The organism is Escherichia sp. MOD1-EC6021, from assembly GCF_002965245.1.
In the GTDB taxonomy this organism is placed as follows: domain Bacteria; phylum Pseudomonadota; class Gammaproteobacteria; order Enterobacterales; family Enterobacteriaceae; genus Escherichia; species Escherichia coli_F.
Window position 1 is genome coordinate 1 of record NZ_PTRU01000024.1, and the last position, 56,577, is coordinate 56,577.

64 protein-coding genes and 2 pseudogenes (1 of these 66 only partly in view) are annotated in these 56,577 nt (G+C 51.0%); 48 read left to right on the forward strand and 18 right to left on the reverse strand.

Annotated features, from left to right (window positions below; translation table 11 throughout):
- The first annotated feature begins 396 nt into the window (after positions 1–396).
- On the forward strand, positions 397–723 hold the full coding sequence (locus BEB54_RS21380) for a TonB family protein (RefSeq protein WP_000828068.1): 327 nt from the start codon (positions 397–399) through the stop codon (positions 721–723).
- A 131-nt stretch (positions 724–854) separates the two neighbouring features.
- On the opposite strand, the gene BEB54_RS21385 is transcribed toward BEB54_RS21380, so the two are convergent.
- Entirely contained in the window at positions 855–1,055 is a 201-nt protein-coding gene (locus BEB54_RS21385; protein WP_024258772.1) for a YlcI/YnfO family protein, read from the reverse strand.
- A 401-nt stretch (positions 1,056–1,456) separates the two neighbouring features.
- On the opposite strand from BEB54_RS21385, the gene BEB54_RS21390 reads away from it, so the two are divergent.
- From BEB54_RS21390 to BEB54_RS21500, 23 genes are all read left to right on the forward strand, one after another.
- Positions 1,457–1,966, forward strand: a complete 510-nt coding sequence (locus tag BEB54_RS21390) for a terminase small subunit (RefSeq protein WP_000235436.1) — start codon at positions 1,457–1,459, stop codon at positions 1,964–1,966.
- Positions 1,938–3,866: a phage terminase large subunit family protein gene (locus BEB54_RS21395; RefSeq protein WP_032285152.1), complete on the forward strand. Its 1,929-nt coding sequence runs from the start codon at positions 1,938–1,940 to the stop codon at positions 3,864–3,866. The genes BEB54_RS21390 and BEB54_RS21395 overlap by 29 nt, the downstream gene beginning before the upstream one ends.
- Positions 3,850–4,056, forward strand: coding sequence for a phage head-tail joining protein (locus BEB54_RS21400; protein WP_000259002.1), 207 nt, complete (start codon positions 3,850–3,852; stop codon positions 4,054–4,056). The genes BEB54_RS21395 and BEB54_RS21400 overlap by 17 nt, the downstream gene beginning before the upstream one ends.
- Entirely contained in the window at positions 4,053–5,645 is a 1,593-nt protein-coding gene (locus BEB54_RS21405; RefSeq protein WP_032285154.1) for a phage portal protein, read from the forward strand. The genes BEB54_RS21400 and BEB54_RS21405 overlap by 4 nt, the downstream gene beginning before the upstream one ends.
- Entirely contained in the window at positions 5,635–7,140 is a 1,506-nt protein-coding gene (locus BEB54_RS21410) for a S49 family peptidase (RefSeq protein ID WP_097516823.1), read from the forward strand. Before BEB54_RS21405 ends, BEB54_RS21410 begins: the two co-directional genes overlap by 11 nt.
- Positions 7,141–7,176: 36 nt before the next feature.
- Positions 7,177–7,524, forward strand: a complete 348-nt coding sequence (locus tag BEB54_RS21415) for a head decoration protein (RefSeq protein WP_000256823.1) — start codon at positions 7,177–7,179, stop codon at positions 7,522–7,524.
- A gap of 57 nt (positions 7,525–7,581) precedes the next feature.
- Positions 7,582–8,610 (forward strand): major capsid protein, encoded by a 1,029-nt coding sequence (locus BEB54_RS21420; RefSeq protein WP_000522596.1) that lies wholly within the window; start codon positions 7,582–7,584, stop codon positions 8,608–8,610.
- Positions 8,611–8,661: 51 nt separating this feature from the next.
- Positions 8,662–9,030, forward strand: a complete 369-nt coding sequence (gene gpFI, locus BEB54_RS21425; protein ID WP_000201509.1) for a DNA-packaging protein FI — start codon at positions 8,662–8,664, stop codon at positions 9,028–9,030.
- On the forward strand, positions 9,023–9,376 hold the full coding sequence (locus tag BEB54_RS21430; RefSeq protein ID WP_001204198.1) for a head-tail joining protein: 354 nt from the start codon (positions 9,023–9,025) through the stop codon (positions 9,374–9,376). The genes gpFI and BEB54_RS21430 overlap by 8 nt, the downstream gene beginning before the upstream one ends.
- Positions 9,377–9,390: 14 nt before the next feature.
- Positions 9,391–9,966, forward strand: a complete 576-nt coding sequence (locus BEB54_RS21435; RefSeq protein ID WP_062878229.1) for a phage tail protein — start codon at positions 9,391–9,393, stop codon at positions 9,964–9,966.
- Positions 9,963–10,358: a phage minor tail U family protein gene (locus BEB54_RS21440; protein ID WP_000683079.1), complete on the forward strand. Its 396-nt coding sequence runs from the start codon at positions 9,963–9,965 to the stop codon at positions 10,356–10,358. Before BEB54_RS21435 ends, BEB54_RS21440 begins: the two co-directional genes overlap by 4 nt.
- Before the next feature lie 7 nt (positions 10,359–10,365).
- Positions 10,366–11,118 carry a phage tail protein gene (locus BEB54_RS21445; protein WP_000235046.1) on the forward strand — a complete coding sequence of 251 codons (753 nt, stop codon included), beginning with the start codon at positions 10,366–10,368 and terminating at the stop codon, positions 11,116–11,118.
- A 13-nt stretch (positions 11,119–11,131) separates the two neighbouring features.
- Positions 11,132–11,563, forward strand: coding sequence for a phage tail assembly chaperone G (gpG, locus tag BEB54_RS21450; RefSeq protein ID WP_105282271.1), 432 nt, complete (start codon positions 11,132–11,134; stop codon positions 11,561–11,563).
- 26 nt (positions 11,564–11,589) lie between these two features.
- The gene (locus tag BEB54_RS21455; protein ID WP_000533402.1) at positions 11,590–12,003 is read left to right on the forward strand and encodes a phage tail assembly protein T; all 414 of its coding nucleotides are present in this window, start codon (positions 11,590–11,592) and stop codon (positions 12,001–12,003) included.
- A complete protein-coding gene (locus BEB54_RS21460) occupies positions 11,984–14,557 on the forward strand; it encodes a phage tail tape measure protein (protein ID WP_097516822.1) in 2,574 nt (857 codons plus the stop codon). Before BEB54_RS21455 ends, BEB54_RS21460 begins: the two co-directional genes overlap by 20 nt.
- The gene (locus BEB54_RS21465; protein ID WP_000847298.1) at positions 14,554–14,883 is read left to right on the forward strand and encodes a phage tail protein; all 330 of its coding nucleotides are present in this window, start codon (positions 14,554–14,556) and stop codon (positions 14,881–14,883) included. Before BEB54_RS21460 ends, BEB54_RS21465 begins: the two co-directional genes overlap by 4 nt.
- Complete coding sequence (locus tag BEB54_RS21470) at positions 14,883–15,581, forward strand: phage minor tail protein L (RefSeq protein WP_063104030.1); 699 nt, start codon at positions 14,883–14,885, stop codon at positions 15,579–15,581. Before BEB54_RS21465 ends, BEB54_RS21470 begins: the two co-directional genes overlap by 1 nt.
- 10 nt (positions 15,582–15,591) lie before the next feature.
- Complete coding sequence (locus BEB54_RS21475) at positions 15,592–16,335, forward strand: C40 family peptidase (protein WP_001405642.1); 744 nt, start codon at positions 15,592–15,594, stop codon at positions 16,333–16,335.
- The gene (locus BEB54_RS21480; RefSeq protein ID WP_236943377.1) at positions 16,332–16,913 is read left to right on the forward strand and encodes a tail assembly protein; all 582 of its coding nucleotides are present in this window, start codon (positions 16,332–16,334) and stop codon (positions 16,911–16,913) included. Before BEB54_RS21475 ends, BEB54_RS21480 begins: the two co-directional genes overlap by 4 nt.
- A gap of 240 nt (positions 16,914–17,153) precedes the next feature.
- Positions 17,154–20,840 (forward strand): phage attachment tail tip protein J, encoded by a 3,687-nt coding sequence (gene gpJ, locus BEB54_RS21485; RefSeq protein WP_063104075.1) that lies wholly within the window; start codon positions 17,154–17,156, stop codon positions 20,838–20,840.
- A 198-nt stretch (positions 20,841–21,038) separates the two neighbouring features.
- Positions 21,039–21,179 carry a Hok/Gef family protein gene (locus tag BEB54_RS21490; protein WP_062878246.1) on the forward strand — a complete coding sequence of 47 codons (141 nt, stop codon included), beginning with the start codon at positions 21,039–21,041 and terminating at the stop codon, positions 21,177–21,179.
- Positions 21,180–21,322: 143 nt separating this feature from the next.
- Positions 21,323–22,591: a prophage tail fiber N-terminal domain-containing protein gene (locus BEB54_RS21495; protein WP_050939614.1), complete on the forward strand. Its 1,269-nt coding sequence runs from the start codon at positions 21,323–21,325 to the stop codon at positions 22,589–22,591.
- Positions 22,592–22,659: 68 nt separating this feature from the next.
- Entirely contained in the window at positions 22,660–23,331 is a 672-nt protein-coding gene (locus BEB54_RS21500; protein ID WP_063104076.1) for a DUF4376 domain-containing protein, read from the forward strand.
- A gap of 163 nt (positions 23,332–23,494) precedes the next feature.
- Here BEB54_RS21500 and BEB54_RS21505 read toward each other — a convergent pair whose 3' ends face one another.
- From BEB54_RS21505 to potA, 3 genes are all read right to left on the reverse strand, one after another.
- Positions 23,495–23,824, reverse strand: coding sequence for a YkgJ family cysteine cluster protein (locus BEB54_RS21505; protein WP_022581964.1), 330 nt, complete (start codon positions 23,822–23,824; stop codon positions 23,495–23,497).
- Positions 23,825–23,988: 164 nt separating this feature from the next.
- Positions 23,989–24,852, reverse strand: coding sequence for a spermidine/putrescine ABC transporter permease PotB (potB, locus tag BEB54_RS21510; RefSeq protein WP_000799399.1), 864 nt, complete (start codon positions 24,850–24,852; stop codon positions 23,989–23,991).
- Entirely contained in the window at positions 24,836–25,972 is a 1,137-nt protein-coding gene (gene potA, locus BEB54_RS21515) for a spermidine/putrescine ABC transporter ATP-binding protein PotA (protein WP_000531596.1), read from the reverse strand. The genes potB and potA overlap by 17 nt, the downstream gene beginning before the upstream one ends.
- A 249-nt stretch (positions 25,973–26,221) precedes the next feature.
- Here potA and pepT point away from each other — a divergent pair, with 249 nt between their 5' ends.
- Positions 26,222–27,448, forward strand: a complete 1,227-nt coding sequence (pepT, locus tag BEB54_RS21525) for a peptidase T (RefSeq protein WP_000359451.1) — start codon at positions 26,222–26,224, stop codon at positions 27,446–27,448.
- Positions 27,449–27,495: 47 nt separating this feature from the next.
- Here the strand turns inward: pepT and roxA are convergent, their stop codons facing one another.
- Complete coding sequence (gene roxA, locus BEB54_RS21530; protein WP_001353283.1) at positions 27,496–28,617, reverse strand: [50S ribosomal protein L16]-arginine 3-hydroxylase; 1,122 nt, start codon at positions 28,615–28,617, stop codon at positions 27,496–27,498.
- 248 nt (positions 28,618–28,865) lie between these two features.
- Here roxA and BEB54_RS21535 point away from each other — a divergent pair, with 248 nt between their 5' ends.
- The 3 genes and pseudogenes from BEB54_RS21535 to BEB54_RS29420 form a co-directional block, all read left to right on the forward strand.
- A complete protein-coding gene (locus BEB54_RS21535) occupies positions 28,866–30,095 on the forward strand; it encodes a tyrosine-type recombinase/integrase (RefSeq protein ID WP_000085258.1) in 1,230 nt (409 codons plus the stop codon).
- Between the two features lie 365 nt (positions 30,096–30,460).
- A complete protein-coding gene (locus tag BEB54_RS21540; RefSeq protein ID WP_000953272.1) occupies positions 30,461–30,649 on the forward strand; it encodes a helix-turn-helix transcriptional regulator in 189 nt (62 codons plus the stop codon).
- A 57-nt stretch (positions 30,650–30,706) separates the two neighbouring features.
- Positions 30,707–31,154, forward strand: a pseudogene (locus tag BEB54_RS29420) (hypothetical protein); the annotation flags it as partial.
- Here BEB54_RS29420 and BEB54_RS29425 read toward each other — a convergent pair.
- Positions 31,150–31,329: a YlcI/YnfO family protein gene (locus BEB54_RS29425; protein ID WP_000201461.1), complete on the reverse strand. Its 180-nt coding sequence runs from the start codon at positions 31,327–31,329 to the stop codon at positions 31,150–31,152. The pseudogene BEB54_RS29420 and the gene BEB54_RS29425 sit on opposite strands and share 5 nt — an antisense overlap.
- A gap of 199 nt (positions 31,330–31,528) precedes the next feature.
- Between BEB54_RS29425 and BEB54_RS29430 the strand changes: the two genes are divergently transcribed.
- The 16 genes from BEB54_RS29430 (at position 31,529) to BEB54_RS21625 (ending at position 39,182) form a co-directional block, all read left to right on the forward strand.
- Positions 31,529–31,735, forward strand: a complete 207-nt coding sequence (locus BEB54_RS29430; protein WP_001403026.1) for a host cell division inhibitor Icd-like protein — start codon at positions 31,529–31,531, stop codon at positions 31,733–31,735.
- Positions 31,725–32,189, forward strand: coding sequence for a hypothetical protein (locus tag BEB54_RS21550; RefSeq protein ID WP_000336167.1), 465 nt, complete (start codon positions 31,725–31,727; stop codon positions 32,187–32,189). The genes BEB54_RS29430 and BEB54_RS21550 overlap by 11 nt, the downstream gene beginning before the upstream one ends.
- Complete coding sequence (locus BEB54_RS21555) at positions 32,182–32,415, forward strand: hypothetical protein (protein ID WP_105282274.1); 234 nt, start codon at positions 32,182–32,184, stop codon at positions 32,413–32,415. Before BEB54_RS21550 ends, BEB54_RS21555 begins: the two co-directional genes overlap by 8 nt.
- 5 nt (positions 32,416–32,420) lie before the next feature.
- Positions 32,421–32,720 carry a DUF4222 domain-containing protein gene (locus BEB54_RS21560; RefSeq protein WP_105282275.1) on the forward strand — a complete coding sequence of 100 codons (300 nt, stop codon included), beginning with the start codon at positions 32,421–32,423 and terminating at the stop codon, positions 32,718–32,720.
- A complete protein-coding gene (locus BEB54_RS21565; RefSeq protein WP_105282276.1) occupies positions 32,717–34,117 on the forward strand; it encodes a helicase RepA family protein in 1,401 nt (466 codons plus the stop codon). Before BEB54_RS21560 ends, BEB54_RS21565 begins: the two co-directional genes overlap by 4 nt.
- A 200-nt stretch (positions 34,118–34,317) precedes the next feature.
- Entirely contained in the window at positions 34,318–34,569 is a 252-nt protein-coding gene (locus BEB54_RS21570) for a hypothetical protein (protein WP_000192401.1), read from the forward strand.
- Positions 34,566–34,976: a single-stranded DNA-binding protein gene (locus BEB54_RS21575; RefSeq protein ID WP_000126687.1), complete on the forward strand. Its 411-nt coding sequence runs from the start codon at positions 34,566–34,568 to the stop codon at positions 34,974–34,976. The genes BEB54_RS21570 and BEB54_RS21575 overlap by 4 nt, the downstream gene beginning before the upstream one ends.
- 10 nt (positions 34,977–34,986) lie before the next feature.
- Positions 34,987–35,259, forward strand: a complete 273-nt coding sequence (locus tag BEB54_RS21580) for a PerC family transcriptional regulator (protein ID WP_105282277.1) — start codon at positions 34,987–34,989, stop codon at positions 35,257–35,259.
- Positions 35,216–35,344 carry a hypothetical protein gene (locus BEB54_RS29835; protein ID WP_001301569.1) on the forward strand — a complete coding sequence of 43 codons (129 nt, stop codon included), beginning with the start codon at positions 35,216–35,218 and terminating at the stop codon, positions 35,342–35,344. Before BEB54_RS21580 ends, BEB54_RS29835 begins: the two co-directional genes overlap by 44 nt.
- A 41-nt stretch (positions 35,345–35,385) precedes the next feature.
- Complete coding sequence (locus BEB54_RS21590; protein WP_001132079.1) at positions 35,386–35,610, forward strand: hypothetical protein; 225 nt, start codon at positions 35,386–35,388, stop codon at positions 35,608–35,610.
- A gap of 251 nt (positions 35,611–35,861) precedes the next feature.
- Positions 35,862–36,068 carry a hypothetical protein gene (locus BEB54_RS21595; protein WP_000796963.1) on the forward strand — a complete coding sequence of 69 codons (207 nt, stop codon included), beginning with the start codon at positions 35,862–35,864 and terminating at the stop codon, positions 36,066–36,068.
- A complete protein-coding gene (locus BEB54_RS21600; protein WP_024230886.1) occupies positions 36,068–37,123 on the forward strand; it encodes a major capsid protein in 1,056 nt (351 codons plus the stop codon). Before BEB54_RS21595 ends, BEB54_RS21600 begins: the two co-directional genes overlap by 1 nt.
- A gap of 11 nt (positions 37,124–37,134) precedes the next feature.
- Entirely contained in the window at positions 37,135–37,470 is a 336-nt protein-coding gene (locus BEB54_RS21605; protein WP_000380879.1) for a head decoration protein, read from the forward strand.
- Positions 37,471–37,482: 12 nt separating this feature from the next.
- Positions 37,483–37,896, forward strand: coding sequence for a hypothetical protein (locus tag BEB54_RS21610; protein WP_001403033.1), 414 nt, complete (start codon positions 37,483–37,485; stop codon positions 37,894–37,896).
- A 206-nt stretch (positions 37,897–38,102) separates the two neighbouring features.
- Complete coding sequence (locus BEB54_RS21620; RefSeq protein ID WP_024226396.1) at positions 38,103–38,645, forward strand: terminase small subunit; 543 nt, start codon at positions 38,103–38,105, stop codon at positions 38,643–38,645.
- 255 nt (positions 38,646–38,900) lie between these two features.
- Positions 38,901–39,182 carry a hypothetical protein gene (locus BEB54_RS21625; RefSeq protein ID WP_000133424.1) on the forward strand — a complete coding sequence of 94 codons (282 nt, stop codon included), beginning with the start codon at positions 38,901–38,903 and terminating at the stop codon, positions 39,180–39,182.
- A 601-nt stretch (positions 39,183–39,783) separates the two neighbouring features.
- Here the strand turns inward: BEB54_RS21625 and phoQ are convergent.
- The 7 genes from phoQ to rluE all read right to left on the reverse strand — a co-directional run bounded on the left by phoQ (position 39,784) and on the right by rluE (position 46,419).
- The gene (phoQ, locus tag BEB54_RS21630) at positions 39,784–41,244 is read right to left on the reverse strand and encodes a two-component system sensor histidine kinase PhoQ (protein WP_000735412.1); all 1,461 of its coding nucleotides are present in this window, start codon (positions 41,242–41,244) and stop codon (positions 39,784–39,786) included.
- Entirely contained in the window at positions 41,244–41,915 is a 672-nt protein-coding gene (gene phoP / locus BEB54_RS21635; RefSeq protein WP_001265481.1) for a two-component system response regulator PhoP, read from the reverse strand. The genes phoQ and phoP overlap by 1 nt, the downstream gene beginning before the upstream one ends.
- Positions 41,916–42,083: 168 nt before the next feature.
- Positions 42,084–43,454: an adenylosuccinate lyase gene (purB, locus tag BEB54_RS21640; protein ID WP_000423751.1), complete on the reverse strand. Its 1,371-nt coding sequence runs from the start codon at positions 43,452–43,454 to the stop codon at positions 42,084–42,086.
- A gap of 3 nt (positions 43,455–43,457) precedes the next feature.
- Positions 43,458–44,099 carry a high frequency lysogenization protein HflD gene (gene hflD / locus BEB54_RS21645; protein WP_001297479.1) on the reverse strand — a complete coding sequence of 214 codons (642 nt, stop codon included), beginning with the start codon at positions 44,097–44,099 and terminating at the stop codon, positions 43,458–43,460.
- 35 nt (positions 44,100–44,134) lie between these two features.
- Entirely contained in the window at positions 44,135–45,241 is a 1,107-nt protein-coding gene (gene mnmA / locus BEB54_RS21650; protein ID WP_001353282.1) for a tRNA 2-thiouridine(34) synthase MnmA, read from the reverse strand.
- A gap of 53 nt (positions 45,242–45,294) precedes the next feature.
- Positions 45,295–45,756 (reverse strand): phosphatase NudJ, encoded by a 462-nt coding sequence (gene nudJ / locus BEB54_RS21655; protein ID WP_032183952.1) that lies wholly within the window; start codon positions 45,754–45,756, stop codon positions 45,295–45,297.
- Between the two features lie 9 nt (positions 45,757–45,765).
- Positions 45,766–46,419, reverse strand: a complete 654-nt coding sequence (gene rluE / locus BEB54_RS21660) for a 23S rRNA pseudouridine(2457) synthase RluE (RefSeq protein ID WP_032183953.1) — start codon at positions 46,417–46,419, stop codon at positions 45,766–45,768.
- Between the two features lie 171 nt (positions 46,420–46,590).
- On the opposite strand from rluE, the gene icd reads away from it, so the two are divergent.
- From icd to trkG, 4 genes and pseudogenes are all read left to right on the forward strand, one after another.
- The gene (gene icd / locus BEB54_RS21665; RefSeq protein ID WP_000444487.1) at positions 46,591–47,841 is read left to right on the forward strand and encodes an NADP-dependent isocitrate dehydrogenase; all 1,251 of its coding nucleotides are present in this window, start codon (positions 46,591–46,593) and stop codon (positions 47,839–47,841) included.
- A gap of 385 nt (positions 47,842–48,226) precedes the next feature.
- Positions 48,227–49,594 (forward strand): hypothetical protein, encoded by a 1,368-nt coding sequence (locus BEB54_RS21670; RefSeq protein ID WP_032183954.1) that lies wholly within the window; start codon positions 48,227–48,229, stop codon positions 49,592–49,594.
- Positions 49,595–49,906: 312 nt separating this feature from the next.
- Positions 49,907–50,296 (forward strand): annotated as a pseudogene (locus BEB54_RS29435) (IS5/IS1182 family transposase); the annotation flags it as partial.
- 250 nt (positions 50,297–50,546) lie between these two features.
- On the forward strand, positions 50,547–52,004 hold the full coding sequence (trkG, locus tag BEB54_RS21680; protein WP_001360580.1) for a Trk system potassium transporter TrkG: 1,458 nt from the start codon (positions 50,547–50,549) through the stop codon (positions 52,002–52,004).
- Between the two features lie 734 nt (positions 52,005–52,738).
- Here the strand turns inward: trkG and iraM are convergent.
- The 5 genes from iraM to bluF form a co-directional block, all read right to left on the reverse strand.
- Positions 52,739–53,062 carry an anti-adapter protein IraM gene (iraM, locus tag BEB54_RS21685; protein ID WP_000649797.1) on the reverse strand — a complete coding sequence of 108 codons (324 nt, stop codon included), beginning with the start codon at positions 53,060–53,062 and terminating at the stop codon, positions 52,739–52,741.
- 248 nt (positions 53,063–53,310) lie between these two features.
- Positions 53,311–53,571, reverse strand: a complete 261-nt coding sequence (locus BEB54_RS21690; protein ID WP_072004008.1) for a biofilm development regulator YmgB/AriR family protein — start codon at positions 53,569–53,571, stop codon at positions 53,311–53,313.
- A 394-nt stretch (positions 53,572–53,965) separates the two neighbouring features.
- Complete coding sequence (locus BEB54_RS21695) at positions 53,966–54,370, reverse strand: DUF1398 domain-containing protein (RefSeq protein WP_032183956.1); 405 nt, start codon at positions 54,368–54,370, stop codon at positions 53,966–53,968.
- A 221-nt stretch (positions 54,371–54,591) separates the two neighbouring features.
- Positions 54,592–55,323, reverse strand: coding sequence for a DNA-binding transcriptional repressor BluR (bluR, locus tag BEB54_RS21700; protein WP_000332295.1), 732 nt, complete (start codon positions 55,321–55,323; stop codon positions 54,592–54,594).
- Between the two features lie 204 nt (positions 55,324–55,527).
- A protein-coding gene (gene bluF / locus BEB54_RS21705; protein WP_105277835.1) for a blue light-responsive regulator BluF crosses the window boundary here: on the reverse strand, positions 55,528–56,577 show its 3' portion. The gene runs 162 nt beyond the window's last position; the window shows 1,050 of its 1,212 coding nt (coding positions 163–1,212); its start codon lies beyond the right edge, outside the window; it ends in the stop codon at positions 55,528–55,530.

Below are 56,577 nucleotides of genomic sequence, written 5' to 3' on the forward strand. Positions count from 1 at the left end.
ATTCAGCGATCTGTTCAAATGTTATTACCCGATCTCGATGGAAGTTATTGAGTGATCTCCTTTCATGAAAATACGCATTGTCGCCGTATCCCCGCATTAACAGAGACCGCAGCCCGACCGGGAGACTCCTCTGCGCGAGTGTGCGGGGATAATCAAAAACGATACACACCGGGGTTTACCGCGTTAACGGAGCGCGGCGTTGTCCCCTCATGGTCGCTGGTCCGGTGCGATGGTGGAAGAAACCGGACGATGTGTTACCTCGCAAGCTCTGTTATGTCATGTGTCTGATTTGTGATTTAAGTCGGATAATTGTCGTTGCCATTAAGCAGAGGATTGATGACCTACAGGGTGGCATTGTTAGAATAAGACTTATTCTTATCTGTGCCGGGAATGAAAATGAAAAGAAACCTTCCGTTAATTATTTTGTTGTCTTCTCTGGTTATGGGCTGTACGCAACATAAAACAGATATGCCCCGACAGTTGGTTAAGGCATTACCACAATATCCGGCCTATGCAGCGGCAAATTATATAAAGGGACGGGTTGATGTGAAGTTTGATATTGGTGCTGATGGTACTGTCACCCGAATTGAGTTTATCCGTTCAGAGCCGCACCATTTGTTTGATGAGCAGGTTGTAAAGGCGATGGCAAAATGGCGATTTGAGAAGGACAGGCCGTGTAAAGGCGTGAAGAAAACGTTTATCTTTAGTCCTTCTGCACCCTGATTATTTCATCAGAAATTAATTATCACTCTGTTGTTATTCTGTACATCCCGGCAGGGTAAGTCTTGTTCCGTCGGATATGAAGATGAAATATTGTTGGAGGACAGTGGGTACCTGCTCCTGTAACCGAACGTTCATTTCTCGTTATTTTTCATGCTGGCCGGGCGCAGATGCGTTGCATCTGTTGCCAGCCTTCTCCTGCAGGCTTCAATAACCCACGCTGAAAAGTTTCCTGAACCTTTCAGATCAAGAGCGATGTTAATTTGTTCAATCATCTGGTTTGGAAATCGGATGTTGCGGGTTGTTGTTCTGCGGGTTCTGTTCTTTGATGACATAATGTTTCCCCATATTCAGTGTTGCTGATTTGTATTATCTGAAGTTGCTTTTACGTTAATTTGATGCAGATCAATCAATACGATACCTGCGTCATAATTGATTATTTCTCGTGGTTTGATGGCGTACACACATGTTGTGATAAACCTTATATAGATGATAATCATTATCATTTCGTGGGTCCTTTCCGGCGATCCGGGCCGTTACGGGGCGGCGACCTCGCGCGTTTTCGCTATTTATGAAAATTTTCCGGGATCCATGTCCGGTTTCTCTTCAAGTTAACTATATGAAAAATATAAAAACAGGTCTTCTGTGAACCGGACATGAACAAAAAACAGACATGTAAACCGGACATGGCCGGTTTTGTTGTGATTGTGAGGTGAGAGTTTTTGCGAGGTGAGGAGTGGCTACGCAGACTGAAGTTGCCAGGCATTTAAGTCTGACCGATCGCCAGCTTCGCAGATTGCAGAAATTGCCGGGTGCCCCGATATCGAATAAGCGAGGGCAACTGGATCTGGATGCCTGGCGCGATTTTTACATATCGTATCTGAGAAGAAGTAAAAACGATGTGCCTGATGGCGATAGCGAAGACGACTATGAGGAGAAATTGCTTATTGCCAGATGGGAACTGACAGCAGAACAAGCTGTTACACAGCAGTTAAAAAATGAGGTGTCAAAAGGAAAACTTATTGACACCGGGTTCTGTATTTTTGCCCTCAGCAAGCTGGCAATGGCGTTATCCAGTACGCTTGATTCCATCCCTTTATCCATGCAACGACAGTTTCCTGATTTAACACCGCGCCATCTTGACCATCTGAAAACCCTTATTGCGAAGGGGGCAAATCAGTGTGCGCGGGCAGGGGATAAATTACCGGATTTACTCGATGAATATATCAGAGCAACAACTGAATAATATGATGAGTGCTGTCACAACAGCATTACAGCCCCTGATAAGGGCATTGCCGGTGACGCCAGTTGAATGGGCTGATCAAAATTATTATCTGCCTAAAGAATCCTCATACGGTGACGGAGAATGGAAAACGCTGCCGTTCCAGGTCGCCATTATGAACTGTATGGGTAACGACCAGGTTCGCACGGTTAACCTGATTAAATCTGCCCGTGTTGGCTATACAAAGATGTTGCTGGGGGTGGTCGGGTATTTTATTGAGCATAAATCACGAAACAGTCTGCTTTTTCAGCCCACGGATTCTGCCGCTGAAGATTTTATGAAGTCTCACGTGGAGGCGACGATTCGGGATGTGCCATGCCTGAAAGACCTTTCCCCATGGCTGGGTCGTAAACATCGTGATAATACCCTCACGCTGAAACGTTTTTCATCGGGCGTGGGTTTCTGGTGCCTGGGCGGGGCTGCCGCTAAAAACTACCGTGAAAAATCCGTGGACGTGGTCTGCTATGACGAACTTTCCTCGTTCGAACCGGATGTCGAAAAAGAGGGTTCGCCAACCCTGCTTGGGGATAAACGTATTGAGGGCTCTGTATGGCCCAAATCCATTCGCGGCTCGACGCCTAAAATCAAAGGCACCTGCCAGATCGAAAAAGCGGCCAACGAGTCGGCGCATTTCATGCGTTTTTATGTGCCCTGCCCACACTGTGGGGAGGCGCAGTATCTGAAATTTGGCGATGAATCCACGCCTTTTGGCCTTAAATGGGAGAAGGACAGCCCCGAAAGCGTTTTCTACCTCTGTGAACATCATGGCTGCGTGATCCATCAGTCTGAGCTTGACCAGAGCAACGGGCGGTGGATCTGTGAAAACACGGGGATGGGGACCCGTGACGGTCTGACGTTTTTCAGCGCCGCGGATAATGAAATTCCGCCGCCGCGATCCATCACGTTCCATATCTGGACGGCGTACAGTCCGTTCACCACCTGGGTACAGATAGTCTATGACTGGCTGGATGCACTGAAAGATCCCAACGGCCTGAAAACCTTTGTGAACACCACGCTGGGCGAGACCTGGGAAGAGGCCGTGGGCGAAAAACTCGATCACCAGGTACTGATGGATAAGGTCGTGCATTACACGGCGGCGGTGCCAGCCCGGGTGGTTTATCTGACGGCGGGCATTGACTCGCAGCGAAACCGTTTTGAGATGTATGTCTGGGGATGGGCTCCGGGAGAGGAAGCCTTTCTGGTGGATAAAATCATCATTATGGGACGTCCTGATGAGGAAGAGACGCTGTTACGTGTGGATGCGGCGATCAACAAAAAATACCGCCATGCGGATGGCACCGAAATGACCATTTCCCGTGTCTGCTGGGACACCGGGGGGATCGATGGCGAAATCGTTTATCAGAGGTCAAAAAAACACGGTGTTTTCCGGGTACTGCCGGTAAAAGGCGCATCTGTCTATGGCAAGCCGGTGATCACCATGCCAAAAAACCGCAATCAGCGGGGCGTTTATCTGTGTGAAGTGGGGACGGACACCGCAAAAGAAATTCTCTATGCCCGTATGAAAGCCGAGCCCACGCCTGCGGATGAAGCCACGTCGTATGCCATCCGTTTTCCTGATGATCCGGAGATTTTTTCGCAGACAGAGGCGCAGCAACTGGTCGCGGAAGAGCTTGTGGAGAAGTGGGAAAAAGGAAAGATGCGTCTGCTGTGGGATAACAAAAAGCGGCGTAACGAAGCGCTGGACTGCCTGGTGTATGCCTACGCGGCATTACGTGTGTCCGTGCAACGCTGGCAGCTTGATCTGGCTGTACTGGCAAAATCCCGGGAAGAAGAGACGACCCGGCCAACCCTTAAAGAACTGGCAGCGAAGCTGTCCGGAGGAGTGAATGGTTACAGTCGCTGAACTGCAGGCGCTGCGTCAGGCGCGCCTTGATTTATTAACCGGTAAACGGGTGGTGTCTGTCCAGAAAGATGGTCGCAGAATTGAATATACGGCGGCCTCTCTGGATGAGCTTAACCGGGCGATCAATGATGCTGAGTCGGTACTGGGGACAACCCGCCGTCGCCGTCGTCCACTGGGAGTGAGGTTATGAAACGAACGCCTGTCCTGATTGATGTGAACGGCGTTCCGCTTCGGGAGAGCCTCAGCTACAACGGGGGCGGCGCAGGATTTGGCGGGCAAATGGCGGAGTGGTTGCCACCCTCGCAGAGTGCCGATGCGGCCCTGCTGCCTGCGTTGCGTCTGGGGAATGCCCGGGCAGATGATCTGGTGCGCAATAACGGAATAGCGGCTAATGCGGTGGCCCTGCATAAGGATCATATTGTCGGGCATATGTTTCTGATCAGCTACCGTCCGAACTGGCGCTGGCTGGGGATGCGGGAGACTGCGGCAAAAAGTTTTGTCGATGAGGTGGAGGCGGCCTGGTCAGAATACGCAGAAGGGATGTTTGGTGAGATCGACGTGGAAGGGAAACGCACGTTTACGGAATTTATCCGTGAAGGTGTGGGCGTTCATGCGTTTAACGGCGAAATCTTTGTGCAGCCGGTCTGGGATACGGAGAGCACGCAACTGTTTCGTACGCGTTTTAAAGCCGTGAGTCCGAAACGGGTGGACACGCCAGGACACGGTATCGGGAACCGTTTTCTGCGGGCCGGGGTGGAGGTCGATCGATATGGGCGTGCCGTTGCGTACCATATCTGTGAGGATGATTTTCCTCGCTCCGGGAGTGGACGATGGGAACGGATCCCGCGTGAACTTCCCACCGGGCGTCCGGCCATGCTGCATATTTTCGAGCCGGTGGAGGACGGGCAGACCCGTGGGGCCAATCAGTTTTACAGCGTCATGGAACGGCTGAAGATGCTCGATTCCCTGCAGGCAACACAGCTTCAGTCGGCCATTGTCAAGGCCATGTATGCAGCGACAATTGAAAGTGAACTGGATACCGAAAAGGCCTTTGAATATATCGCCGGTGCGCCGCAGGGGCAGAAGGATAATCCGCTTATTAATATTCTGGAGAAGTTCTCCAGCTGGTATGACACGAATCACGTGACGCTGGGCGGTGTCAAAATTCCGCACCTTTTCCCTGGTGATGATCTGAAACTGCAGACAGCGCAGGATTCAGACAATGGATTTTCGGCGCTTGAACAGGCGCTGCTGCGGTATATCGCCGCCGGTCTTGGCGTTTCCTACGAACAGTTGTCCCGTGATTACTCGAAGGTCAGTTACTCAAGTGCCCGCGCCTCCGCCAATGAGTCGTGGCGCTATTTTATGGGGCGGCGAAAATTTATTGCGGCCCGACTGGCCACGCAGATATTTTCCTGCTGGCTGGAAGAGGCACTTCTTCGGGGGATTATTCGTCCGCCACGGGCACGTTTTGATTTTTATCAGGCGCGATCAGCCTGGTCACGGGCAGAGTGGATTGGTGCCGGAAGAATGGCCATTGACGGGCTCAAGGAAGTCCAGGAATCAGTGATGCGCATTGAGGCCGGACTGAGCACGTATGAGAAAGAGCTGGCGCTGATGGGCGAGGATTATCAGGACATTTTCCGCCAGCAGGTCAGGGAATCTGCAGAGCGGGAAAAAGCCGGACTCTCACGCCCGGTGTGGATAGCGCAGGCGTATCAGCATCAGATAGCGGAGAGTCGCAGGCCGGAAGAGGAGACAACACCACGTGAGACGTAATCTTTCACACATTATTGCCGCAGCATTCAATGAACCGCTGCTTCTGGAGCCCGCCTATGCGCGGGTTTTCTTTTGCGCGCTCGGGCGCGAGATGAGGGCAGCAAGTCTTTCGGTACCACAACAGCAGGTACAGCTTGATGCTCCCGGAATGCTGGCTGAAACGGATGAGTACATGGCCGGAGGTAAACGACCGGCCCGTGTTTACCGGGTGGTGAACGGTATTGCTGTACTGCCGGTGACCGGCACGCTGGTGCACCGGCTGGGTGGTATGCGGCCATTTTCCGGAATGACAGGCTATGACGGTATTGTCGCCTGTCTTCAGCAGGCAATGGCGGATAGCCAGGTGCAGGGCGTACTGCTGGACATTGACAGTCCGGGCGGGCAGGCCGCCGGCGCGTTTGACTGCGCTGACATGATTTACCGCCTCCGTCAGCAGAAGCCGGTCTGGGCACTGTGCAATGACACGGCCTGTTCTGCAGCCATGCTGCTGGCGTCGGCCTGCTCCCGACGGCTGGTTACCCAGACATCCCGTATCGGCTCCATTGGCGTGATGATGAGCCATGTCAGCTATGCCGGTCATCTGGCGCAGGCCGGTGTGGATATCACGCTGATTTATGCCGGGGCGCACAAGGTGGATGGCAATCAGTTTGAAGCGTTGCCGGCAGAGGTTCGCCAGGATATGCAGCAGCGGATTGATGCGGCGCACCGGATGTTTGCCGAAAAAGTGGCGATGTATACCGGGTTGTCTGTGGATGCGGTCACGGGAACAGAGGCCGCCGTTTTTGAAGGTCAGTCCGGCATTGAGGCCGGGCTGGCGGATGAATTAATCAATGCGTCGGATGCCATCAGTGTGATGGCCACGGCGCTGAACAGTAATGTCAGAGGAGGCACTATGCCGCAATTAACTGCAACGGAAGCCGCCGTGCAGGAGAACCAGCGAGTGATGGGGATCCTGACATGCCAGGAAGCGAAAGGACGTGAACAGCTTGCCACGATGCTGGCAGGGCAACAGGGCATGAGCGTTGAACAGGCCCGGGCGATTCTGGCCGCGGCGGCACCGCAGCAGCCGGTGGCATCCGCGCAGAGTGAAGCCGATCGCATTATGGCGTGTGAAGAAGCGAACGGTCGTGAACAACTGGCGGCAACGCTGGCGGCGATGCCGGAGATGACGGTGGAAAAAGCCCGCCCGATCCTGGCGGCTGCACCACTGGCGGATGCCGGGCCCTCACTTCGTGATCAGATCATGGCCCTGGATGAGGCAAAAGGGGCAGAAGCGCAGGCTGAAAAACTGGCGGCCTGCCCGGGAATGACCGTGGAGAACGCCCGGGCTGTGCTGGCTGCGGGATCAGGTAAGGCCGAACCGGTCTCTGCATCCACAACCGCCCTGTTTGAACATTTCATGGCGAATCATTCACCGGCAGCGGTGCGGGGTGGCGTGTCACAGACGTCAGCAGACGGTGATGCGGACGTGAAAATGCTCATGGCCATGCCATGAAGTCAGTGCTGACCATCAATATGAGGTTTTAACAAAATGGTGACGAAAACCATCACTGAACAGCGTGCGGAAGTACGTATTTTTGCTGGTAATGATCCGGCTCATACCGCCACAGGCAGCAGCGGGATTTCTTCTGCAACACCGGCTCTGACGCCCCTGATGCTGGATGAAGCCACCGGGAAACTGGTGGTCTGGGATGGACAGAAAGCCGGTAGTGCGGTTGGCATACTGGTACTGCCGCTTGAAGGCACAGAGACGGTGCTGACCTATTACAAGTCGGGGACCTTTGCGACGGAGGCAATCCGCTGGCCTGACAGTGTGGATGAACACAAAAAGGCAAATGCCTTTGCCGGCACAGCCCTGAGTCACGCGGCTCTGCCGTAACACGTTATCAGGCCACCATGGTGGCCTGACTGATTTCTGAATGAAAGGAACTGATTTATGGGATTGTTTACGACCCGCCAGTTACTCGGTTATACCGAACAAAAAGTTAAATTCCGTGCGCTATTTCTGGAGCTGTTTTTCCGCCGTACGGTGAATTTCCACACCGAAGAGGTGATGCTGGACAAAATTACCGGAAAAACGCCGGTGGCGGCCTATGTCTCCCCGATCGTTGAAGGAAAAGTGCTGCGCCATCGTGGTGGTGAAACCCGCGTGTTGCGTCCGGGCTACGTCAAGCCGAAACACGAATTTAATTACCAGCAGGCGGTTGAGCGCCTTCCCGGTGAAGATCCGGCTCAGCTGAACGACCCGGCCTACCGTCGTCTGCGTATCATCACTGATAACCTCAAACAGGAAGAGCACGCTATTGTGCAGGTGGAAGAAATGCAGGCGGTGAATGCCGTGCTGTATGGCAAATATACGATGGAAGGAGACCAGTTCGAGAAAATTGAAGTCGATTTTGGCCGATCGACGAAGAATAACATCATACAAGGTAGCGGTAAGGAGTGGTCAAAACAGGATCGTGACACGTTCGACCCGACATATGATATCGACCTTTTCTGTGATCAGGCCAGTGGTCTTGTGAATATTGCCATTATGGACGGTACCGTCTGGCGTCTGCTGAATGGCTTTAAGCTTTTCCGCGAAAAAATGGATACCCGTCGCGGTTCAAATTCACAACTCGAAACGGCAGTGAAAGATCTGGGCGCAGTGGTATCCTTCAAGGGGTATTACGGCGATCTGGCCATTGTGGTAGCGAAAACGTCTTATGTGGCAGAGGACGGTACCGAAAAACGTTATCTGCCGGAGGGCACGCTGGTGCTGGGGAATACGGCAGCAGAGGGGATTCGTTGCTATGGAGCCATTAAGGATGCACAGGCGTTGTCTGAAGGAGTGGTGGCTTCTTCCCGTTACCCGAAACACTGGCTGACCGTGGGCGATCCGTCCTGTGAATTCACCATGACGCAGTCCGCGCCGCTGATGGTGCTGCCGGATCCGGATGAGTTTGTGGTGGTACAGGTGAAATAATCCGTGAGCGGGGGCGAAATGCCCCCGTGTTTTTTTCACAGGGAGCTGGATATGGCAACAAAAGAAGAAAATCAGAAACGTCTTCGTGAACTGGCTGGTCTGCTGGGGCGCGAGGCGGATATGTCGGGGAGTGCTGCGGATATCGCACAGCGTGTGGCAGAGTGGGAAGAGGAGGTTTGCGCCTCGGAAAATGAAATCGCAGATGTTGATGATACCGTTCATGAGCAGGCATGCAGGCACACCGGTGAGGATGACGTTGGTATTCTGGAACGTATCAGGCTTCTGAAGTGTTTTTACCTGTGCGGTGTTGACGATAAAACAGGTGAGCCTGTTGAGCATGTTGATGCTGGCAGAGTAATTCTGATGCCCCCCTCAGTGGCAAAAGACATGGTTAGGAGCGGAATGGCCGTTTATGCGTGATTTTGAGAATTCCTTTGATGCTGCCCTTGCCGGGGTGGACAGAACGATTGTTGAAGTGATGGGGCTCTGTGCGCAGTTCACCTCGGGGGCACAGTGTGGCAGCGAAGTTCAGGGGGTTTTTGACGATCCGGAGTCGCTGGGGTTTGCCGGTAGCGGGGTCCGTATTGAAGGAAGCAGCCCGTCATTATTTGTGCGGACGGATACGGTTCGTGCCGTGCGGCGTGGTGACACGCTGACCATTAATGGTGAGACATTCTGGGTGGATCGTGTTTCTCCGGATGACGGGGGTAGCTGTTATCTCTGGCTCAACCGTGGGCAACCACCCGCAGTTAACCGGCGACGATAAACGCAGGGTGAATTATGGCGATAAAAGGGCTTGATCAGGCGATTGACAATCTGAGCCGGGTTCGTAAAAACGCCATTCCGGCTGCTTCTGCAATGACCATTAACCGCGTGGCCACAACGGCGATTAATCAGTCTTCGTCACAGGTTGCCCGGGAAACCAGGGTGAGACGGAAACTGGTAAAGGAACGGTCCAGACTGAAACGGGCGACGGTCAGAAATCCGAATGCCAGAATTATCGTTAACCGCGGTGATCTCCCTGTGATTAAGCTGGGGATCAGAATGCTGGGGCGTCGTCCGAACAGCATACTCAAAGCCGGTCAGCATCGTTATCAGCGGGCATTTATCCAGCGATTAAATAATGGGCGCTTGCATGTTATGCAACGTCTTCCCCAGGCCAGATATGAGGAGGGCAATGACGACAAGGGAAGGAAAAAGCGTAATCGCCTTCCCATTCAGGTGGTGAAAATCCCGATGGCGGCCCCACTGAAACAGGCATTTGATGAGAATGTTGACCGTATCCGGCGTGAACGCCTGCCTAAAGAACTGGCATACGCGCTGAAACAACAACTGAGGATTGCGATAAAACGATGAAACACACTGACATTCGTGCCGCAGTGCTGGATGCACTCGAGCAGCATGAACACGGGGCGACGCTGTTTGATGGTCGCCCCGTTGTTTTTGACGAAGAGGATTTTCCTGCGATCGCGGTTTATCTGACGGATGCAGAGTATACCGGTGAAGAGCTGGATGCAGATACCTGGCGGGCCACACTGCATATTGAGGTGTTTTTACCGGCACAGGTACCTGATTCGGAGCTCGATCAGTGGATGGAAAGCCGGATTTATCCGGCGATGACTGCGATCCCTGCACTGGCAGGACTGATTACCACGATGGTTACGCAGGGCTATGAGTATCGTCGTGATGACGATATGGCGTTATGGAGCTCTGCAGATCTGACTTATTCCATTACATACGAGATGTGAGGACGATATGGCAACACCAAATCCCCTGGAGCCAGTAAAAGGTGCCGGTACCACTCTGTGGGTTTACAACGGCAAGGGTGATGCTTATGCAAACCCGTTGTCAGACGCTGACTGGCAGCGACTGGCTAAGGTGAAGGATCTGACGCCGGGCGAGATGACGGCAGAATCCTACGATGATAACTACCTGGATGATGAAGACGCAGACTGGACCGCGACCGGGCAGGGGCAGAAATCTGCAGGTGATACCAGTTTTACGCTGGCCTGGAAACCGGGAGAGGAAGGTCAGAAAGGGCTTATAGGCTGGTTTGAAAGCGGCGATGTCCGGGCCTATAAAATCCGTTTTCCGAATGGCACGGTGGATGTGTTTCGTGGCTGGGTCAGCAGTATCGGTAAGGCCGTGACGGCGAAAGAAGTGATCACCCGCACGGTGAAAGTCACTAACGTGGGTAAACCTTCTGTAGCGGAAGAACGCAGCAAAATTACGCCGGTCAGTGCGATTAAGGTGACGCCTACATCCGGTACGGTGGCAAAAGGGAAAACAACCACCCTGACGGTTTCTTTTGAGCCGGAAAGTGCAACCGACAAGACGTTCAGAGCGGTTTCCGCCGATCCGTCGAAAGCCACCATTAGTGTGAAAGATATGACAATTACGGTAAACGGCGTGGCGACAGGTAAGGTGCAGATCCCTGTGGTGAGCGGAAATGGTCAGTTCGCCGCAGTGGCTGAAGTCACCGTTACTGAAGCGGGCGCTGCAGGGTAAACGGAGGTAATACATGTTTCTGAAAACAGAACAATTTGAATATAACGGTGTGTCTGTCACGCTTTCCGAATTGTCTGCGCTGCAGCGTATCGAGCATCTTGCCCTCCTGAAACGGCGTGCAGAACAGGCAGAATCCTGCGGCAACCTGCAGGTAAGCGTGGAAGATCTCGTCAGAACCGGCGCGTTTCTGGTGGCGATGTCCCTGTGGCATAACCATCCACAGAAAACGCAGTCACCGTCAATGAATGAGGCCGTGATGAAGATAGAGCAGGAAGTGCTCACCACCTGGCCTGCCGATGCCATTGCCCGGGCGGAAGACATGGTGTTGTGCCTGTCCGGGATGATCGAAGCTGTTCGTCCGGATACTGATATTACTGAAGTGGCGAAAAATAACACGCTGACTGATGATGATTTTTCTGCGGGAAAGTCTTCGACGGCGAGCTGAACTTTGCCCTCAGACTGGCGCGTGAGATGGGGAGACCCGACTGGCGCGCCATGCTTGCCGGGATGACATCCACCGAATATGCCGACTGGCACCGTTTTTACCGCACGCATTATTTTCAGGATACCCAGCTGGATATGCATTTTTCCGGGCTGACGTACGCTGTACTCAGCCTGTTTTTTTGCGATCCGGATATGCATCCCTCTGATTTCAGTCTGCTTGTCCCCCGGCATGAGGAAGAGCAGGTGGAGAGGCCGGATGAGGACAAAATGCTGATGCAGAAAGCGGCAGGACTTGCCGGAGGCGTCCGGTTCGGTGGGGACGGAGGGCGCGATATTTTATCGTCTGCGGATGTGGCGGATGTCATGGTGGATGATGCCGCATTAATGATGGCTTCAGCGGGGATTCCGGGAGGTGTGAGATATGTCCCAGCCGGTTGGTGATCTTGTTATTGACCTGAGTCTGGATGCTGTCCGTTTCGATGAGCAGATGAGCCGGGTAAGGCGTCATTTTTCAGGTCTGGATACCGACGCCAGAAAAACCGCCAGTGCTGTTGAACAGGGCCTGAGCCGCCAGGCGCTGGCTGCACAAAAAGCCGGGATTTCCGTCGGGCAGTATAAAGCGGCCATGCGAACCCTGCCCGCACAGTTTACGGATATCGCCACGCAGCTTGCAGGTGGTCAGAATCCCTGGCTGATCCTGCTGCAACAGGGCGGTCAGGTGAAAGACTCGTTCGGTGGTCTTATCCCGATGTTCCGGGGACTGGCGGGAGCCGTCTCGCTACCTGCCGTCGGGATCACATCACTGGTCGCCGCGACAGGTGCGCTGGCGTACGCCTGGTACCAGGGGGATTCCACGCTTTCAGCGTTTAATAAAACCCTGGTTCTTTCCGGTAATCAGTCCGGACTGACTGCCGATCGTATGCTGACTCTCTCAAGAGCCGGGCAGGCAGCAGGGCTGACGTTTAACCAGGCGAGAGAGTCACTGGCAGCCCTGGTGAATGCCGGTGTGCGTGGTGGTGAACAGTTTGATGCCATCAACCAGAGTGTCGCGCGTTTTGCGTCTGCATCCGGTGTGGAGGTGGATAAAGTCGCTGAAGCCTTCGGGAAGCTGACCACTGACCCGACGTCGGGACTGATGGCGATGGCGCGCCAGTTCCGTAACGTGACGGCAGAGCAGATTGCGTATGTTGCACAGCTGCAGCGTTCCGGAGACGAGGCCGGGGCATTGCAGGCGGCGAACGATATCGCCACGAAAGGCTTTGATGAGCAGACCCGTCGCCTGAAAGAAAACATGGGAACACTGGAGACCTGGGCGGATAAAACAGGGAAGGCATTCAAATCGATGTGGGATGCCATTCTGGATATCGGTCGTCCTGAATCCTCAGCGGATATGCTCGCCAGTGCGCAGAAGGCATTTGATGAGGCGGATAAAAAATGGCAGTGGTACCAGAGCCGGAGCCAGCGCCGGGGAAAGACCTCCTCTTTTCGTGCGAACCTTCAGGGGGCATGGGATGACCGGGAAAATGCCCGTCTGGGTCTGGCAGCGGCCACGCTGCAGTCGGATATGGAAAAAGCCGGTGAACTGGCGGCAAGGGACCGGGCTGAGCGTGAGGCGTCACAGCTGAAGTATACCGGAGAGGCACAGAAGGCGTATGAGCGCCTGCAGACGCCGCTGGATAAATATACCGCCCGTCAGAAAGAGCTGAATAAGGCCCTGAAAGACGGAAAAATCCTGCAGGCGGATTACAACACGCTGATGGCGTCGGCAAAAAAGGATTATGAATCGACGCTGAAAAAGCCGTCAGGTGTGAAGGTGTCTGCCGGTGAGCGCCAGGAAGACCGGGCGCATGCAGCCATGCTGGCGCTTGAAACCGAGCTCAGGACGCTGGAAAAACACAGCGGTGTGAATGAGAAAATCAGCCAGCAGCGCCGGGATTTATGGGAAGCGGAAAATCAGTATGTGGTCCTGAAAGAGGCCGCCACGAAACGGCAGTTATCTGAGCAGGAAAAATCCCTGCTGGCCCATGAGAAAGAAACGCTGGAGTACAAACGCCAGCTGGCTGAGCTGGGCGACAAGATTGAACACCAGAAACGGCTGAATGAGCTGGCACAGCAGGCGGCGCGGTTTGAACAGCAGCAGAGCGCGAAGCAGGCGGCAATCAGCGCAAAAGCCCGCGGACTCACCGACCGTCAGGCGCAGCGGGAGTCGGAAGAGCAGCGCCTTCGTGAGGTGTACGGTGATAATCCGGCTGCGCTGGCGAAGGCCACATCTGCACTGAAGAACACCTGGTCTGCGGAGGAGCAGCTTCGTGGAAGCTGGATGGCCGGGATGAAGTCCGGCTGGGGCGAGTGGGCGGAAAGTGCGACGGACAGTTTTTCGCAGGTTAAAAACGCGGCCACGCAGACCTTTGACGGTATTGCACAGAATATGGCAGCGATGCTGACTGGCAGCGAACAGAACTGGCGTGGTTTCACCCGTTCTGTGCTGTCCATGCTGACAGAGATTTTTCTGAAGCAGGCGATGGTGGGGATAGTCGGGAGTATCGGCAGCGCCATTGGCGGTGCTTTCGGTGGTGGTGCGTCTGCCTCCACGGGGACGGCCATTCAGGCTGCGGCGGCGAACTTCCATTTCGCGACCGGGGGATTTACGGGGACGGGGGGTAAATATGAACCTGCGGGGATTGTTCATCGCGGGGAGTTTGTCTTCACGAAGGAGGCGACCAGCCGGATTGGTGTCGGCAATCTGTACCGCCTGATGCGGGGCTATGCGGAAGGTGGTTATGTCGGCGGTGCCGGAAGTCCGGCGCAGATGCGGCGGGCGGAAGGCATTAATTTTAATCAGAACAATCACGTGGTGATTCAGAACGACGGCCCCAACGGGCGGGCAGGGCCGCAGCTGATGAAAGCGGTGTATGAGATGGCCCGCAAGGGGGCACAGGATGAACTCCGGCTGCAGTTGCGTGATGGCGGTATGTTATCAGGGAGCGGTGGATGAAAACCTTTCGCTGGAAAGTGAAGCCGGATATGGAGGTGAACTCGCAGCCATCGGTGCGTGAAGTGCGTTTTGGTGACGGGTACTCACAGCGTATGGCGGCAGGGCTGAATGCTGACCTGAAAACATACAGGGTGACGCTTTCCGTGACCCGGGAGGAGGCCCGGCATCTGGAAGCGTTCCTGGCAGAGCACGGTGGCTGGAAGGCATTTTTGTGGAAGCCACCCTATGCATACCGGCAGATAAAGGTGACCTGTGCCGGGTGGTCTGCGCGGGTCGGGATGTTGCGCGTTGAGTTCAGCGCGGAGTTTAAGCAGGTGGTGAACTGATGCAGGATATTCACGAAGAAAGCCTGAACGAGCTGGTTAAGTCAGAGCAGTCACCGCGGGTGGTGCTCTGGGAAATCGACCTGACAGTGCAGGGCGGTGAGCGGTATTTTTTCTGCAATGAGCTGAATGAAAAAGGGGAGCCGGTGACCTGGCAGGGGCGTGAATATCAGGCGTACCCGATTGAGGGGAGTGGCTTTGAGATGAACGGAAAGGGCAGCAGTGCCCGCCCGTCGCTGACAGTGTCCAATCTTTTCGGCCTTGTCACCGGGATGGCGGAGGATTTGCAGAGCCTGGTGGGTGCCACGGTGGTCCGTCGCCGGGTGTATGCGCGTTTTCTGGATGCGGTGAACTTTGTGGCAGGCAATCCGGAGGCCGACCCGGAGCAGGAGCTGACGGACCGGTGGGTGGTGGAGCAGATGTCAGCGCTGACGGCCATGACGGCCTCGTTTGTGCTGGCGACACCGACGGAGACGGACGGTGCGCTGTTTCCCGGTCGCATCATGCTGGCGAACACCTGTATGTGGGATTACCGGGGCGATGAATGCGGGTATAACGGTCCGGCAGTGGCGGATGAGTTCGACAACCCCACCACGGATATCCGGAAGGACAGATGCAGTAAATGCATGCGCGGGTGTGAGATGCGCGGCATGGTGGCTAATTTCGGCGGTTTCCTTTCCATTAATAAACTTTCGCAGTAAATCCCGGTTTATGACACAGACTGAATCAGCGATTCTGGCGCATGCCCGGCGGTGTGCGCCTGCGGAGTCGTGCGGCTTCGTGATAAGCACGCCGGAGGGGGAGTGGTATATCCCTTGTGTGAATATTTCTGCAGAGCCGGAGGCGTATTTTCGTATCGCACCGGAAGACTGGCTGCGGGCAGAGATGCAGGGGGAGATTGTGGCACTGGTCCACAGTCATCCCGGTGGGCTGCCCTGGCTGAGCGAGGCTGACCGGCGGCTGCAGATAAAAAGCGCACTGCCCTGGTGGCTGGTCTGCCGGGGTGACATTCACAAATTCCGCTGCGTGCCGCACCTGACGGGACGGCGCTTTGAGCACGGGGTGACGGACTGTTACACCCTGTTCCGGGATGCATACCATCTGGCGGGGACTGAAATGCCGGATTTTCATCGCGAGGATGACTGGTGGCGCAACGGTCAGAACCTTTACCTGGACAATATGGCGGTCACCGGCTTTTACCGGGTGCCCCTGTCCTCTGCACAGGCGGGCGATATTCTGCTGTGCTGCTTTGGTGCTTCGGTACCGAACCATGCCGCCATTTACTGCGGCAACGGTGAGCTGCTTCACCATCTGCCTGAACAACTGAGTAAACGGGAGAGGTATTCCGAAAAATGGCAACGACGAACGCATTCTGTCTGGCGTCACCGCCACTGGCACGCATCTGCCTTCACGGGGATTTGCAACGATTTGGCCGCCGCCTCAGCCTGTATGTGAACACGGCAGCGGAAGCCATTCGCGCCCTGTCGATGCAGATGCCGGGCTTTCGCTGTCAGATGAACGAAGGCTGGTACCAGATACGTATTGCCGGTGAGGATACCGCGCCGGAGGCGGTGTATGCCCGTCTTCACGAACAACTGGGTGAGGGAGCGGTCATCCACATTGTGCCGCGACTGGCCGGAGCCGGGGGAAATGGTGTTTTTCAGGTGGTGCTGGGGGCAGCAGCCATCGTGGGCTCTTTCTTCACCGCCGGTGCAACGATGGCGTTGTGGGGCGCAGCCCTGAGTGCCGGAGGGCTGACTGCCACCACGATGCTGTTCTCACTGGGTGCCAGCATGATACTGGGTGGTGTGGCCCAGATGCTGGCCCCGAAGGCAAAGACGCCGGAGTACAAAAGCACGGATAACGGTAAACAGAACACGTATTTTTCGTCACTGGACAACATGATTGCCCAGGGTAACCCGATGCCGGTGCCTTACGGTGAAATGCTGGTTGGTTCACGACGGATATCCCAGGACATCAGCACCCGTGATGAGGGCGGTGACGGGAAAGTGGTGGTTATCGGGCGGGGATGAAAATAAAAAAATCCCGCAGAGTCAGCGGAGCTGCGGGAGAGAACGATGAAGATTAACGTTATGGAGTTATTTTTCAGGCATCAAAAAAGTAACGCAGCGTCATTATTGCGGCTACAGGCAATTTGCAGAAATGTGAAGAATTTCAGAAATTTTATTCCGTCATGACACAGGCACCCTCCGGGGTGCCTGTTGTTTTTGGGCATAAACAGATTCAGACATCAGACAGGAGAGGGGGACAGAGTGGGTAAAGGGGGCGGCAAGGGGCACACACCGCGTGAGGCGAAGGACAATCTCAAGTCAACGCAGATGATGAGCGTGATTGATGCCATCGGTGAGGGACCGGTGGAAGGCCCGGTGAAGGGACTGCAGAGTATTCTGGTGAACAAAACCCCCCTGACGGACACGGACGGTAATCCCGTGATACACGGTGTGACCGCCGTCTGGCGTGCCGGGGAGCAGGAGCAGACACCGCCGGAAGGCTTTGAGTCCTCCGGGGCGGAAACCGCACTGGGTGTGGAGGTGACGAAGGCAAAGCCGGTGACGCGCACCATCACGTCAGCGAACATTGACCGTCTGCGGGTCACCTTCGGGGTGCAGTCACTGGTGGAGACCAGCTCAAAGGGTGACCGTAATCCCTCTTCTGTCCGGCTGCTGATTCAGCTTGAGCGTAACGGTAACTGGGTGACGGAGAAGGATGTCACTATTAACGGCAAGACCACCTCGCAGTACCTGACGTCGGTGATTCTGAATAATCTCCCTGAGCGCCCCTTTAACATCCGGGTGGTCAGGGTGACGGCGGACAGTACCACGGACCAGCTGCAGAACAGAACGCTGTGGTCGTCATACACCGAAATCATCGATGTGAAACAGTGCTACCCGAACACGGCCATTGTGGGGCTGCAGGTGGATGCGGAGCAGTTCGGTGGCCAGCAGATGGTGGTGAACTACCATATCCGCGGCCGCATCATTCAGGTGCCGTCAAACTATGACCCGGAAAAACGCACCTACAGCGGTATCTGGGACGGGAGTCTGAAACCGGCATACAGCAATAACCCGGCCTGGTGCCTGTGGGACATGCTGACCCACCCGCGCTACGGGATGGGAAAACGCCTGGGGGCCGCGGATGTGGACAAGTGGGCTCTGTATGCCATCGGGCAGTACTGCGACCAGACGGTTCCGGATGGTTTCGGGGGCACAGAGCCGCGGATGACCTTTAATGCGTACCTGTCACAGCAGCGTAAGGTGTGGGATGTCCTGGGGGATTTCTGCTCGGCGATGCGCTGTATGCCGGTATGGAACGGCCAGACGCTGACGTTCGTTCAGGACCGTCCGTCGGATGTGGTGTGGCCGTACACCAACAGCGATGTGGTGGTGGATGATAACGGCGTGGGGTTCCGCTACAGCTTCAGTGCCCTGAAGGACCGGCACACGGCGGTGGAGGTGAATTACACCGACCCGCAGAACGGCTGGCAGACCTCCACTGAACTGGTGGAAGACCCGGACGCCATCCTGCGCTACGGGCGCAACCTGCTGAAGATGGATGCGTTCGGCTGTACCAGCCGCGGTCAGGCCCACCGTGCCGGACTGTGGGTGATAAAGACCGAACTGCTGGAAACGCAGACGGTGGATTTCACGCTCGGGTCTCAGGGGCTGCGGCACACACCCGGTGACATCATTGAAATCTGTGATAACGACTATGCCGGGACCCTGACCGGCGGACGCATCCTGTCCATCGATGCCGCCAGCCGCACACTGACGCTGGACCGTGAGGTGACACTGCCGGAAGCAGGTACATCGACGGTGAACCTGATTAACGGCAGCGGTAAGCCGGTGCGCGTGGACATCACTGCACACCCCGCCCCTGACCGGATACAGGTCAGCGTCCTGCCTGATGGCGTGGCGACATACGGTGTGTGGGGACTCTCCCTGCCGTCACTGCGTCGTCGCCTGTTCCGCTGTGTTTCCATCCGGGAAAACACGGACGGCACCTTTGCCATCACGGCGGTGCAGCATGTGCCGGAAAAAGAAGCCATTGTGGATAACGGGGCCCGCTTTGAGCCGATGTCCGGCTCACTGAACAGCGTCATCCCGCCGGCAGTGCAGCACCTCACGGTGGAGGTGAGTGCCTCAGACGGCCAGTATCTGGCGCTGGCGAAATGGGACACGCCGCGGGTGGTGAAGGGCGTGCGCTTCAGTCTGCGCCTGACCAGTGGCAGTGGTGAGAACAGCCGCCTGGTGACCAGCGCCATCACGGCGGACACGGAGTACCGTTTCAGTGGCCTGCCGCTCGGGGAATACACCCTGACGGTCAGGGCGATAAACAGCTACGGCCAGCAGGGCGAACCTGCCACCACCACATTCCGGATTAATGCACCGGCGGCACCGGCCAGCATTGAACTGACGCCGGGCTATTTTCAGATAACGGTGGTCCCGCATCCTGCGGTGTATGACCCGACGGTACAGTATGAATTCTGGTTCTCAGAAAAACGCATCACGGACACGGCACAGGTGGAAACCTCTGCCCGTTATCTGGGTACCGGCAGCCAGTGGAGCGTCTCCGGCCCGCACATTAAGCCCGGGAAGGATTTCTGGTTTTATGTGCGCAGCGTCAACCTGGTGGGGAAATCTGCGTTTGTGGAGGCCAGCGGGCAGGCCAGCAATGATGGTGAAGGGTATCTGGAAATTTTCCGTGGGCTGATAGATGAGGCGCTGCTGGGGAAGGCACTGAAAGAGCGTATTGATGCGTCAGCCCTGCGTACTGAGGTCACGCAACTGGAAGAAGACATCCGCCAGCGACTGGAGACGGATGTTGCGGAAGTGACCCGAAAAATCGGGGAGGCGGAAAACAGCCTCACGCAGCTGGTTGCGAAAAAGAATGAGGACCAGACGCTGGCCATCGCGCAGGTGAGTCAGCAGGTGGACCGGGTGAGCAGTGAAATCACACAGACCGTCAGCCAGAGCACGGAGGAAAACGCCAGGCAGATAGCGCAGGTCCGCCAGTACGTGGATGACAAAGGGAGTGAAATCACCTCGACCACGGATAAAAAGCTGGAAGACCAGAGCGCCACCATACAGCAGATACAGCAGGTCCAGTCAGACACGAATGATGAGCTGGCAGCGCTGTACATGCTGAAGGTACAGAAAACGAAAAACGGCATTCCGTATGTTGCCGGTATTGGTGCGGGGATTGAGGATGCTGATGGCCAGACGCTGAGCAATATTCTGCTGCAGGCGGACCGTATTGCGATGATTACCCCGGAGAACGGCAACACCACGCCGCTGTTTGTGGCGCAGGGGAATCAGCTGTTTATGAACGACGTGTTCCTGAAGCGACTGTTTGCAGTGAGCATCACCTCGTCCGGCAATCCCCCGACGTTCTCCCTGACGCCGGAGGGCAGGCTGACGGCCCGCAATGCGGACATCAGCGGACATATCAGTGCGAACTCGGGCACGCTGAATAATGTCGTGATAGCGGAGAACTGCACGATAAATGGCACGCTGAAAGCGGAGAACATTATTGGTGATCTGGTGAAATGTGCCGGGGTGGCTTTTCCGGTGGATGGTAGTCACCTTGCGAACGGTACACTAACGCTGACGGTGTATGACGATCACAGCTTTGACCGGCAGATTATAATCCCGCCGATAATCTATGTCGGGTCAAAACAGGAATCCCGCACCAGTAATGACATCTGGACAGAGTGCTTCCTGCATGTTGATCAGAACGGACGCCGGATTTATTCAGGCAGGTCAGTGGCAGAGCCGGGAATTTTCAGCGGGATCATCGATATGCCAGCTGGCGGTGGTCATATCACCCTGAGTTTTACCGTGAGCTCACGGCGTCAGAATAACAGTTGGGGCAGTTCACGTATCAGTAACCTTCAGGCGATAGTGGTGAAGAAAAACAGCGCGGGGATCAGCATCCGCTGAACATCGCGCCCCGGGATTGCCGGAAGGAGACAAAAACCGTACAGTATGCGCGGGTGCCTTTGGCTGATGGCCGGAGGGAACACCTGAAGGCCTGATGTGAAAAGGCCCCGGACAAAACATTCATGTTTAACCCGAGGCCTGACCATTCATCCTAAGCAAGTGAAAGGTTAGCGCCTCTCCGTAAAAGGAGCAAGCGTTATGTCGCAAAAACCGTTAAAAACCACCGTGATTTGTATCACGGTAGTGCTCATTATCTGGATCAACCACAGTTCACTGTGCGAGTTCCGGTTCCGGATAGCGGGCGCGGAGATTGCGGCGTTCTTACAGTGTAAGCGGTAAGAAACCGTGGCGGAGGAGTGTACCTTTCCCGCCGACCGGTTGCTGAGGGTGATCAGCCGGATGGCACCTTTTTAACATCAATAAATCACAAATTTACCGCAGGCCGGGAAACCGGTCCTGCGGTTTTTTTATGGAGGAAATCCATGGCAGTCAGAATATCGGGTGTGCTGAAGGACGGGGCCGGTAAGCCGGTACCGGGATGCACGATAGAGCTGAAAGCGCGCCGCACAACGGAGACGGTGATTGTCACCACGGTGGCGTATGGTCAGCCGGGGGAAACCGGCAGTTACAGTATGGATGTTGAGCCGGGGTTGTACCGGGTGACGCTGAACACGGAAGGGTACGCGCCGTCATATGTGGGTGACATTCTGGTGAAGGCGGAGTCTGCACCGGGAACGCTGAATAAATTTCTGATGGACCTGGAGGACGCACAGTATTACCCGAAAGCCCTTGCAGAGCTGGAAGCGGTGGCCGCGGAAATCCTGAAACGTGCGGAAGCGTCAGCGGCGAGTGCAGAGGAAGCGAAGAAACGGGCAGAGAATGCGCGGGGACCGAAGGGTGATAAGGGAGACACGGGGCCACAGGGTATTCCCGGGCCAAAAGGCGATACCGGCGAGCGTGGGCCAAAGGGTGAGCGTGGTGAGGCAGGCCCACAGGGGGTACAGGGGCCACGGGGTGAAACCGGACCCGTGGGACCGCAAGGAGAGGCGGGTATTCAGGGGCCTGCTGGCCCTGCGGGCCCGCGGGGTGAAACCGGAGCCAGAGGCGAAAAAGGAGAGCCGGGAGATCCAGGAGGACCTCCGGGACCAAAAGGTGACACTGGCCCCAGAGGGGAGCCGGGGCCTCAGGGCCCGGCAGGTCCGAGGGGACCTGCCGGAGAGAGAGGGCCGCAAGGATTGCAGGGTGTGGCAGGGGAGAGAGGCGATACAGGTCCGGCTGGTCCACAGGGTATACCTGGACCTCCGGGGCCAACAGGTAGCGTCGGTCCTAAGGGGGAAAAAGGCGAGCCTGGTGATCGAGGTCCACAGGGTGCTACCGGCCCCAGAGGACCACAAGGGGAAAAAGGGGATAAAGGTGACCCCGGCCCGGCAGGCCCTGCCGGTGAGCGGGGGCCGAAAGGTGATACCGGGCCGACGGGCCCCGCAGGGAAGGATGGCGCAGATTCACAGGCGAACAGAGTGCGTATCAGCGAGAAAACAGAAGTCACCTCCAGCACAGTCGTTTTCCCCTCTTTTTATGGCGGTGCGCATGGGGAAAATGCAGCCCCTGATGGCGCTGTGATTCTGAATATCAGGACGGCTCAGGTATCACTGACGAACGGCAATTTAGGGGAAGCCTGTGTCACTGCTGTCACTTACGGCTTCCTTCAGGTTCACGATGGCAGCCAGTGGGTTACGGTGAAACATGAATAACATGATTTTCCCGGGTGCGGAAAGCTTAAACGGGTACCCCGTCCTGAATATTCGTATGAGGAGAAGAAATGAATCTTAAAAATCTGCAACGTTATACTCCTGAGAAGTCGGATGTTCCGGGGGCAATGTACCTGAAGGCAGAGGATGGCCGTGACTGGTATGAAAGCCAGTCGTCATTTAAGGCGGATACGCTGAAGCTGGTTTATGACAGCGAAGGCATAATCACGAGTATCAGTAAGGATGTGTCGATGCTGTGGCCAGTGGGACAGAGTGTGGTGGAGGTTGAGGATACAGAAGAAAACCGCAAAGCTGATATCTCCGGGCGCTGGAAGTTTGACGGGGAAAAAGTCGTTGATACTCTGACCGCGGAGAAAGCGCGCGGGATGAAGGGCGATGAAATAAACGCGTGGCGTAATGCGATGGAGGCGGCGAACTACACGTTTGACCACAATGGCCGGAAATGGGACTACGGAAAGTCAACGCAGACGCGCCTTGAGCCATCGGTGGCGGCAGCGAAAGCGGGGAAACTGCCGGAGGCGTTTTTCTGGACGGATGCGGAAAACAATGATGTACAGGTGACAGCAGAAGAGCTTATTGCGCTGAGTGAAGCGGCAGAGCAGGCGATGTTCACTAAAGGGATGGAAATCCACATTCGCCAGCGCACCATGAAGAAGGACCTGGAATCGCTGAGCAGTGCGGATGAGATCCTGGCATACAGGGTTGGCTGGGCACAGGAATAACAGACAAAAAGATGGGGGACCATCACCTCCCCCATGAACTGCGTTGATTATGTCATTATTGTGAAGGTATACACTATGCCGGACGAATACTGCCACGGAAAAGTTAATTCCGGAAGTGACGGAAATCTCATTTTTCGTGCATCCTGTTGATATGGATGATTTTTCAGATTTCCGGAAGTCCGTATTTTGCCCGGGCGCGGTTGCATGCTTCATTCGCGATGCCATTTTCTCCGGACATTGCGAATTCCCGGCATGTGGACGGACGGTTTTTGTAAACAGAGCAATATGCGTTTTCACCCGGAGTTCCCGCCAGAGCGACACATCGGGGATTTTTCTGACTTGTGCCGCGCATACAGCGATGAAAGGGGGATATTTGCTCAGTGAGACTGACCGGAACCTTTCCGCCAGCATCGTCAGCTTCTGCCCAGTAAAAAGAGACGCGGAAAAATGCACAACAGGCACCACACGTCATGCATGGATTCGGATTGTTCATTTTTATACTATTTGTTGTTTTTTCAGCGATCAGATCAAAGGGCGCTGAAAAAAACATTCTCCAAAATTAGATTATAACTATTTGATTTTATGGATAGAGGCATGCTTTTTACGCAAAAGTAAAAAGCATGCCAAATTTGCTATTAACTCTTTGAATATTCAGCACTAATCATCTATTTCGGTTGCCTTCTTATTCAGCAGACGAGAAGCGCGCCAGTAAACCAGCAACATCAGGCCCATTACGATAGTCAGCGTAATGCTGGTGGCTGCACCAAACGGCCAGTCACGAATATTGAGGAACTGTACCTTGATGACGTTACCGATCAGCAGGTTTTTCGCACCGCCCATCAGGTCGGACACATAGAACAGGCCCATCGCTGGCAGCATTACCAGCAGACATCCGGCAATAATTCCCGGCATCGTCAGTGGGATAATGATGCGGATGAAGGTCTGCAACTTGCTGGCACCGAGATCGCGCGCCGCCTCAAGCAACGGCTTATCCAGTTTTTCGATACTGGAGTACAGCGGCATCACCATAAACGGCAGCAGAATGTAAACCAGACCGATAATCACCGCACTAGGCGTGAACATGATGCGAATTGGTGTATCGATAACGCCCAGCCAGAGCAAAAACTCGTTGAGATAGCCTTTGGTGCTGAGGAAAATTTTCAGCCCGTAAATACGAATCAATGAGTTGGTCCAGAACGGAACAATCAGCAGAAACAGCAGCAGCGGACGCACCTTGTGTGGCAGCTTCGCCAGAAACCAGGCAAAAGGATAGCCCAGCACCAGGCAGGCGAGGGTGGCGATCAGCGCCATATTCAGCGAGTGCAATAGCACTTCAAAATAAAGCGGATCGAGCAGACGCGTGTAGTTATCCAGCGTAAAGACCATTTTGACGAAACTGGCGTCGTCGCGGGTCAAAAAGCTGGTGCCAATGATCATCAGGTTGGGCAGAAAGACAAACAACACAAGCCAACCGACAATAGTGACAATCACTACATTCTGGAACTTACTTGTGTTCTTCATCAGCCAGTACGACCTCCCAGCTTTCTACCCAATTAATGGCCATTTTTTGGTCGAGAGAGTGGTCAAAGTCAGGATCGTCTTCATTGAAGAATTCGCTGACCATCACCATCTTGCCATTTTCCAGTTCAACAACCGACTCCAGCGTCATACCTTTGTAGTTACGCTCGCGAACGTAACCAATCAGCCCTTCAGCGTGGTTGTCGTCGTTAATCTCTTCAACACGTAAGTCTTCCGGGCGCAGCAGAACATGCAGTTTTTGCCCCGGTTCAACGCCGAAGTTAACGTAGATATTACACTCGCGGCCTTCAACGTTGGCGCGTACGCGCTGCTCGTCGAGACGTTCGATGACCGTGGCATTAAACATATTGATTTCACCGATAAACCCAGCAACAAACAGGTTTTTCGGCTCTTCGTAGATTTCACGCGGCGTGCCGTCTTGCTCAATGCGACCATCGCGCATCACCACAATCCTGTCCGACATGGTGAGTGCTTCTTCCTGGTCGTGAGTCACGAAGACGAATGTAATGCCAAGCTTACGCTGTAGCGCTTTCAGCTCGTTCTGCATCTGTTTACGCAGTTTGTAATCCAGCGCTGAGAGCGACTCATCCAGCAACAACAGACGAGGCTTGTTAACCACCGCGCGAGCAATGGCGACGCGTTGCTGTTGACCACCAGAAAGCTGATGCGGTTTACGTTGAGCGAAGGTTTCCAGCTGCACCATCCGCAGGGCTTCCATCACGCGGGGCGTAATTTCAGCTGCGGGGGTTTTTTGCATGCGCAACCCAAAGGCCACATTTTCGAACACGGTCATGTGGGGGAAAAGTGCGTAGCTTTGGAAAACAGTGTTCACATAGCGGTTTTCCGCCGGAACGTGGGTGATGTCCTCGTTATCCAGCATGATGCGTCCGGAATCAACAGTTTCCAGACCTGCAATCAGGCGAAGAACGGTTGTTTTACCGCAGCCAGAAGGGCCAAGCAGCGTGAGGAACTCGCCATTGTTGATAGTCAGATCCAGCTGGGGAATGACCTCTTTACCATCAAAGCATTTGCGAATTCCCGCCAATTGCACCAGCGGTGAAAGCGAACTCGGTTGTTTATTCAATTTTTTACTCTGTCCCATGTAAACGCAACGGATGGCTTACCGATGCGGGGTTTGTGGTTAACCACCTTGGTGACTCTTAATGAGGGCGGTAATTCTACGGCAAACCGCTTGAATCGCCAATCTTTGTTGTGAATTACTGGCTTAGCTTTATATTCATTAAGGTAATGCTGATAAATATTCCCGCTTGCAGGGGTAAAAGTGACCTGACGCAATATTTGTCTTTTCTTGCTTCTTAATAATGTTGTCACAAAAAGTGAGGGTGACTACATGGATAAACTACTTGAGCGATTTTTGAACTACGTGTCTCTGGATACCCAATCAAAAGCCGGGGTGAGACAGGTTCCCAGCACGGAAGGCCAATGGAAGTTATTGCATCTGCTGAAAGAGCAGCTCGAAGAGATGGGGCTTATCAATGTGACCTTAAGTGAGAAGGGCACGTTGATGGCGACGTTACCGGCTAACGTCCCAGGCGATATCCCCGCGATTGGCTTTATTTCTCATGTGGATACCTCACCGGATTGCAGCGGCAAAAATGTGAATCCGCAAATCGTTGAAAACTATCGCGGTGGCGATATTGCGCTGGGTATCGGCGATGAAGTTTTATCACCGGTTATGTTCCCGGTGCTGCATCAGCTACTGGGTCAGACGCTGATTACCACCGATGGTAAAACCTTGTTAGGTGCCGATGATAAAGCTGGTATTGCAGAAATCATGACCGCGCTGGCGGTATTACAACAAAAAAACATTCCGCATGGTGATATTCGTGTCGCCTTTACCCCGGATGAAGAAGTGGGCAAAGGGGCGAAACATTTTGATGTTGACGCCTTCGATGCCCGCTGGGCTTACACCGTTGATGGTGGTGGCGTAGGCGAACTGGAGTTTGAAAACTTCAACGCCGCGTCGGTCAATATCAAAATTGTCGGTAACAATGTTCACCCGGGCACGGCGAAAGGAGTGATGGTAAATGCGCTTTCGCTGGCGGCACGTATTCATGCGGAAGTTCCGGCAAATGAAAGCCCGGAAATGACAGAAGGCTATGAAGGTTTCTATCACCTGGCGAGCATGAAAGGCACCGTTGAACGGGCCGATATGCACTACATCATTCGTGATTTCGACCGTAAACAGTTTGAAGCGCGTAAACGTAAAATGATGGAGATCGCCAAAAAAGTGGGCAAAGGGTTACATCCTGATTGCTACATTGAACTGGTGATTGAAGACAGTTACTACAATATGCGCGAGAAAGTGGTTGAGCATCCGCATATTCTCGATATCGCTCAGCAGGCGATGCGTGACTGCGATATTGAGCCGGAACTGAAACCGATCCGCGGTGGTACCGACGGCGCGCAGTTGTCGTTTATGGGATTACCGTGTCCGAACCTGTTCACTGGCGGTTACAACTACCATGGTAAGCATGAATTTGTGACTCTGGAAGGTATGGAAAAAGCGGTGCAGGTGATCGTCCGTATTGCCGAGTTAACGGCGCAACGGAAGTAGCGAAAAGGGATGCGGCATGTGATGCCGCATCCAGCTTAACTTCAAACTTACCCTTCGAAGAACCAATACCCGCTATTGACCAGCGCCGCGAGCATCGCGAGGAATGACGGATCTTCCAGCGCATCGCCAAAATTCTCCGCGGTCAGCGCAATGTTGCTGGCGAGCGCATCCAGTGCCGGACGGTGCGGGGAATCGATCTTCTCACCATTGGCATACACGTCGTCGCCAATGCGCAATACGCGCAGACCACCCAGACGCACCAGCACATCACCTTGTTTCAGCGCATCGTAGATTTCATCCGGCTGATAAGGCGGCTCTGGCGGCGCGATATCCAGTTCATGACGTGACTGGGATATAAACTCGCCAAACCATTGCTTAAAGTGTTCCGGCTGGTTGATCAATTCGAGCATCATCTCACGCAGTTTATCCATCTCTTGCGGCAGAACGTCCGCAGGATGAGCGCGAGGTGGAACATCAGGATCGCTGTAGTAGTTGCCGCCCAGTTCACGTTGCAGCACATAATCGGCAAATCCGCTAATCAGTTCCCGCGTATTTGGCGCGCGAAAACCCACGGAATAGTTCATCGCATTTTCCAGCGCGTAGCCTTCATGGGGGAATCCTGGCGGAATATAAAGAATATCGCCTGGCTCCAGTTCTTCATCAATGATGGCTTCGAACGGATCGACCTGTAACAGATCCGGGTGCGGGCAGTGCTGTTTCATTTGCAGCTTTTCGCCCACTCGCCAGCGACGACGTCCGGTACCCTGAATGATAAACACGTCGTACTGATCGAGATGTGGGCCGACGCCGCCGCCAGGTACGGAAAAAGAGATCATCAGGTCATCAATACGCCAGTCCGGCAGTTCACGGAACGGCCGCATCAGCGAGGCGCTCGGCTCATGCCAGTGGTTCACTGCCTGTACCAGTAACGACCAGTTGGTTTCACCGAGATGATCGTAGCTTTCGAACGGGCCGTGGCTGACCTGCCATTTGCCATCCTGGTGACTGACCAGTCGACTGTCGACTTCGCTTTCCATCGCCAGACCCGCCAACTCGTCTGGAGAGATCGGGTCAATAAAATTATTAAAGCCGCGTTTTAACACCACCGGGCGTTTCTGCCAGTGACGTTCAAGAAAATCGGGCCAGTTAAGAGTGAGTTGGTATTCCATGTTAAGCATCCACAGGCTGGTATCTGCAACCGATTATAACGGATGCTTAACGTAATGCGTGAAGTATGGACATATTTTATCAATTAGTGTTTTTTGCCGTTTCATAATGTTTCAGATTGTTCATTATGTTTTTGATTATAAACAGATTTGTGATTTTCCTTGTTCCAGCTTGTTTCACGTTGTAGCCCTTTGTGCAACGATCGGTGTAGTTAATGGTGTAGTTAATTGTGATGACCGGAATCAAAATTATGAGCAGAGCACTTAACAAACTGAGCGATACACAGCTGAGGAAAATCAACGGCACACCCGCCCAAAAAACAGCCTTTCTTAATGACGGTGGAAACCTGAGCGTCAGGCATTCAACCAGTGGCCTTTTAACCTGGTATTTCACTTACAGGGCCGGAACGGGAAGGGGGGCACCACCGGAACGCATTAAGCTGGGAAATTATCCTGATCTGAGCCTGAAATCAGCCAGGGAAAAAGCCGCCCAGTGTCGCGCATGGCTGGCAGAGGGGAAAAATCCACGTCATGAGCTTAATTACACCGTACAGGAAGCGTTAAAGCCGGTAACGGTTGGCGATGCGCTCACCTACTGGCTTGAGTCGTACGCAAAGGAAAACCGCGTGGATTATGCCGCCCTGAAAAAGCGCCTTAATAATCACGTAATACAGCACATTGGTGCTATGCCGCTGGATAAATGCGAGCTACGGCACTGGCTGGCCTGTTTTGACCAGGTGGCAAAGCGAACGCCTGTTACTGCCGGATTCTTGCTACAGACGTGCAAACAGGCGCTTAAGTTCTGCCGGAGGCGGCGCTATGCAATCAGCAACGTTCTTGATGATATGAGTGTGGCGGACGTTGGGAAAAAACCGGATATAAGCGAGCGTGTCTTAAGCACCAAAGAACTGGGCGAATTATTGCAGGCACTGGACAAAAAAATATTCTCCCCCTACTACATCGCGTTAATCCGCCTCCTGATTGTGTTCGGATGCCGGACGGTAGAACTGAGGTTATCGGAGATCAGCGAGTGGGATTTTACCGAAATGCTCTGGACCGTGCCGAAAGAACACAGCAAAACGAAGGTGGCAATATTCCGGCCCATACCGGAAGCAATACTGCCGTTCGTCACGCAGCTGGTGGAGCAGAACAGGCACACGGGCTTATTGCTGGGGGAAGTGAAACAGGAAACAAGCGTGTCGCAGTACGGCAGATTAGCGCACAGGAGGCTAAATCACCCTCACTGGTCACTACATGACATCCGGCGCACCTTTACAACGATGCTGAGCGATTTAGGCGTGGATCCTCACGTCGTGGAGCAGCTTACAGGCCACCAGATGCCAGGAATGCAGCGAGTTTATAATCATTCCCGTTATCTGGATGCTAAACGCAATGCGCTGGATATGTGGATGGAGCGGTTAGGGATACTGGCGGGAACACATGAAAACGTAACCGCACTACCAGCAGCCAGAAGAAAATAATTTTTTTCGTGTTTTTTCAGTATGCGCATACTGGATAAGCACACAGATACAACGGCGAACAATGTGAAACAACGTGGAACAACCACGAACAAGAGGCGAAAAAGTACACAGGTTTATAAGTGACTGATTTTATTTGTGTGACTGTTTTTTTATACATTAGCGAATAACGCTTTAACGCGTGAGAAAAAAGGCATGAAACAATATTTTATGCCTTTGTATTAACATGAATTTAAAAGATTTTATTCTTACTGTTTCATTTTCTGTAAATCATACATCCTCAATATTTGCCATTCATCACTCTAGCGGGAACAATACGACACAATAAGACACCTGATGACTCTTTAAGAAACGAAAGGGGGGCAATAGTGTTAAGCACTGATCGGTTTATACGTGAAAAAGAATGCGAAAAACTAACCGGCCTTAGCCGTACGTGTCGCTACCGCCTGGAAAAGGCCGGACAATTCCCATCACGTCGTAAACTTGGCGGTCGTTCCGTTGGCTGGTCTTTATCCGAGGTTCTGGCCTGGAAGGATAGCTGCAAGGCAGTTCATTAATCACGCTGGCGGCACGCAGCCGCCACACATCAATCATCTGAACACAGAGCTATAACCATGAAGATTGAATATACGCCAGAACGTGGGCGGGGATTCGTTCGCCCTGGTGAAACTGAAAAACAACAAAATTGGGGTTTTTCAGACATAAAAAAAGCGGCCCCGAAATGGAGCCGCCTTTCTGAACAGATAACCCGCTGCGCCGTTTGTGTGTGTGATCCCAAACATAAGAACGGCAATGATAGTCGCTATCAGGCTGGTGGGCAATGCTATCAGTCTGGTTCAGTTCGTTGCCATACCTGCAATGAGCGCTTTTCCCTGTACTCTTTAAGGAATTGCTCAAGGGCAAAAGCACATGGCGCGAATCTTTCTGATTCATGCTCTATCTTTCTGCGCCGTCTTTTCCGTGCCGGTGATAATGTTTTGGTCAATTCTTTATCGGTCATTGTGTTGTCCTGCATAGCAATGCGCCGTAATACCTTACACCACGGCGCTGATGGTGATTACTCTGGTTCTTTGGCCTTGCGCCGCTGGCGATATTCAACTTCTCGTTTTAATGCTGCAGTAACAAATTGCCCCGTACTTTCGCCAGGCATTTTTACCGCCTCAACATTGTTCATAACTTCATGCGGAACCCTTGCCGCAACGGTTTGTGATTTTGCGTTTACTGCTTTTGTCGCCATGTGGTGTACCCCTCATAAAAAACAAATGCAGTATGCAGGAAAAAAAACAAGTGTTCAACACTTGACGTGTTTAACACCTGGGTTTAAATTGGTGTTCAACACCTTGTTGGCGCAAGGTGCAGAAACGACGAAACCCGGCAGTGCGCTAACACTAACCGGGCTTCTAACCACCAACGATAGCGAAAGTATCGAGGTAGCTATGAGAAATCATACCACACACCCGCAAGGGCGGGACTCGCACAACCTGAATAAATACATCTGGCGTTTTATCGCCCTGAGCACGGCACAACCGCGCGTGATTACCATTGAGGCCACCAGCGAACAGGAAGCACGCCAGCAATCTCCGGCTGGCTGCGTGATGGTATTCGCTGCCCGTATTCGTCAGGAGGTGTGCCATGTGCAATAACATCCGTCCGGACGCAGCCGCCGAAGCCATCATAACGCTAATGCACGCGCTGATTGATATTTCTGTTATCGCAGACATGGCGCATAAGCACGCCACCAGTGAAACAGAATATGCCGGGGCTTTCGTTCCTCATTCGCTGGCGGTTATGCAACTTAGTGCGGATATGGCGCTGAATGAGGCCAAAGCCATCCTGATTGCTGATTGTGAAAATGGGGGGGTTATGCGTGATGATCGTTTTAATTCCCTGAAACAGGAATTTTCCGGCGTTCCTGATGATGCGGCTGATGCGCTTTCGTCAATGCCAGAACTTATTAGAGCGGCTTTTTTCTTACTTTCCACGAGAGAATATAAATCAACGGGGCTTGATGTACTGAATATCGCCGCCGATTATGCGGAATATGTGGCAGAGGCGCGTTATAGAAGAAAATTTCCTGAGGATGTAAGCCATGCGTGATATTTACCACCAAACAATAGACCGCGCATTTCTTGCACTTTCTCACAGTGAAAACATGCTGGAAATATTGCGCATATGGCTTGAAACACTTGGCGACAATGAACGCGACAAACAAAAATCAAGAATTGCCACGGCATTAATAACGCTTCTTGAGCATGTAATAATGGAACTGCAAGAAATAGATCTATTGCACGACAGATATAAAGAACAGCACACCGGAGAATAAAAATAATGAAACTTAAATATTCTGGCTTAACTGCCAGTGGCAACACTCACCCTAAATTTACGCGCGGTGATATTTACCGCGACCAGTACGGCGGCACGGTAATGATTAAGGGCGTGGAAGAACGGCGCGTAACCTACCGCCGTGAAGGTTACGAATATGATTGCGTGATGCCTGTTTATCAGTTCCGGCGTGATTTGTCTCTGGTACAGATCGCGCCGCATAACGTGCCCACCAGCAACGCCAGGGCACGGGCAAACATCCAGAAGCTGAAAACCATGATTAACGGATTCAGGGGCAAGAAATGAAAAGCGCACCGAACTTAAAAAAACAGCCTTACGACAAGATGACCGAAGTCATTATTTTTGCGGGTAGTGATGCCTGGGCACATGCGAAACAGTGGCAGGAACAGGACGGGCGACTGGCTGGCGATAATGTGCCTCCCGTTGTGCTGGCTGATGATCAACTGGATGAACTGGCAGACCTGAGAATCATCGACGAGGGGCGCTATTGTGTCCGGCTGTACAAGGCAGGCCACATCAGGCCATCAAATATTAATGCCATTGCGCACAAGCTGGCGGCGACGGGTGTAACTGATGCGAATTATTACCCCGAAGGGATGCACAGCCATATGCGGGAGAACTGGCGCGAATACCTGGAACGGGTGCGCGGGAAAGAGCCGGCGGAAGAAAAAAACCACCAGCGAAAAACCACGCTACCGATGAGCGTTGGATCTACCGGATACGACACGCAACTGGATTACGTGGTTAAGGGGATTATTCCGGCGGTATCGCTATGCAGCATATACGGGGCTAGCGGGTCCTATAAATCATTCCTTGCCGGATCGTGGGCGTGCCATGTTGCCACTGGTCGCCAGTGGGGAGGCCGCAGGGTTGCACATGGTGCGGTTCTCTATGTGGTTGGTGAAGGCGGTATAGGTGTTCCGCGTCGTGTAAAAGCCTGGGAGGTTGTGCACGATGAGCAGGTGAAAAATCTGTATCTGGTAAACCGCCCCATCTTTCCGGCTGCCCCGCTTGATGTTGATGAAATGGTTATCGCTGCCCGTCAGGTGGAGCGGGAAACGGGTAAACCTGTACGCATGATTATTCTGGATACGCTGGCGCGTTGCTTTGGTGGGAATGATGAAAATGATTCCCGTGATATGGGGGCGTTTATCCGTGGTTGTGACGAACTGAAACGACGCACAGGGGCCACGGTGCTGGTGGTTCACCATTCCGGCAAGGATGAGACGAAAGGCGCGCGCGGTTCCAGTGCATTTCGTGCTTCGCTGGATGCTGAATACCGGATACGCAGGGAGGACGCAGGAAGCGAAGCGCTGGTTATCTCATGCACCAAAATGAAGGACGCGGAGGAACTCAAAGAAGCCGCATATGACTTACGCGTGGTGGAGCTTTTTACCGACGCTGACGGTGAATTAATCACGTCGCTGGTGGTGGTGGATGATCCGCGCCCTCCTGTTGAACTGGAGCGCATCGAGGAGGCAGGGAACAAGACGGAAAACCATACCGCGCTATGGGGGTGCATCCGTTCACGCACACAGAACGGCGACAAGTGCACGATCCCGCTGTTACGTGATGACATGAAAAAGCTGGGGTATGAAATGAAAAACTTCCGGCGCTGGCTGTACAAGCTGGAAAAAGATGGGGTTATTCGTATCGATGGGGATGATGTAGCGCCGCTATAAAAGTGAGGAGCAAAAGCGAGGGGGATAGAAAGAGGGCCAAAATTAGCCCGCTCTCCCTCACTTTTCGACCTGTATACATCCTCAAAAGTGAGGGGTAAAAAAATACTTATGAAACACACACATAGAAAAACCGAAAATCCCAACTGCGACGAAGTGAGACGCTTGAAAAAGTGAGGCGAAAAAGTGAGAGGTTGCGAGAAATGACCCAAAAACGCAGAGACAGAACAGAGCCAAAATATAAAGCGTTAGACATGACTGAGCACACCTTAAAGGTGGCAATCAGAACGATAGACCGCCACACGCGGGAAGGATACGCGAAGGAACATCCCGACCTGATAAGCGCATTCATGACCACGGCGGCGGCAAACTTTGCCACGCTGACAGAACGGGAGATTGCCGAAGCGGAACAGGTAACAACCATCAACGTTAAAACCGGAGAGGTGGAATTATGACGGCACAGATAGCCGCTTACGGGCGGCTGGTGGACGACCCGCAGGTAAAACAGACCAGCAAGGGCACACCGATGACGCTGGCGCGTATGGCGGTATCTTTGCCATGCAGCCAGGCACAGGACGGACAGGCGACGTTATGGTTATCGGTCATCGCATTTGGCAAACAGGCCGACTTCCTGGCTAAACATCAAAAAGGCGATGTTGCCAGCGTATCCGGCACGATGCAGGTAAGCCAGTGGACCGGACAGAACGGAGAAACGCGGCAGGGCTGGCAGGTTATCGCAGACAGCGTAATCAGTGCCCGCGCGGCACGTCCAGGCGGGAACAGACGCAAAACCACAGGCACACAGGGTAATCAGCCACCAGCGGGAGGCGATGACCCTTACGGTGATGATATTTCGTTCTGAGGGGGTGACGATGGTACATGACCGCATAGCGGAGGAACTGGAGGCGAAAGGCTTTTACCGGAGGGCGGCGGCGCGATGGGGTGAAGTCATGCAGCTGGTGGAGACAGACAAGGAACGGCATAACATCACGATGCGACGGCTGGAATGTTCAAGGAAGGCACAGAGGGCACCGGAGCCGCCGGATAATTTCGGAGACCTGAAAAAGGCAGTCGATCGCACTTATGCCGAAATGGGTATAGATGGTGCTGGTGATGAAATATGGCGCAATTACCAGGACAGCTAATCAAACAGCCGGAGAAATACGGCTTTTTTTGCACCAGTTGAAACGGTATGGCGCATTACCGGGTTTTCGTCACGGTCAGGCATAGTTACTATCTGAAACAAACAGACACAACAGAGGAAAAAAACAATGCCGATGAAATTTGATGAGATATTAAAACAGCGTGATAAATACCATGCTGACAACATGGAGACGATGAGCATCAATGATTACCGCGCATTCCTGGAGACGGGCGCACTGATTGAAAAGGATCAGCATGGTTTTGTGAGATGTGCTCTATCCGGTGAAATGCTGGCGGTAAATCCTGAACAGATAGATGCATTGATAGAATTTCTGAAAGAGATCAGAGACTGAGCCAGCACACAGCACACATAGCCGGAGCAATCCGGCTTTTTTGCGCCCAAAAAAAGCCCGATAAGGTCAGAGGGTTCTTATCGGGCTTTTGCATATGAGGTTTTTGGATGCACTGGCGTTCGTGATCGGGATAATCATTTCATAATTTGCAACATAACTCAATATCATTGCATAAAATGCAATTCTGATTATAATCAGGACTGGATAAACATCCAGTTATGATTTTTTTAGTCGAAGAGGAATTTCTTACTATGGCTGAAGAGAAAAAAGGCGGTGTTTCGGTGTACATAAGCCCCGAAATCGTGGAGGTGCTCAAGCAGCGCCACAAAAAAAACTATGAAGCTGGCGTTGCGGCTGGACTGGATCCGCTGATGACGCCGGAGCCGTCGATAGGTTCACTTGTGCGATCTTATTTACTTGCGGCGCTTGGGATGCACAAAAATTATGGGGGCGAATAATGGCAGTCAAAGCAATAGCACTTAACACACACCAGCTTTTCGCGTACCTGAATCGCGAGGATATTGCGGAATTTAAATTTAGTCCGCTGTTTACCGCGCTGTTTTTCCCGAACGTGGCGACATTCAACACGCAGGACATCATGTTAGATAACCTGGATATTGAAGAAGTCACTATGTCGGCGTTTTGTTCGCCTATGGTTGGCAGCCAGGTTCAGCGCGATAAAGGGTACGAAACCAGCATTATCCGCCCTGGCTACATGAAGCCAAAACACGAAATCGATCCATTAAAAACAATAATGCGCATGGCTGGAGAAGATCCGGCACAGCTTAACGATCCTACCTACCGCCGTATGCGCCTGATTACTGGCAACATGCGCCGCCAGATAAACGCCATTAAGGCACGCGTTGAATGGCTGGCGGTGAATGCGGTAACGACCGGAAAAAACATCATTGAGGGCGAAGGCATAGAACGCTATGAAATCGACTGGAAGATACCGGAAAAAAACATCATAGAGCAGGCCGACGGTAAAAAATGGTCTGAGCAGGATAAAGACATACACGACCCAATATATGACATTGAACTATACGCAGATCAGGCAGGTTGCCCCGCCAACGTCATGATTATGGGCGTTGATGTATGGCGCATGTTACGCAGCTTTAAAAAATTCCGTGAACTGTACGATCTCTCCCGTGGTTCAGAATCCGCCGCAGAGCTGGCATGTAAAAACCTGGGCGAAGTGGTGAGCTTTAAAGGCTATCTTGGTGATCTGGCCCTTATCGTCTATTCCGGCAAATACACTGACAGCGACGGCACAGAAAAATATTTCCTTGAGCCTGATTTGCTTGTCCTGGGCAACACCAACAATAAAGGGCTGGTGGCCTATGGTGCGATTATGGATCAGGACGCAGTAAGAACGGGGGCAACGCAAAACATGTACTACCCGAAAAACTGGATTGAGGACGGAGATCCGGCGATTGAGTACGTGCAGACGCACAGCGCACCGCAGCCGGTTCCGGCAGATATTCGCAAATTTGTTACTGTCAAAATTGCTTAACGGGGGATTCTATGGACACTCCATACATTGAGTTATTTGCAGGCAGTCAGCAGGTCGCCACGACGCTGGTACATTTTGCCGCTGATGCTGGCGTTATTCAGGAATTTACCCCGCTGATGCTGGCGGACAATGGCGAGTTTAAGCCGTGGGATGGTCAGGAATCTGGCAAGGCTGTTTATCTGACTTCGTATCCTGTGGACACGTCAAAGCAGAAATCAGCACAGTGTTACAAGACGGGGATATTCAATATTGCCGCCGTTAACTGGCCTGAGAGCGTCGACACCGATGCGAAAAAATGCGCCGCCTTTGCGGGTTCCGGCGTATCCGTTCAGCCGCTGGCCCGATAAGCAGGGGGAACGATGGCAACGAATGAAAGCATCATGACGCTACCGCTGGCGAGTAAATTTAAAGCCGAAGCGCGGGCAATGGCTGACAGAGGTTTATCAACCTATGAGGCCGTATATCAACTAAACAAACTGGAAGAGCAGGACAAGCCGCGCGCTGATGCGATTATGGCGCTTCATGAGCATAAAGACTATCAGCCGCTGTTACGTGCAATGGCAAACGTGCCATGTATTAGCGTCGATAATGCTCGTGAAATCCTGAACATGACCATAGAGCAGGAGCGCCCAAAGGTTGCACCAGAGCTTACCGCAGCCTTTGAAAACTTTATGGACATGCACAGCCCGCAAGCCGTATCAGCTGGCATGGCATACGATGGCAGAAACCAGGGCGATGACGGCGACATCGATCGCATACTGAAAACCATCTGAGACAAGGCCGGAGAAATCCGGCTTTTTTTACGGGTCCTTTCCGGCATATGGACCCGTTACGGGGCGGCGACCTCGCGGTTTTTCGCTATTTATGAGCCTTTTCAGGGGGGTGGTGGTGGTTTTGTTGTTTGCTCTATCTTTATGAATGAAAAGGGAAAGATGCAAACAATACACCAACCTGAAGCAGTAATTAAGTTGGTGTATTAATGAAATCGCACCTGATGAACAAAAAAAACATGGCGAAAAGCTGCCGTGTAAGTGCGACAGCGTTCGACAAGTGGGGAGTGACTCCCGTTGAACGTAAAGGCCGTGAGGCGTTTTACGATGTTGCCAGCGTGATAGACAATAGGGTTAACAATGCAATTAGCCAGCTTACAAACGACAAAGGCGATATTGATGATGATGAACTCTTACGAGTCAGGATCAGATTACTGACAGCACAGGCGGAGGCGCAGGAACTTAAAAACGAGCGCGATCGCGGTGACGTGATTGATACTGAGTTTTGCCTGTACGCGCTTTCAAAGCTGGCGAGTCAGATTTCATCAATCATGGACAGCCTCCCGCTTACTATGCAAAGGAGCTTCCCACAGATTACCCACGCCATGCTGGATAGGCTTAAAAGGGAAGTGGTTAAAGCCTGTAATGCCAGTGCCAGAGTTGCCGACAACCTCCCACAGATACTGGCTGATTACTTGAAAGAAACAACCGGAAACGTACCGGAAAAGTTGCTACAGAAGAAAGGCGAGTAACAGACGCGCAATTATTGAACAAAACTGAGAAACGACATGAAAGCGTCATAAATCGCCATTTTAGATGATTACCGTGTCGTTTCTTTTTATTGTGTATCTATTTAAAAACAAATAGTTATGTTCGAGAAGTACCGACATGCTTTTTCCAGAAAAATTTTCATAAACAGATAAAAACCGCGAGGTCGCCGCCCCGTAACGGGCCATAATTCCAGGAAGGACCCGACGACACCAGACTATCAGAGCGATGGGGGCACAATGACAGAAGCCGAACTACTGGGATTAATCCGCCGCGTCGCCGGAATCAGCCAGCAGCATGACGAACAGGCCACACAGCCGGACAGCGTGACCGCTGAAAATTATGTGCGTGTTGTAGCGGAAGTGATGCGCCGTGATGGTATAGAACTTAATGGCGTTGATATGCGCAACATACGGAACCGCGTTCTTGAAATGCTGGCCTACAATCGCCGCGTTGAACTGTATCGGGAGAAAGAAAAAATAACGTACCACTGGAAGAAGCCGGAACGGCTGCGGCGGTAACTTGCTGATATTCCCGATAACGCAAAATTGCGCTGGCTACATCCCTCACATCTGAGGACTGTTAACCAGAAGGCCGGAATATATTCACAAACTACGAAATTTTCGTAGTTTAATTAATGGTCAGATTAATCGCTAACCCGCTGATATTTTCGGAAACCTCAATTTGAGGAAGTCGGAAGCGTCACCCTTCATATTCTGAATGGTCATAATGACCACGCAGACCATCAAGGCAACCACAACGAACATCGTTACGGTTGGAGCTTTTACCCCACTGGGGGAAAGGTATTACGATAATCATAACACCTACCGAACAGGTAAAACCCACCAGCCTGATTAACAGTTAACCGGAAAAAAAATCCGGTAGCCCCGTTATGGGGATCCCCATATCGACATTAACGCCCCTCATGAATTGGTGCGCTTCCCCCTGGAAAGATTACCCGCCTGTATATTTCTTGTGTCTATTTGTTCCACGTTGTTTCATACAGTGCACCGAACGGTGTAGTTAATGGTGTAGTCAATTTGCTGTTTTTAGCACTTTTTGCAGTGTGGGTTGTTTAATTAAATCAATGGTTTGCCTTGCTGTGGTGATAAAAGGACATATTTATTCATCTTTCGGCGCAGAATGCTGGCGGCCAAAAATCACCTCCATCCGCGCACCGCCCAGCATGCTCTCTCCGGCGACGATTTTACCCTCATACTGCTCGGTGATTTCGCGGGCTACCGCCAGCCCTACACCTTGCCCAGGGCGTAAAGTATCAACCCGTTGACCACGGTCGAAAATGACCTCTCGCTTGCTTAATGGAATACCGGGGCCATCATCCTCGACCACAATATAGAGATGCTCGTCGGTTTGCCTTGCAGAAATTTCGACAAACTCGAGGCAATATTTACAGGCGTTATCCAGCACGTTGCCCATCACCTCGACAAAATCGTTCTGCTCACCAACAAAGCTGATCTCTGGTGAAATATCGAGAGAGATATTGACCCCTTTGCGTTGATACACTTTGTTCAGCGCCGAGGTGAGATTGTCCAACAGAGGGGCGACCGGATGCAGCTCGCGGCTAAGCAATGTCCCACCGCGCATACTGGCACGATGCAGGTAGTAGCCAATTTGCTGTGAAATGCGGCTGATTTGCTCCAGCATCACCGGCTCAGCATCACTGACGCTCATCTTCTCACTACGCAGAGAACGCAGCGTACTTTGCAGCACCGCCAGTGGCGTTTTCAGACTATGGGTCAGGTCGGTGAGCGTCGTACGATATTTGTCGTAACGTTCGCGTTCACTTTTTAACAGTCGGTTCAGGTTTCGTACCAGACTGGTCAGTTCTCGCGTTGTGGCTGGATTGAGCAATTCGCGGTTATGTTCTTCCAGTTCGCGGACTTCTTTTGCCAGGGCTTCGATGGGGCGTAAACTCCACCAGGCGGCGACCCACAGCAGCGGGATCACTAACAGCAGATTGGCTGAGAGCACATAGATAAACCAGCTCCAGACCATATAGGAACTTTTTAGCTCCACCGGAATGGTATCCACCACCACAATGGTTAACTTTGGCATCCGCGATGTTGCCGGGTAGACGTTTACCGCCACCGAGTGGGTCATCTCCGCGTCGTCATCATCTTCCCGCACTTCCTGCAACTGTTGCTGTATTGAATGATCTCCACTCAGTAACAGGCTGGTGTCGTTAACATCCGCTTCAATTTCATGAAAACCATTCGATTTCAGCCAGTCAGGCTGGATCATTTTCATCAGCCAGGGCACGTCACGTTGCGCCCATAAAAGCTGCCCGTTCTCATCATAAATTAGCGTCATGGTGGGGCTTTGCTTGTCGATATTTTCGGGTAACTCGACATGCAATTTATTATTTTCCCACTTCGCAAGGGTATAGAACAGATTGCTCTCGCCACGTAACAGCCGAAACGTGGTTTTATCGAAACTGACGCTATAACCGATCAGCGCAACCATTCCGTAGGCAAGCGAAAGCACCAATACTACTGCTGCCGTTGCTAACAGAAAACGGACCCGCAGCGAGAGCGGGAAAAAAAGACGCAGTAATTTTTTCATCAGCGCAATTCGAACAAGTAGCCCTGGCCGCGAACGGTGGTAATCACTTCTTGCGGATATTGTGCCTGAATTTTTTTGCGCAGACGTCCCATCAGTACATCAATGGTATGGCTTTCCCGCAGCTCCGCATCCGGATAGAGTTGTAGCATTAACGAATCTTTGCTGACCACTTTGCCATTATTGCGTATCAACGTTTCCATAATGGTGTATTCGAACGCGGTCAGTTTGATCACTTCGTCATTAATAGATAATTCACGGCGGGAGAGATCAACCTGAAACGGTGGTAGCGAAATGACCTGTGAAGCCAGACCGCTATTACGCCGCATTAATGCCTGCATTCGCGCCATCACCTCTTCAATATGAAACGGTTTAGTCACGTAATCATCAGCGCCAGCACTTAATACTTCGACTTTGTCCTGCCAGCTTTCACGGGCGGTTAATACCAGAATCGGCAGTGAAACATCATTACTGCGCCAGCGGCGAATCAATGACAGACCGTCCTCGTCAGGCAAACCGAGATCGACAATCGCAATATCCGGTAAATGCTCATTGAGATAATAATCGGCTTCTTTAGCATCTTCTGCGTCATCGACCTGATGACCAGCATCCTGAATCTGAACTTTAAGATGGTGACGTAACAACGCATTGTCTTCAACAACCAGTACGCGCATTTTTCATTCTCCCTGTTTTAATTATTAAAATAGTGTAACGCGATTATGTCGTTATGGGGGTAAACATTAAATAAACCAGCGGGGAGGGGAGGTAAAGAGAAAAAATAAAAAGCGGATAATCTTAATAAGCAGGCCGGACAGCATCGCCATCCGGCACTGATTTGAGGCTTATTTCAGCTCATCAACCATGGTGATGGCGCGGCCAATGTAGTTTGCCGGCGTCATCGCTTTCAGGCGGGCTTTTTCTTCTTCTGGCAGTGCCAGACCGTCGATAAATTGCTTCATGCCTTCGGCGTCAACGCGCTTACCGCGAGTCAGCTCTTTCAGCTTTTCGTACGGTTTTTCGATGCCATAGCGACGCATAACTGTCTGGATTGGCTCAGCCAGCACTTCCCAGTTGTGATCCAGTTCCTCCAGCAGATGGTCACGGTTCACTTCCAGTTTGCTCACGCCTTTCAGGGTGGATTGATACGCAATCAGCGCATAACCGATACCCACGCCGAGGTTACGCAGCACGGTGGAGTCGGTCAGGTCACGCTGCCAGCGGGAAACTGGCAGTTTGCTTGCCAGGTGCTGCAATACCGCGTTGGAAAGGCCCAGATTCCCTTCGGAGTTTTCGAAGTCGATCGGGTTAACTTTATGCGGCATGGTGGAAGAACCAATCTCACCAGCAATGGTTTTCTGTTTGAAGTGGTTAAGGGCGATATAACCCCAGACGTCACGGTCAAAGTCGATCAGAATGGTGTTGAAGCGCGCAACGCAATCAAACAATTCGGCAATGTAGTCGTGCGGTTCAATCTGGGTAGTGTACGGGTTCCACTGAATACCCAGCGAGGTGACGAACTCTTCGCTGAACTGATGCCAGTCAACTTCCGGGTAAGCGGCGATGTGGGCATTATAGTTGCCGACAGCGCCGTTGATTTTGCCGAGGATCTCCACCTGATTAAGCTGGCGGTACTGACGTTCCATGCGGTAGGCAACGTTTGCCATCTCTTTACCGATGGTTGACGGCGTGGCTGGCTGACCGTGGGTACGGGACAGCAGCGGGATATCGCGATACTGAACGGCGAGATCTTTAATGCCATCAATCAGTTGACGCCAGTATGGCAGGATCACTTCATCACGCGCGGTTTTCAGCATCAACGCGTGGGAGAGGTTATTGATATCTTCCGAAGTACAGGCAAAGTGGATGAATTCAGAAACTGCGTGCAGTTCCGGGATATCGGCCACTTTTTCTTTCAGGAAATACTCAACCGCTTTAACGTCGTGGTTAGTGGTACGCTCGATGGTTTTGATGCGTGCTGCATCTTCTTCGCTGAAACTGGCGACAATTGTATCAAGGTAACCGATTGCGTCGGCAGCAAAAGCAGGAACTTCCTTGATCGCTGCGTGCGCGGCCAGTTTTTGCAGCCAACGTACTTCAACTTGTACACGGAATTTCAGCAAACCATATTCGCTGAAAATCCCGCGCAGCGCGCTGACTTTATCGCCGTAGCGTCCATCGACAGGGGAAACGGCGGTCAGTGAGGATAATTCCATAGATCACAACTCCGGGGTTAAATGAGCAAGAATTTGTTTTGCCTGAGTGGTCAGGCGATTACGAGAAAACATCAGTTGTAGACGTCCGCCGCCGACCTGGTGCCAGAGCACGGCGGCGCGAATGCCTGCCAACAGGGTGGCGCGGACTTTCGCCTGCACCTGTGGGCTTTGCAGTACAGCAGGAGATCCGGTGACCTGAATGCGCGGGCCTAGCGGGCTAATCACATCAACATAAATAGCGGCCATCGCGCTCATCAGCGTTTCGGACTGTAGATCGAAGTGTTCGAGCTGACGTTGCAGGCCGTTGATGCGGTTGCCCAGAGTGTCGAGCGCACCTTTCGCTGAGGAAAGTTTGCGCTCAAGCACCATCAGGCTAAGGGTGTAGCGGGTTAACTCAGCATTTAAGCCCTGGCGACTGCTGGCGTTGAGCACGCCGAGCAATGTTTCCAGCCCGACACGCAGGTTAGCTTCGCTGCCACCAAAAACCGCCAGCGTGGAGCTGGGGTTCATATCGATAATACTGTTGAGTGAGACGTGTAGCGCATCGGCATCACAATGCCCCTGGTGAGCGAGTTGTTGCACCAGGCGTGCCGACTGACAAATTCCGGCCAGGGCGAGGGTGATGTCATAGTAATTCTTTGCCACGTTCACTGCTTCCTTGTTGTAATTAAAGACAATAATCAGACCGGCAGCGGCAGACGCTGCTCAATAATACCGCCACCGAGGCACACTTCACCGTTATAGAAGACGGCAGACTGGCCCGGCGTCACGGCGGCAACCGGCTCATCAAAAATCACTTCAATGCGATCGTCGTCCAGCGCCTTGACGGTGCAAGGGATGTCGGTCTGGCGATAGCGGGTTTTTACCGTGCAACGCATAGTGCCGGTGAAGGGTTCGCGATCGACCCAGTGCAGCTGCTGGGCAATCAGACCGACAGACATCAGACGCGGGTGTTCATGGCCCTGCGCAACAATCAGAATGTTGTTTTCGACGTCTTTATCGACCACATACCACGGTTCTTCAGTGCCTTCTTTGGTGCCACCGATACCCAGACCTTTACGCTGACCGAGGGTGTGATACATCAGCCCCTGGTGCTCGCCAATTTCATCGCCGTCAACGGTAATGATTTTGCCCGGTTGCGCCGGGAGATAACGGCCCAGGAACTCGCGGAATTTACGCTCGCCAATAAAGCAGATCCCGGTAGAGTCTTTTTTCTTCGCGGTAACCAGACCGAGATCTTCAGCAATCTTGCGCACCTGCGGCTTTTCCAGTTCGCCGACCGGGAACAGGCTTTGCGCAATCTGCTCATGGCTGAGCGTATAAAGGAAGTAGCTCTGGTCTTTATTGCTATCCAGACCACGCAGCAGGCGGCTTTTGCCATCGACATCGGCACGACGAACGTAATGACCGGTAGCGATATAATCGGCACCTAAATCTTCGGCGGCAAATTCGAGGAACGCTTTAAATTTGATCTCTTTGTTGCACAGAATATCTGGGTTCGGCGTGCGACCGGCTTTATATTCGGCAAGGAACAGTTCGAAGACGTTGTCCCAGTACTCGGCAGCAAAGTTAACGGTGTGCAGTTCAATGCCGAGCTTATCGCAGACAGCCTGGGCATCAGCCAGATCCGCTGCCGCCGTGCAATATTCCTCACCGTCGTCTTCTTCCCAGTTCTTCATAAACAGGCCTTCGACCTGATATCCCTGTTGTTGCAACAGCCAGGCAGAAACGGAGGAATCGACACCGCCGGACATGCCGACGATTACTTTTTTTGCGGTTTCAGACATTGGATCACTCACGACATTGAACTTCAAGGCGGCGTATTCTATCACGCAGCCTTTTAGATGACACCCTTTGTAAAAGGCCAGTTAAAATCGCCAATCATCTCCAGCGGATAGCGTTGCCCACTTTGATAACAACGAATACTTTCCGCCACCAGCGGCGAGCGCAGATTTGACGCCTGTAAAATCTCTTCGGCGCTGACCCAACGGCAGCAGTCGATATCGCTGTCATGGGGCTGGGTCGGGCATATTTGCTCAAGCTCAATGGCAAACAGGAAGCGCAAAAACGGCGTTTTATCCGGCGCAATCCACTGATGCATGCGGATAAAATGTTGCGGTTGCGCGCTGATGCCCGTCTCTTCCCACAGCTCACGGGCGGCGGCTTCCACTAAGGTTTCATCGGCTTCCAGATGCCCGGCGGGCTGGTTCCATAACGCTTTACCATTAATCGTTTCTTCAACGATTAAAAATTTGCCCTCTGCGTGCACCACGCAGGCAACGGTAACGTGCGGTTTAAACATTTTGCGTCCTTAATCTGTCTCTTCTCGCCATTCGCCATTGGCAAGATTATCCAAAGAGTAATCACCCATCGCATAGCGAATCAGTCGCAGCGTGGGAAAACCAACATGGGCGGTCATGCGGCGCACCTGGCGATTACGTCCTTCATATAAGGTGATCTTAAGCCAGCTGGTGGGAATACTTTTTCGTTCACGAATTGGCGGATTACGGGGCCATAACCATTCCGGCTCCTCAACCATCTCCGCACCTGCGGGCAGGGTAGGGCCATCATTTAAGGTTACGCCATTGCGCAACGCTTCAAGGGCGTCTTCCGTGGGAATACCTTCTACCTGTACATAATAGATTTTCCCGGTACGTTTACCCGGCTGGGTTAAACGCGCCTGCAAAGCGCCGTTATTGGTCAGCACCAGTAACCCTTCGCTGTCGCGGTCGAGACGACCTGCCGCATACACCCCCTGAATCGGGATGAATTCTTTTAATGTTTTGCGTCCGGCTTCATCGGTGAACTGCGGAAGAACATCGTAGGGTTTATTGAACAGGATCACACGCGTGGGCTGGTTTTCAGGTTTTCGCCTGGTAGAACGTTGCGAGCTGAATCGCTTAACCTGGTGATTTCTAAAAGAAGTTTTTTGCATGGTATTTTCAGAGATTATGAATTGCCGCATTATAGCCTAATAACGCGCATCTTTCATGACGGCAAACAATAGGGTAGTATTGACAAGCCAATTACAAATCATTAACAAAAAATTGCTCTAACGCATCCGTATCGCAGGACGCAAACGCATATGCAACGTGGTGGCAGACGAGCAAACCAGTAGCGCTCGAAGGAGAGGTGAATGGAAAGTAAAGTAGTTGTTCCGGCACAAGGCAAGAAGATCACCCTGCAAAACGGCAAACTCAACGTTCCTGAAAATCCGATTATCCCTTACATTGAAGGTGATGGAATCGGTGTAGATGTAACCCCAGCCATGCTGAAAGTGGTCGACGCTGCAGTCGAGAAAGCCTATAAAGGCGAGCGTAAAATCTCCTGGATGGAAATTTACACCGGTGAAAAATCCACACAGGTTTATGGTCAGGACGTCTGGCTGCCTGCTGAAACCCTTGATCTGATTCGTGAATATCGCGTTGCCATTAAAGGCCCTCTGACCACTCCGGTTGGCGGCGGTATTCGTTCTCTCAACGTAGCTCTGCGCCAGGAACTGGATCTCTACATCTGCCTGCGTCCGGTACGTTACTATCAGGGCACCCCAAGCCCGGTTAAACATCCTGAACTGACCGATATGGTTATCTTCCGTGAAAACTCGGAAGACATTTATGCGGGTATCGAATGGAAAGCTGATTCTGCCGACGCTGAGAAAGTGATTAAATTCCTGCGTGAAGAGATGGGTGTGAAGAAAATTCGCTTCCCGGAACATTGCGGTATCGGTATTAAGCCGTGTTCTGAAGAGGGCACCAAACGTCTGGTTCGTGCCGCGATCGAATACGCAATTGCTAACGACCGTGACTCTGTGACCCTGGTGCACAAAGGTAACATCATGAAGTTCACCGAAGGCGCGTTTAAAGACTGGGGTTACCAGCTGGCGCGTGAAGAGTTTGGCGGTGAACTGATCGACGGCGGCCCGTGGCTGAAAGTCAAAAACCCGAACACCGGCAAAGAGATCGTTATTAAAGACGTGATTGCTGACGCATTCCTGCAACAGATCCTGCTGCGTCCGGCTGAATACGACGTTATCGCCTGTATGAACCTCAACGGTGACTACATTTCTGATGCTCTGGCAGCGCAGGTTGGCGGTATCGGTATCGCCCCAGGCGCAAACATCGGTGACGAATGCGCGCTGTTTGAAGCCACCCACGGTACTGCGCCGAAGTATGCTGGTCAGGACAAAGTTAACCCAGGCTCTATCATCCTCTCCGCTGAGATGATGCTGCGCCATATGGGCTGGACTGAAGCCGCAGACCTGATTGTTAAAGGTATGGAAGGCGCAATCAACGCGAAGACTGTAACCTATGACTTCGAACGTCTGATGGAAGGCGCTAAACTGCTGAAATGTTCAGAGTTTGGTGACGCGATCATCAAGAATATGTAATCACTACATGTGTTAAATATTGAAACGGGCGTATAACACGCCCGTTGTTTTTTGTTAGCATGCTAACGGTTATCAAAATTTTATCAAAACTCCCCTGCTAGTTTGGGGTAGTGTGGTCTGTCCAATGACTGCTCTACTGCCTAAGTCCCTATTCTCTTTTCTTTTAAACTGCGGTAAAGACCGGAATGCAACGGATCTGTATTAATAAAATAATAATGATCTCCCGTCTGGCGTTTAATGGCACGACGGTTATGCTCCCTGTTTGCTGACAGGCCCCGGCGCTGTGCGAGTTAAATAAACAGGTCTGCAGCTCTCCAGGGGGAGCCGTGGGCAAACACGGCACGATCCAGAATATCAACCCCCCTGAGAAAAAGGATTGTATTATATGGTAACACCATGCCGCATTAACGCGGCTGTGACACTGTCCCAGCTCCTGCAGAGCCAGGAAAGTTGCAGGACTCATCTGCGGGAGATGATAAATTTAATTCACAGAAATACGGACTGTAGCACGATGAGTTCTGACCAGATTAACGAACTGGCGGATGTCATGGCGACCGCACTGCAGCCAAATCAGATGGCTAAACTGCCGGATAATCCAGACATGCCTAGGGCGCGTGGTCTGCAAATTCCTGAGTCGTTCAGTTTTAGTTTTTCCGACCACACCATTACCTTCACCAACACGCATATGGATTTTAATGGGGACAATTGCGTGAATATTATGGTCAGCAAGGATGGGAGGAGTGCCTGTGGCTATGCTGATTGTTATCTGTTTAACGCCTTTGTCACAACACTGGTCTCACGCATTCGCCAGCCCGGAATAGATGATTTCAGCCCTTCTATCACAGAAGAAAAACAACGGGAAGGAGTGAATTACATGCTAACGCCATGCTACTCCAACCTCGCCATGGGCGCGACATTGCCCCGGCCCCTGCTGCTGCTCCAGAGCAGCGAGAAAATTCTGAATCAGATGAAAAATTTAATCATCGAGAATACGGACGAGGCTAACGAACTGGTAGTTGCCATGACGAATGCACTGTTTACGTACCGGGCGGAGGTGGGGGCTGACCCGCAACTCACTAAGCTTTTCACTGAGCCGTTCAAGTTTAGTTTCTGTTTTTCCGGCCACACCATCACCTTCACGAAAACTATTAGTAATAGCAAATTAGTGAATATTGATGTCAGTGATGGCAGTGTGAAGGTCTGTGGAAGTGTGGATAGTGCCCGATTTCACGCCATTGCCGCGACACTGTTGTCACATAACCAGCCAGAATCACTTGATTTCAGGTCCTCCCTCTCCGCACTGTCGGAAGAAAACCTGAGTGCGAAACATGAGACAGTCCCGCAACGTCGTGTCAGGGTAAGGTCGAAAGTTGCCATAAAGCTCCCCATTCCCTACGAGGTTATCCGGAAATGGTCGATGATGACCTCGGATGAGCGGCGCAACGTCGATTTCAATAAGTGGTGTGAGAGCCACAACATCCGACCGTGCACAGCACGTCATTACCTGAATTTGAGCAAGGACGGATTAACCTGGGTGGGCCGAGCGAAGCTGAACAAACCAGAGAAATGGAACAGAGTTACCAAAAATCTCGTCCGGGAATGGTCGAAGATGCCCCAGGTTCAGCGGGAAAAGATCAAGGGTGTTAAGGGGTTTTGTACTGACCACAGCATTAATATATTCACTGCCAGAAAATACATGACAGAGAATGGGCTTACCGAAAGGGGCAAGAGCAGGATAAAGAAAGGTTCGTAAGGATCCGGTAAATTCGCGTTACATAATCATCAGCCCCTTAAATCGAAATCATAGTGGAGGGGCTTTTTTGAATAAATCGTACTTTTACTGAGTTTAAGGATCAGACCACACATCATCTGCCAACACGGCTCGTCCCGTTACAAAGCAAAAGTTAGAATCACCAACTGGCACATCAATAACAGAGCTCTTATCAACCGAGGCCCCTCCCTGTCTGGTTGCACGAGGAGGTGATTTCGGATTGGTATAAGTCAGCAATGCCTTCTTCCCAAGGGCGACCTCAGCATTCAGCGTAACGGATGTAGAGGTGTAGCCGGATTAATCCGGCAAACCCATCAAAAAATCAGGACAGCAGCAGACGGAGTTTACGCCTCTCGGCTCTGTTACGAGCAGCTGCGCCGTGTGAAAATCAGCGCGCTCATCCCACCCCAAAAAGGAGCGGGTTACTGGCCCGGTGAGTATGCCGACCGTAACTGTGCAGTCGCGTATCAGCGATTGACCGAGGGTAATTCCCGGTGAAAATGGACAAAAGATTACAATCGTTGCTCAATAGCGGAAACGGCAATGTACAGGGTAAAACAGTTATTCTGAGGTTCTCTGATGCTGCTAGATTATGATAGGCCGGTTGCAGAGGCTTTGGTCATGGTGCATACGCTGAACATAATGACGAAGGTAGGTATACCAGAAAGTGTTCATACTGCCTGAAGATACAACCTGCTCAGGGGACACTTACCGAAAAATTATTTATTCGACAAAGCCCCATAGGGAGCGACTTGTAATGATGCAGGCCCAGCGGGAAGGCTCAACAATACATAACCGAACAGTGTTATAATAAGATTCATTTTGCTGATTGTTTCATAAGGACCAGTGAAGTAAGATCTAAGAAGAGTTAAAATTTATACAGTATAATCATGACATTGCAGTAAGGTGGTTATAATTGAAAGAACATTTGGATATGAATACATCTCATGTAAGAGTTGTAACTCATATGTGTGGGTTCTTGGTCTGGCTCTATAGTCTTTCAATGTTACCACCAATGGTTGTAGCATTGTTTTATAAAGAAAAAAGCTTGTTCGTTTTTTTTATTACTTTTGTTATATTTTTTTGTATTGGTGGCGGAGCGTGGTATACCACTAAAAAATCTGGCATTCAATTACGCACCCGTGATGGGTTTATTATAATTGTAATGTTTTGGATTTTATTTTCTATTATTAGCGCATTTCCATTATGGATTGATTCAGAGCTTAATTTAACGTTTGCTGACGCGCTGTTTGAAGGGGTTTCCGGAATAACAACAACAGGAGCAACAGTAATTGATGATGTCAGTTCATTATCTCGGGCATATTTGTTCTACCGGTCACAATTAAATTTTATAGGCGGTTTAGGGGTTATTGTTCTGGCAGTTGCTGTGTTGCCATTATTGGGTATTGGTGGTGCAAAACTTTATCAGTCAGAAATGCCAGGACCATTTAAGGATGACAAACTGACTCCACGCCTGGCTGATACGTCGCGGACACTTTGGATAACTTATTCTTTATTAGGCATTGCTTGTATTGTTTGTTATCGACTTGCAGGAATGCCGTTGTTTGATGCTATTTGTCATGGACTTTCTACAGTTTCTCTTGGCGGTTTTTCAACTCATAGTGAGAGTATCGGTTATTTCAATAATTATTTGATTGAACTGGTGGCGGGCTCTTTTTCTCTGTTATCGGCTTTCAACTTCACTCTTTGGTATGTTGTTATAAGCAGGAAAACAATAAAACCCTTACTCAGAGATGTTGAACTTCGTTTCTTTTTGTTAATAGCTTCAGGTGTTATCATTGTTACCTCTTTCCAGGTCTGGCATATAGGTATGTATGACTTAACTGGAAGTGTTGTTCATTCGTTTTTTCTTGCTAGCTCCATGCTCACTGATAATGGTTTAGCTACGCAGGATTATTCAAACTGGCCCACACATACGATAGTTTTTTTGCTGCTGTCAAGTTTTTTTGGGGGATGTATAGGCTCAACGTGCGGCGGAATTAAATCACTTAGATTTCTTATACTTTTTAAACAAAGTAAACACGAAATAAATCAGCTTTCTCATCCCAGAGCATTGCTTAGTGTAAATGTAGGAGGGAAGATTGTTACAGACCGCGTAATGAGGTCTGTATGGAGTTTCTTTTTTCTTTATACTTTCTTTACAGTGTTTTTTATACTGGTGCTAAACGGTATGGGATATGATTTCCTTACATCATTTGCGACAGTCGCTGCATGCATTAATAATATGGGGCTGGGTTTTGGGGCTACCGCATCCTCATTCGGTGTTCTTAATGATATTGCAAAATATCTCATGTGTATTGCTATGATTCTTGGTCGACTTGAAATTTACCCTGTTATTATACTATTTTCAGGATTTTTTTGGCGTTCTTGATATATAGTTAATTTATGATTGTGAATTTTATAGTATGTTGACCCCCTCATATGGACTGGACCCATAGGATTATTACCATCTCCGATGTGAAGTTGATAAAAAAATGCCTCTTTCTTACGCGAAATATCATCATTTCATCTGACGTGAATGCTGATAGTATCCAGGCTTGAGAAGCAAGCAGGCTACTCACTTAGCCTCGACGCCTCCTATTTACTATAAGAGACATCGAAATAACATTACAGTACAGTTTTTGCCCATCGCCTTCTGCGAAGTTTAGGAATGCAAGATGTTGCAGTGAGTCTTGTTCCACAGCGGGAACAGACAGCACCATGAGGTTGATTTAACTCAGGTTTATAGGTTGTAAAATTAAAACTTTGGCTTGAGCAAATCGGGCAGCAAAATTTAAGATTGGGGATAGCCCCTCCTGCCGGATACGTTGAAACCTAAGGTTAGTTCAGAAGGTAGAAAAAAGATAGGTAACTACGTTAAATTAATAGCATTAAACACTAAAAAAATAAACTCTGACGTCACATACATATCATTGTTTGACCACTCGGTAGAGGAACCAGAAACAAGTATTATGGGTTAAGTGCAGCTTCAGGTGTTGAATCTGGATTCAACGAATACATTCAGCACCATGCCTTCAAATAAAACAAAATCATAGAGCCCCTCTACGAAGGGGCAGTTTTTGGTAGATTTATCTATAGCATATAGGGAAGGTTAAATAACCCCCATTACTTGAGACCATGTGGACATATTTGCATAATGCAATGCTTATGCAGGCATTTATTCGTAATTTTGTTTGATTCTGTAGGACACTCTTGACTATTTTTGATTAAATTCCATAAATTTTTGTTGAATAGCGCCACGTTAAAAATACTGATCGGATATTCTTTATCCTCGAGTATAATACCTGACTTAATAACTGTAAATATGCTGCCAGGTGGGAGAAAGATATTTGAACGATACCAAATGATCATTTTTATATCGCTCCATATGACTGAAAAATATATACCACACGAAGGTTGTATTACAGTATCAATTACTATACACTTCATTTCTTCGCCTTATTCTTCTGTTCCAATGATGTTGATAAAGAATATCAATATAATTTGTACTATAGTCAGCTCAGATGAGGTTGAATGCAAAGGTGGTTTGTTCTTTATTTATATTTAAAGTTGTTTTTCTATCGCGGACGTTAGAGAAATATGCCAATGCATAATCTCTTTCCCCGCACTCATAATTAAATATGAATATAATCGCTAGTATCCGGGCACTCTTCGTGTATTAAAACTCCTGAGATGACTTAAATATCGTCTAATGTAAAAAGAAGCACCACTTCCAAAGCATTCCTGATAATATCTTTTTCAACAATGTCATCAGCAGATGATAAAAATGAGAGCAATTTCAGTATAATGCTCTTGTTATCCACGCGTTCGTTGCAAAGATATAAATCTCTAACTGCCTTATCAATTGCAAGTTTTTCTTCTGAAAGCCGACTATCATATTTATTCAAATATGCGTATAGGTTCATTTCAAAGTTCATTCCTTGACTTTGCATAGACATAATTGACTCCCAAGGATTTAATTAAGAATTTTATCCAAATGAAATTTAAAACAAGGGATCTCAACAGAGGCTAAACAAAATCAAATTTAGTAACATGATTAAATAATTCATTCCGTTTTAGTTCTGTTTAGTCAGGACGATATATATTTAATTTAAAGAAGGTTTTTAAACAAAGCATAGCTTTTATGCTGGTTTGTGCCACTTTGCCAACCACCATGGTTGGCTTTTTTATATAAAGATCATAAGGATGACTATCTTACTGACATGATGAAAAGGTTTCAATTATTGGGTTTTATAGTATCGGTTTGACTGTTATGAGCAGCGTTAACTCGTTCCTGATAATATTTTGTTATTTTACTGAATTATGATAGATCTCTGATGTGTTAAAATTTTGCTAGATTAATGGCTTGTTATTTTCCACATCTTCAACATACAACAGCGTATTATCAATAGCGTAGTAGCCGCGTTTGTTGTTATTAACATCGGTTACCCAGCGGAAAACGCCAGCACTTGCCAGTGTTGTACAATACTCCCAAAATGTAGAGTTCCCAGAAATATGAAGCAATGCCGCCTCTTTAATTTTTCCTGGGTTTTTGGTTGTACTGACTTTTAACAGGCTACGGTTTCCTCTTAATAACAAAACTGTTTCATCGTGAGTAATAATTCTGATGTTATCCGTAGCCAGATAATAAATGTAATGCACAATACGGTGATGTTTTAACTCTGAATAAAACCAGGAAAAGTTTTGCTCTTTTCTCACTTTTTCAAACATCTTTTGAAAAACAACGACCTGATCCATCAGGATAATAACCTTTTGTTAGTTGTGAGAGTGCGTAGTGTGCACGATCGGTTTTCTCACTTCAAGCTGGTCTGTCCTTTGGCTGTGATATGTACAAAGTGTGAAAGGGGGGGTTACCTGAATTCTCCCGGTGAGCATTTTGCAACGGATCAGCTCCGGTACAAACGCTGTTGTGGGTTCAGATTATAAGATTCTGTCTAAGGGGCGGGATAAAGGTGAAATTAGGGGGCATGAAAGATGACGTTATAACCTTGCTCACCCCAGTGTTGTAAAAGTTCGTTTTGCCTTCTCGTTGGTGCCATGCCTGTCCAGACAATCAATGTTTGCGTCGGGAACAGTTCCGGGCGCGGCGATTCAATGGGATCAGCAAGGACAGAAATATGCCATCCTGACAATGATAAACGCCATGCTTCCAGCCACAATCGTGCTCTCTCTTCAACATTCCACGCCATTAGAATGGCTTCTTTACCGGGCTTACGGCGCATTTCGAAAAGTGAGGCTGCTGCGTATTCAATTAATGCGCCGTCAAATATACTGCTCATAATGCGGGAGGTGTTGTGATCAAGCACGAGACGCTGACGAACAGGAAGGTAAACATGATTAATCAATTGATCTACCGGGTACTCTCGACCCAGTGAAATAATTCTCGCGCGTAGTTTGGCAGGATTAGCCATACGAAGAATTGACATCATCTCTTCTTGCAGGCGGCTCCAGTCATCTTCCGTATCCTGGCTGGTGGTTTCCAGTAATGCTTTAACTTTGCCTACAGGGACGCCATTACTTATCCAACGCTTGATCTCTTCGATGCGTTGTATGTCTTCTTCATCAAAGAGTCGGTGTCCGCCTTCACTGCGCTGTGGTTTTAACAAACCGTAGCGGCGTTGCCAGGCCCGGAGAGTGACAGGATTAATCCCGCAACGTTCAGCAACATCACCAATGCTGTAATAAGCCACAATTCCTCCTTGCGCTCATAAATCTCCGTCGCCTGTACACGACCCAATAATACTTTGTACAATATACGCTAAAATTGTACAAAGTATAAATAAGATTTCAGCTAAATTGGATAAAACATTATTTTTAATGTGGATTAAATTAAAACATAACGTATTCATTTTCACGATGATTTCCAGAAATCATGTGAAATAATGTGCTGAAAATTATTTTTTCTCCGGCCACGCAACTGAAGGGATACCATTCAATTTAGCTTTGGCAAACAGATCTCCCTGAAACATCTCAATTCCTGCAGATTCAAGCCACATCCACTCTTCTGGTGTTGCCACACCCATCGCAGAGACTTGAATTTCAAGTGATGTACAGCATTTTATGATCGCCTGAATAATTGCCTGCCGAGGCCCGCTTTTATGAACATTGGTAATCAATTCCTGACTGATTTTAATTCTGTCAGGCTGGAAGCGTGACAGGAGTAACAAACCAGCAAAACCTGTGCCAAAATGGTCAATTGCTACACTCATACCGGTAGCCTTAAGTGATTTAACAGCATCGGCAAATTCATCAAACCGAGATATGACCTCACTTTCAGTAAATTCCACGATAATTTGTTCAGGCACCAAACCATTGGCCTTTATTTCATCAAGTAAAAAAGAGACCGCGTCAGGCTCGTTAACCAGGGTCATAGGTAATAGATTGATTGAAATCATTTTATCACCGAGCTCAAGTGCGTGTGCCATCGCGAATGCAAGTGCCTTACTTTTGAGATCCGCTTTGTAGATTTCCCCGTCTTTACGCTGCCCAACCGCTATAGCTGATGGGCTATCTTCATTTTTTTGCACAATGGCTTCAAAAGCGATTATTCGCCGCGATAAGGGATCGACAATAGGATGAAAGGCAAAGTGGTCGTTTATAGTTGGTGAAAGGGTACAGGAATCAAGTTCTTTATCAGAACCGTCAGCGATAAAAAGCCAGGAGTCTTCGGCAGGGATCTCGAAATAGGTTGCTTGTTCGGTTGCAAGGACAAAAGTACGAAAAAATTGTAGCGCTCTGTCATCATAAGTTAGCTGAAATTTTGATGTACCCTTGTCGAATACGGCCTGTAAAACGTCATCTCGCTCGTGCAGGCGTAAATCAAATAATTCCATTCCTGCTTTGCCAAAACGGCGAGCAGGCGCGTAATCGCACAACAGTTCAACAATATTATAATGCCGTGGATCCTGGCATATGGCCCGATATATCAGTTGAACCTGTTCTTC

Coding starts and splice junctions, on each gene's coding strand:
- BEB54_RS21380 (WP_000828068.1), top strand. CDS start 397: ATGAAAAGAAACCTTCCGTTAATTATTTTGTTGTCTTCTCTGGTTATG.
- BEB54_RS21385 (WP_024258772.1), bottom strand. CDS start 1,055: ATGTCATCAAAGAACAGAACCCGCAGAACAACAACCCGCAACATCCGA.
- BEB54_RS21395 (WP_032285152.1), top strand. CDS start 1,938: ATGAATATATCAGAGCAACAACTGAATAATATGATGAGTGCTGTCACA.
- BEB54_RS21400 (WP_000259002.1), top strand. CDS start 3,850: ATGGTTACAGTCGCTGAACTGCAGGCGCTGCGTCAGGCGCGCCTTGAT.
- BEB54_RS21405 (WP_032285154.1), top strand. CDS start 4,053: ATGAAACGAACGCCTGTCCTGATTGATGTGAACGGCGTTCCGCTTCGG.
- BEB54_RS21415 (WP_000256823.1), top strand. CDS start 7,177: ATGGTGACGAAAACCATCACTGAACAGCGTGCGGAAGTACGTATTTTT.
- BEB54_RS21420 (WP_000522596.1), top strand. CDS start 7,582: ATGGGATTGTTTACGACCCGCCAGTTACTCGGTTATACCGAACAAAAA.
- gpFI (WP_000201509.1), top strand. CDS start 8,662: ATGGCAACAAAAGAAGAAAATCAGAAACGTCTTCGTGAACTGGCTGGT.
- BEB54_RS21430 (WP_001204198.1), top strand. CDS start 9,023: ATGCGTGATTTTGAGAATTCCTTTGATGCTGCCCTTGCCGGGGTGGAC.
- BEB54_RS21435 (WP_062878229.1), top strand. CDS start 9,391: ATGGCGATAAAAGGGCTTGATCAGGCGATTGACAATCTGAGCCGGGTT.
- BEB54_RS21440 (WP_000683079.1), top strand. CDS start 9,963: ATGAAACACACTGACATTCGTGCCGCAGTGCTGGATGCACTCGAGCAG.
- BEB54_RS21445 (WP_000235046.1), top strand. CDS start 10,366: ATGGCAACACCAAATCCCCTGGAGCCAGTAAAAGGTGCCGGTACCACT.
- gpG (WP_105282271.1), top strand. CDS start 11,132: ATGTTTCTGAAAACAGAACAATTTGAATATAACGGTGTGTCTGTCACG.
- BEB54_RS21455 (WP_000533402.1), top strand. CDS start 11,590: ATGGGGAGACCCGACTGGCGCGCCATGCTTGCCGGGATGACATCCACC.
- BEB54_RS21460 (WP_097516822.1), top strand. CDS start 11,984: ATGTCCCAGCCGGTTGGTGATCTTGTTATTGACCTGAGTCTGGATGCT.
- BEB54_RS21465 (WP_000847298.1), top strand. CDS start 14,554: ATGAAAACCTTTCGCTGGAAAGTGAAGCCGGATATGGAGGTGAACTCG.
- BEB54_RS21470 (WP_063104030.1), top strand. CDS start 14,883: ATGCAGGATATTCACGAAGAAAGCCTGAACGAGCTGGTTAAGTCAGAG.
- BEB54_RS21475 (WP_001405642.1), top strand. CDS start 15,592: ATGACACAGACTGAATCAGCGATTCTGGCGCATGCCCGGCGGTGTGCG.
- BEB54_RS21490 (WP_062878246.1), top strand. CDS start 21,039: ATGTCGCAAAAACCGTTAAAAACCACCGTGATTTGTATCACGGTAGTG.
- BEB54_RS21495 (WP_050939614.1), top strand. CDS start 21,323: ATGGCAGTCAGAATATCGGGTGTGCTGAAGGACGGGGCCGGTAAGCCG.
- BEB54_RS21500 (WP_063104076.1), top strand. CDS start 22,660: ATGAATCTTAAAAATCTGCAACGTTATACTCCTGAGAAGTCGGATGTT.
- BEB54_RS21505 (WP_022581964.1), bottom strand. CDS start 23,824: ATGAACAATCCGAATCCATGCATGACGTGTGGTGCCTGTTGTGCATTT.
- potB (WP_000799399.1), bottom strand. CDS start 24,852: ATGAAGAACACAAGTAAGTTCCAGAATGTAGTGATTGTCACTATTGTC.
- potA (WP_000531596.1), bottom strand. CDS start 25,972: ATGGGACAGAGTAAAAAATTGAATAAACAACCGAGTTCGCTTTCACCG.
- pepT (WP_000359451.1), top strand. CDS start 26,222: ATGGATAAACTACTTGAGCGATTTTTGAACTACGTGTCTCTGGATACC.
- roxA (WP_001353283.1), bottom strand. CDS start 28,617: ATGGAATACCAACTCACTCTTAACTGGCCCGATTTTCTTGAACGTCAC.
- BEB54_RS21535 (WP_000085258.1), top strand. CDS start 28,866: ATGAGCAGAGCACTTAACAAACTGAGCGATACACAGCTGAGGAAAATC.
- BEB54_RS29425 (WP_000201461.1), bottom strand. CDS start 31,329: ATGGCGACAAAAGCAGTAAACGCAAAATCACAAACCGTTGCGGCAAGG.
- BEB54_RS29430 (WP_001403026.1), top strand. CDS start 31,529: ATGAGAAATCATACCACACACCCGCAAGGGCGGGACTCGCACAACCTG.
- BEB54_RS21550 (WP_000336167.1), top strand. CDS start 31,725: ATGTGCAATAACATCCGTCCGGACGCAGCCGCCGAAGCCATCATAACG.
- BEB54_RS21555 (WP_105282274.1), top strand. CDS start 32,182: ATGCGTGATATTTACCACCAAACAATAGACCGCGCATTTCTTGCACTT.
- BEB54_RS21560 (WP_105282275.1), top strand. CDS start 32,421: ATGAAACTTAAATATTCTGGCTTAACTGCCAGTGGCAACACTCACCCT.
- BEB54_RS21565 (WP_105282276.1), top strand. CDS start 32,717: ATGAAAAGCGCACCGAACTTAAAAAAACAGCCTTACGACAAGATGACC.
- BEB54_RS21570 (WP_000192401.1), top strand. CDS start 34,318: ATGACCCAAAAACGCAGAGACAGAACAGAGCCAAAATATAAAGCGTTA.
- BEB54_RS21575 (WP_000126687.1), top strand. CDS start 34,566: ATGACGGCACAGATAGCCGCTTACGGGCGGCTGGTGGACGACCCGCAG.
- BEB54_RS21580 (WP_105282277.1), top strand. CDS start 34,987: ATGGTACATGACCGCATAGCGGAGGAACTGGAGGCGAAAGGCTTTTAC.
- BEB54_RS29835 (WP_001301569.1), top strand. CDS start 35,216: ATGGTGCTGGTGATGAAATATGGCGCAATTACCAGGACAGCTAATCAA.
- BEB54_RS21590 (WP_001132079.1), top strand. CDS start 35,386: ATGCCGATGAAATTTGATGAGATATTAAAACAGCGTGATAAATACCAT.
- BEB54_RS21595 (WP_000796963.1), top strand. CDS start 35,862: ATGGCTGAAGAGAAAAAAGGCGGTGTTTCGGTGTACATAAGCCCCGAA.
- BEB54_RS21600 (WP_024230886.1), top strand. CDS start 36,068: ATGGCAGTCAAAGCAATAGCACTTAACACACACCAGCTTTTCGCGTAC.
- BEB54_RS21605 (WP_000380879.1), top strand. CDS start 37,135: ATGGACACTCCATACATTGAGTTATTTGCAGGCAGTCAGCAGGTCGCC.
- BEB54_RS21610 (WP_001403033.1), top strand. CDS start 37,483: ATGGCAACGAATGAAAGCATCATGACGCTACCGCTGGCGAGTAAATTT.
- BEB54_RS21620 (WP_024226396.1), top strand. CDS start 38,103: ATGAAATCGCACCTGATGAACAAAAAAAACATGGCGAAAAGCTGCCGT.
- BEB54_RS21625 (WP_000133424.1), top strand. CDS start 38,901: ATGACAGAAGCCGAACTACTGGGATTAATCCGCCGCGTCGCCGGAATC.
- phoQ (WP_000735412.1), bottom strand. CDS start 41,244: ATGAAAAAATTACTGCGTCTTTTTTTCCCGCTCTCGCTGCGGGTCCGT.
- phoP (WP_001265481.1), bottom strand. CDS start 41,915: ATGCGCGTACTGGTTGTTGAAGACAATGCGTTGTTACGTCACCATCTT.
- purB (WP_000423751.1), bottom strand. CDS start 43,454: ATGGAATTATCCTCACTGACCGCCGTTTCCCCTGTCGATGGACGCTAC.
- mnmA (WP_001353282.1), bottom strand. CDS start 45,241: ATGTCTGAAACCGCAAAAAAAGTAATCGTCGGCATGTCCGGCGGTGTC.
- nudJ (WP_032183952.1), bottom strand. CDS start 45,756: ATGTTTAAACCGCACGTTACCGTTGCCTGCGTGGTGCACGCAGAGGGC.
- rluE (WP_032183953.1), bottom strand. CDS start 46,419: ATGCGGCAATTCATAATCTCTGAAAATACCATGCAAAAAACTTCTTTT.
- icd (WP_000444487.1), top strand. CDS start 46,591: ATGGAAAGTAAAGTAGTTGTTCCGGCACAAGGCAAGAAGATCACCCTG.
- BEB54_RS21670 (WP_032183954.1), top strand. CDS start 48,227: ATGGTAACACCATGCCGCATTAACGCGGCTGTGACACTGTCCCAGCTC.
- trkG (WP_001360580.1), top strand. CDS start 50,547: ATGAATACATCTCATGTAAGAGTTGTAACTCATATGTGTGGGTTCTTG.
- iraM (WP_000649797.1), bottom strand. CDS start 53,062: ATGAAGTGTATAGTAATTGATACTGTAATACAACCTTCGTGTGGTATA.
- BEB54_RS21690 (WP_072004008.1), bottom strand. CDS start 53,571: ATGTCTATGCAAAGTCAAGGAATGAACTTTGAAATGAACCTATACGCA.
- BEB54_RS21695 (WP_032183956.1), bottom strand. CDS start 54,370: ATGGATCAGGTCGTTGTTTTTCAAAAGATGTTTGAAAAAGTGAGAAAA.